The 57671-nt window shown below is 60.0% G+C and carries 53 protein-coding genes (2 of these 53 only partly in view); 48 read left to right on the forward strand and 5 right to left on the reverse strand.

Annotated elements, in window-relative coordinates:
• The 5 genes in view from DWX25_RS03325 to DWX25_RS03345 are tightly spaced (at most 25 nt apart) and all read left to right on the forward strand, a layout consistent with a single transcriptional unit that may run on beyond the window.
• Positions 1-122, forward strand: partial view of a phosphatidate cytidylyltransferase gene (locus tag DWX25_RS03325; protein ID WP_233505238.1) — the final stretch only. Its footprint begins 778 nt before the window's first position; the window shows 122 of its 900 coding nt (coding positions 779-900); its start codon lies off the left edge, out of view; the stop codon is at positions 120-122.
• A complete protein-coding gene (dxr, locus tag DWX25_RS03330) occupies positions 122-1309 on the forward strand; it encodes a 1-deoxy-D-xylulose-5-phosphate reductoisomerase (RefSeq protein ID WP_117763013.1) in 1188 nt (395 codons plus the stop codon). The genes DWX25_RS03325 and dxr overlap by 1 nt, the downstream gene beginning before the upstream one ends.
• A gap of 25 nt (positions 1310-1334) precedes the next feature.
• Positions 1335-2696 (forward strand): RIP metalloprotease, encoded by a 1362-nt coding sequence (locus tag DWX25_RS03335; RefSeq protein WP_117763012.1) that lies wholly within the window; start codon positions 1335-1337, stop codon positions 2694-2696.
• Positions 2697-2709: 13 nt separating this feature from the next.
• A complete protein-coding gene (ispG, locus tag DWX25_RS03340; RefSeq protein WP_117799090.1) occupies positions 2710-3792 on the forward strand; it encodes a flavodoxin-dependent (E)-4-hydroxy-3-methylbut-2-enyl-diphosphate synthase in 1083 nt (360 codons plus the stop codon).
• Entirely contained in the window at positions 3793-5514 is a 1722-nt protein-coding gene (locus tag DWX25_RS03345) for a proline--tRNA ligase (RefSeq protein WP_233505239.1), read from the forward strand.
• Positions 5515-5694: 180 nt separating this feature from the next.
• Here DWX25_RS03345 and DWX25_RS03350 read toward each other — a convergent pair whose 3' ends face one another.
• Together DWX25_RS03350 and adhE are read right to left on the reverse strand one after the other, a co-directional pair.
• On the reverse strand, positions 5695-6459 hold the full coding sequence (locus DWX25_RS03350; protein ID WP_117735165.1) for an aminoglycoside phosphotransferase family protein: 765 nt from the start codon (positions 6457-6459) through the stop codon (positions 5695-5697).
• Between the two features lie 88 nt (positions 6460-6547).
• Positions 6548-9196 carry a bifunctional acetaldehyde-CoA/alcohol dehydrogenase gene (gene adhE, locus DWX25_RS03355; protein WP_117799091.1) on the reverse strand — a complete coding sequence of 883 codons (2649 nt, stop codon included), beginning with the start codon at positions 9194-9196 and terminating at the stop codon, positions 6548-6550.
• 332 nt (positions 9197-9528) lie between these two features.
• Between adhE and DWX25_RS03360 the strand changes: the two genes are divergently transcribed.
• Entirely contained in the window at positions 9529-10305 is a 777-nt protein-coding gene (locus tag DWX25_RS03360) for a transposase (RefSeq protein ID WP_117742735.1), read from the forward strand.
• A gap of 226 nt (positions 10306-10531) precedes the next feature.
• On the opposite strand, the gene rpmB is transcribed toward DWX25_RS03360, so the two are convergent.
• The gene (gene rpmB / locus DWX25_RS03365) at positions 10532-10720 is read right to left on the reverse strand and encodes a 50S ribosomal protein L28 (RefSeq protein ID WP_022094725.1); all 189 of its coding nucleotides are present in this window, start codon (positions 10718-10720) and stop codon (positions 10532-10534) included.
• Between the two features lie 452 nt (positions 10721-11172).
• Here rpmB and pyrR point away from each other — a divergent pair, with 452 nt between their 5' ends.
• The 42 genes from pyrR (at position 11173) to hflX (ending at position 56935) form a co-directional block, all read left to right on the forward strand.
• The gene (gene pyrR / locus DWX25_RS03370; RefSeq protein WP_117742736.1) at positions 11173-11757 is read left to right on the forward strand and encodes a bifunctional pyr operon transcriptional regulator/uracil phosphoribosyltransferase PyrR; all 585 of its coding nucleotides are present in this window, start codon (positions 11173-11175) and stop codon (positions 11755-11757) included.
• Positions 11758-11761: 4 nt separating this feature from the next.
• Positions 11762-12706 carry an aspartate carbamoyltransferase catalytic subunit gene (locus tag DWX25_RS03375; RefSeq protein WP_035138537.1) on the forward strand — a complete coding sequence of 315 codons (945 nt, stop codon included), beginning with the start codon at positions 11762-11764 and terminating at the stop codon, positions 12704-12706.
• Positions 12690-13979 carry a dihydroorotase gene (locus tag DWX25_RS03380; RefSeq protein ID WP_117799092.1) on the forward strand — a complete coding sequence of 430 codons (1290 nt, stop codon included), beginning with the start codon at positions 12690-12692 and terminating at the stop codon, positions 13977-13979. Before DWX25_RS03375 ends, DWX25_RS03380 begins: the two co-directional genes overlap by 17 nt.
• A gap of 116 nt (positions 13980-14095) precedes the next feature.
• Positions 14096-14863: a dihydroorotate dehydrogenase electron transfer subunit gene (locus DWX25_RS03385; RefSeq protein WP_117742738.1), complete on the forward strand. Its 768-nt coding sequence runs from the start codon at positions 14096-14098 to the stop codon at positions 14861-14863.
• Between the two features lie 14 nt (positions 14864-14877).
• A complete protein-coding gene (locus DWX25_RS03390; protein WP_006236128.1) occupies positions 14878-15786 on the forward strand; it encodes a dihydroorotate dehydrogenase in 909 nt (302 codons plus the stop codon).
• Positions 15780-16496, forward strand: a complete 717-nt coding sequence (gene pyrF / locus DWX25_RS03395; RefSeq protein WP_117799093.1) for an orotidine-5'-phosphate decarboxylase — start codon at positions 15780-15782, stop codon at positions 16494-16496. The genes DWX25_RS03390 and pyrF overlap by 7 nt, the downstream gene beginning before the upstream one ends.
• Positions 16497-16736: 240 nt before the next feature.
• Positions 16737-17045: an integration host factor, actinobacterial type gene (mihF, locus tag DWX25_RS03400; RefSeq protein WP_006236130.1), complete on the forward strand. Its 309-nt coding sequence runs from the start codon at positions 16737-16739 to the stop codon at positions 17043-17045.
• Entirely contained in the window at positions 17046-17615 is a 570-nt protein-coding gene (gmk, locus tag DWX25_RS03405; RefSeq protein WP_117742740.1) for a guanylate kinase, read from the forward strand.
• Positions 17616-17620: 5 nt separating this feature from the next.
• On the forward strand, positions 17621-17902 hold the full coding sequence (locus DWX25_RS03410; RefSeq protein WP_035138532.1) for a DNA-directed RNA polymerase subunit omega: 282 nt from the start codon (positions 17621-17623) through the stop codon (positions 17900-17902).
• Complete coding sequence (thiI, locus tag DWX25_RS03415) at positions 17903-19147, forward strand: tRNA uracil 4-sulfurtransferase ThiI (RefSeq protein ID WP_117799094.1); 1245 nt, start codon at positions 17903-17905, stop codon at positions 19145-19147.
• 213 nt (positions 19148-19360) lie between these two features.
• The gene (locus DWX25_RS03420; RefSeq protein ID WP_117735174.1) at positions 19361-20074 is read left to right on the forward strand and encodes a helix-hairpin-helix domain-containing protein; all 714 of its coding nucleotides are present in this window, start codon (positions 19361-19363) and stop codon (positions 20072-20074) included.
• A complete protein-coding gene (locus DWX25_RS03425; RefSeq protein WP_117799095.1) occupies positions 20071-22374 on the forward strand; it encodes a DNA internalization-related competence protein ComEC/Rec2 in 2304 nt (767 codons plus the stop codon). The genes DWX25_RS03420 and DWX25_RS03425 overlap by 4 nt, the downstream gene beginning before the upstream one ends.
• Positions 22375-22452: 78 nt before the next feature.
• Positions 22453-23415 carry a DNA polymerase III subunit delta gene (holA, locus tag DWX25_RS03430; RefSeq protein WP_117799096.1) on the forward strand — a complete coding sequence of 321 codons (963 nt, stop codon included), beginning with the start codon at positions 22453-22455 and terminating at the stop codon, positions 23413-23415.
• A 133-nt stretch (positions 23416-23548) separates the two neighbouring features.
• Positions 23549-23815 (forward strand): 30S ribosomal protein S20, encoded by a 267-nt coding sequence (gene rpsT, locus DWX25_RS03435; protein WP_022094714.1) that lies wholly within the window; start codon positions 23549-23551, stop codon positions 23813-23815.
• Between the two features lie 96 nt (positions 23816-23911).
• Positions 23912-25723: a translation elongation factor 4 gene (gene lepA, locus DWX25_RS03440; RefSeq protein ID WP_117735177.1), complete on the forward strand. Its 1812-nt coding sequence runs from the start codon at positions 23912-23914 to the stop codon at positions 25721-25723.
• 4 nt (positions 25724-25727) lie between these two features.
• On the forward strand, positions 25728-26771 hold the full coding sequence (gene dusB, locus DWX25_RS03445) for a tRNA dihydrouridine synthase DusB (RefSeq protein WP_117735178.1): 1044 nt from the start codon (positions 25728-25730) through the stop codon (positions 26769-26771).
• A 2-nt stretch (positions 26772-26773) separates the two neighbouring features.
• Positions 26774-28006 (forward strand): radical SAM family heme chaperone HemW, encoded by a 1233-nt coding sequence (gene hemW, locus DWX25_RS03450; protein ID WP_117799097.1) that lies wholly within the window; start codon positions 26774-26776, stop codon positions 28004-28006.
• A gap of 58 nt (positions 28007-28064) precedes the next feature.
• Complete coding sequence (locus DWX25_RS03455; RefSeq protein ID WP_199412301.1) at positions 28065-29168, forward strand: DnaJ domain-containing protein; 1104 nt, start codon at positions 28065-28067, stop codon at positions 29166-29168.
• Between the two features lie 81 nt (positions 29169-29249).
• Positions 29250-30398 (forward strand): molecular chaperone DnaJ, encoded by a 1149-nt coding sequence (gene dnaJ / locus DWX25_RS03460; RefSeq protein WP_117735180.1) that lies wholly within the window; start codon positions 29250-29252, stop codon positions 30396-30398.
• 9 nt (positions 30399-30407) lie between these two features.
• Positions 30408-31700 carry a MiaB/RimO family radical SAM methylthiotransferase gene (locus tag DWX25_RS03465; RefSeq protein ID WP_117799098.1) on the forward strand — a complete coding sequence of 431 codons (1293 nt, stop codon included), beginning with the start codon at positions 30408-30410 and terminating at the stop codon, positions 31698-31700.
• Positions 31681-32667, forward strand: a complete 987-nt coding sequence (locus DWX25_RS03470) for a PhoH family protein (RefSeq protein WP_117799099.1) — start codon at positions 31681-31683, stop codon at positions 32665-32667. The genes DWX25_RS03465 and DWX25_RS03470 overlap by 20 nt, the downstream gene beginning before the upstream one ends.
• Entirely contained in the window at positions 32664-33173 is a 510-nt protein-coding gene (gene ybeY / locus DWX25_RS03475; RefSeq protein ID WP_117763001.1) for an rRNA maturation RNase YbeY, read from the forward strand. The genes DWX25_RS03470 and ybeY overlap by 4 nt, the downstream gene beginning before the upstream one ends.
• A 9-nt stretch (positions 33174-33182) precedes the next feature.
• Positions 33183-33560, forward strand: coding sequence for a diacylglycerol kinase family protein (locus DWX25_RS03480; protein ID WP_117763000.1), 378 nt, complete (start codon positions 33183-33185; stop codon positions 33558-33560).
• A 12-nt stretch (positions 33561-33572) separates the two neighbouring features.
• Positions 33573-34601, forward strand: a complete 1029-nt coding sequence (era, locus tag DWX25_RS03485) for a GTPase Era (protein WP_117762999.1) — start codon at positions 33573-33575, stop codon at positions 34599-34601.
• Between the two features lie 14 nt (positions 34602-34615).
• Positions 34616-35365: a DNA repair protein RecO gene (recO, locus tag DWX25_RS03490; protein ID WP_117799100.1), complete on the forward strand. Its 750-nt coding sequence runs from the start codon at positions 34616-34618 to the stop codon at positions 35363-35365.
• Positions 35366-35503: 138 nt separating this feature from the next.
• Entirely contained in the window at positions 35504-35782 is a 279-nt protein-coding gene (rpsO, locus tag DWX25_RS03495) for a 30S ribosomal protein S15 (protein ID WP_035138510.1), read from the forward strand.
• 150 nt (positions 35783-35932) lie between these two features.
• A complete protein-coding gene (locus tag DWX25_RS03500) occupies positions 35933-38179 on the forward strand; it encodes a polyribonucleotide nucleotidyltransferase (RefSeq protein ID WP_117799101.1) in 2247 nt (748 codons plus the stop codon).
• Positions 38180-38819: 640 nt separating this feature from the next.
• On the forward strand, positions 38820-40490 hold the full coding sequence (locus DWX25_RS03505; RefSeq protein ID WP_117735187.1) for a ribonuclease J: 1671 nt from the start codon (positions 38820-38822) through the stop codon (positions 40488-40490).
• Position 40491: 1 nt separating this feature from the next.
• Positions 40492-43272: a DNA translocase FtsK gene (locus DWX25_RS03510; RefSeq protein ID WP_233505240.1), complete on the forward strand. Its 2781-nt coding sequence runs from the start codon at positions 40492-40494 to the stop codon at positions 43270-43272.
• Positions 43272-44783: a RodZ family helix-turn-helix domain-containing protein gene (locus tag DWX25_RS03515; protein WP_117762995.1), complete on the forward strand. Its 1512-nt coding sequence runs from the start codon at positions 43272-43274 to the stop codon at positions 44781-44783. The genes DWX25_RS03510 and DWX25_RS03515 overlap by 1 nt, the downstream gene beginning before the upstream one ends.
• A 26-nt stretch (positions 44784-44809) precedes the next feature.
• Positions 44810-45307 (forward strand): YajQ family cyclic di-GMP-binding protein, encoded by a 498-nt coding sequence (locus tag DWX25_RS03520; protein WP_117735189.1) that lies wholly within the window; start codon positions 44810-44812, stop codon positions 45305-45307.
• 27 nt (positions 45308-45334) lie between these two features.
• Positions 45335-46684 carry a 30S ribosomal protein S12 methylthiotransferase RimO gene (gene rimO, locus DWX25_RS03525; protein WP_117762994.1) on the forward strand — a complete coding sequence of 450 codons (1350 nt, stop codon included), beginning with the start codon at positions 45335-45337 and terminating at the stop codon, positions 46682-46684.
• Between the two features lie 99 nt (positions 46685-46783).
• Positions 46784-47332, forward strand: a complete 549-nt coding sequence (pgsA, locus tag DWX25_RS03530) for a CDP-diacylglycerol--glycerol-3-phosphate 3-phosphatidyltransferase (protein WP_233505241.1) — start codon at positions 46784-46786, stop codon at positions 47330-47332.
• 12 nt (positions 47333-47344) lie between these two features.
• Positions 47345-47875 (forward strand): CinA family protein, encoded by a 531-nt coding sequence (locus tag DWX25_RS03535; RefSeq protein ID WP_117742753.1) that lies wholly within the window; start codon positions 47345-47347, stop codon positions 47873-47875.
• A 257-nt stretch (positions 47876-48132) separates the two neighbouring features.
• Positions 48133-49296 carry a recombinase RecA gene (gene recA / locus DWX25_RS03540; protein ID WP_304485477.1) on the forward strand — a complete coding sequence of 388 codons (1164 nt, stop codon included), beginning with the start codon at positions 48133-48135 and terminating at the stop codon, positions 49294-49296.
• A gap of 11 nt (positions 49297-49307) precedes the next feature.
• The gene (locus tag DWX25_RS03545; protein ID WP_117762991.1) at positions 49308-49985 is read left to right on the forward strand and encodes a regulatory protein RecX; all 678 of its coding nucleotides are present in this window, start codon (positions 49308-49310) and stop codon (positions 49983-49985) included.
• Positions 49986-50258: 273 nt separating this feature from the next.
• Complete coding sequence (rny, locus tag DWX25_RS03550; protein WP_117735194.1) at positions 50259-51809, forward strand: ribonuclease Y; 1551 nt, start codon at positions 50259-50261, stop codon at positions 51807-51809.
• 1 nt (position 51810) lies between these two features.
• The gene (locus DWX25_RS03555) at positions 51811-52896 is read left to right on the forward strand and encodes an ATP-binding protein (RefSeq protein WP_117799102.1); all 1086 of its coding nucleotides are present in this window, start codon (positions 51811-51813) and stop codon (positions 52894-52896) included.
• A gap of 74 nt (positions 52897-52970) precedes the next feature.
• On the forward strand, positions 52971-53288 hold the full coding sequence (locus tag DWX25_RS03560) for a stage V sporulation protein S (RefSeq protein ID WP_117799103.1): 318 nt from the start codon (positions 52971-52973) through the stop codon (positions 53286-53288).
• Positions 53289-53337: 49 nt separating this feature from the next.
• The gene (miaB, locus tag DWX25_RS03565) at positions 53338-54708 is read left to right on the forward strand and encodes a tRNA (N6-isopentenyl adenosine(37)-C2)-methylthiotransferase MiaB (protein WP_117799104.1); all 1371 of its coding nucleotides are present in this window, start codon (positions 53338-53340) and stop codon (positions 54706-54708) included.
• Positions 54708-55646 (forward strand): tRNA (adenosine(37)-N6)-dimethylallyltransferase MiaA, encoded by a 939-nt coding sequence (gene miaA / locus DWX25_RS03570; RefSeq protein WP_117799105.1) that lies wholly within the window; start codon positions 54708-54710, stop codon positions 55644-55646. The genes miaB and miaA overlap by 1 nt, the downstream gene beginning before the upstream one ends.
• Entirely contained in the window at positions 55646-56935 is a 1290-nt protein-coding gene (gene hflX / locus DWX25_RS03575; RefSeq protein ID WP_117799106.1) for a GTPase HflX, read from the forward strand. The genes miaA and hflX overlap by 1 nt, the downstream gene beginning before the upstream one ends.
• Here hflX and DWX25_RS03580 read toward each other — a convergent pair.
• Positions 56920-57624 (reverse strand): heparan-alpha-glucosaminide N-acetyltransferase, encoded by a 705-nt coding sequence (locus DWX25_RS03580; protein WP_117799107.1) that lies wholly within the window; start codon positions 57622-57624, stop codon positions 56920-56922. The genes hflX and DWX25_RS03580 overlap by 16 nt on opposite strands.
• Positions 57624-57671, reverse strand: partial view of a transcriptional repressor LexA gene (gene lexA, locus DWX25_RS03585; RefSeq protein ID WP_117762985.1) — the 3' portion only. 597 nt of this gene lie beyond the right edge of the window; 48 of the gene's 645 nt are visible here — the last part of the coding sequence; its start codon lies off the right edge, out of view; the stop codon is at positions 57624-57626. The genes DWX25_RS03580 and lexA overlap by 1 nt, the downstream gene beginning before the upstream one ends.

Raw genomic sequence — 57671 nt, forward strand, 5'->3', positions numbered from 1 at the left:
TGGGCGTCAAGGATTCCGGCAATCTTATCCCGGGCCATGGCGGCATGCTCGATCGTAGCGATTCGCTTATCTTCGGCTGCATTACCGCGCAGCTGCTTTTGATGATCGGAGGCGTGCTGTAATGTCATTCCAGACGACGTATGGCCCCGATGGACGCCTCCGTGTTGCCATCCTGGGTTGTACGGGGTCTATCGGCACCCAGGCACTCGATGTGTGCCGTCAGCATGCCGATCGACTACAGGTGACGGCGCTGTCCGTTAATTCCAGCACCTCGGAGCTCGTTGCCGCTGCCCGCGAGTTTTCGGTTCCGGCGGTTGCCGTGGCCGATGTCGCTCATGGCGATGACGCCGTGCTGCAGGAGTTGCCCGAGGGAACGAAGCTCGGCGTTGGCGCGCAGGCGGTTTGCGAGCTCGCGCGTCGCGACGATGTCGACTGCGTGCTCGTCGCTATTGTGGGCGCTGCCGGTCTCGAGGCGAGCCATGCGGCCTTGACCTCGAATAAGCGCCTTGCTCTTGCCAACAAGGAGTCCCTCGTCGTCGGTGGCGACTTGCTTATGCCGTTGGCGCAACCGGGCCAGCTTATTCCGGTCGACTCTGAGCACTCAGCCATTTACCAGTGCTATCTGGGGGAGAACCCGCGCGAGGCTCATTGTATTTGGCTCACCTGCTCGGGCGGTCCGTTCTTTGGCCGCACGCGCGACGAGCTCGATTGCGTGACGCGTGTCGATGCCCTCGCACATCCCACGTGGGCCATGGGTGCCAAGATCACCATCGACTCCGCCACCCTCATGAACAAGGGCCTGGAGCGCATTGAGGCCATGCATCTGTTTAACTGCGACCTCGATTTCATTAACGTGGTCGTGCAGCGTCAGTCCAAGATTCACTCTATGGTCGAGTTCGCCGACGGCTCCGTGATGGCGCATCTCGGTGCTTCCGACATGCGTATTCCCATCCAGTTCGCGTTCTCGTATCCCGAGCGTTGGGATACCCCGGCGCCTCGTATCGATTTTCGCGAGTTGGGGCAGCTCACGTTTGATGCTGCCGACATGGATACCTTCCGCTGTCTGGCGCTGGCCGAGCGTGCCGGCAAGACGGGTGGCACCATGCCGTGCGTGCTCAATGCCGCCAACGAGGTCGCCGTCGATGCCTTCCTGCACGATGGCTGCAGCTTTACCGATATCGATCGCATTGTGGAATCCTGCATGGATGCTCACGATATGCAGGCGGTCGATTCGTTTGAGCAACTTCGCGACATCGATGCGTGGGCGCGTGAAAAGGCTGTGCAGGTGCTCGTCGCAACCCGTTCCTAACCCATAAGGATTGCTATTTCGTTTTATGGATACTGTTCTGAGCGTTCTCTCATCGGTCTTTTGGGGCCTGCTGATGCTTTCCGTCCTCGTGTTTTTGCACGAGGGCGGCCACTTTTTGGCGGCGCGTGCCTGCGGCGTCCGTGTGACCGAGTTCTTTTTGGGCCTGCCGTGCCGCTTTGACATCCATTACACGTCGCGTCGCATTGGAACCAAGTTTGGCGTGACCCCGCTGCTGCTGGGTGGCTACGCTGCCATCTGCGGTATGGACCCGACCGACGTCTCGTGCGCCGATCGCGTGCTTGCGGCTATCTATCGTCATGGTCGCGTGACCGTGGCCGATCTTGCTGTCGAGCTCGAGCTTTCCGAGGAGGATGTGCTCGAGGCATGCGCCCTATTGCTGGGCTGGGGCTCCATCGCACCCTGGTATGAGGAAGGGGAGAAGCCCTCGCCGAGCTACTATCCCACCAAGTATCAGACGCTGCCGCGAGACACGGCAGGCTATACCACCTTTGACGGTCGCCGTTTCGATCGCGAACATTCAACTGCCGAGGGCGATGTGTGGGAGCTGCCGTGCGGCGAGGCCGAGTTCCTTGCGCAAGAACGTTCGCACACCTATCTTGGCCAAGGCTTTCTCAAGCGTGCCTTTATGCTGCTCGCGGGCATTATTGTCAATATTTTGACGGGCTTTTTGCTCCTTATGAGTATCTATTCCATTGCGGGTGTCACCGTGCCGATCGATACCAACGTGATCGGTCAGGTTGACGAGGGGTCTATTGCCGCCAGGGCGGGTATCGAGTCCGGTGATGCGATCCTTTCGGTTGACGGTGTCTCATGTTCCACTTGGATGGACGTCTACGATGCCATCGGTAAGGCCGCCGGTAAGGACGATATTGCTATTGAGTATGAGCGCGATGGCAAGCAGTGCTCGACCTCGGTCGCACTCAAAGAGGGCGAACGTCTGGGCGTTTATGCCTCTACGCAGGTAGTCCGTTTGGACCCCATCACCTCGGCACGTCTGTCATTCTCCTATGTTGTGCAGACCGCGGATGGCGTTATTCGCCTACTCCAGCCGCAGCATACGATGGAGATTCTCGACCAGTCCTCATCGATCGTGGGCATCAGCGTCATGTCCTCTCAGGCGGCTGCTGCCGGTCCCATCACGTTCTTGTCGTTTGCCGCGCTCATTTCGTTCTCACTGGGCTTTATGAACTTGCTGCCCATCCCGCCGCTCGACGGCGGCAAGCTGCTAATTGAGATCATTCAAAAGATTGCTGGCCGCGAGCTGCCGCTCAAGGTCCAGACGATCGTGAGCTATGTGGGCGTCGCGCTCTTCGCATTGCTGTTTGTCTATATGCTTCGTTCCGACATCCTTCGATTTATTCTGTAGGGGAGTGCTTGGATTGTCTCTATCCCATTCTTTGCCGCGCGAGCTGACGCGCCCCGTGCATGTGGGCGGGGTGCAGATCGGCGGCGGCGCGCCGGTCGTGGTCCAGTCTATGACCTGCACCGATACCGCCGATGCTCAGGCAACGCTTGGGCAGGTCCGCGCTTTGGCGCAGGCGGGCTGCGATATCGTGCGCGTGAGTGTACCCACCGAAGCCGCGCTCGAGGGCTTCCGTACCATCTGTGCCGAGTCTCCGGTGCCAATCGTTGCCGATATTCACTTTAACCATAAGCTCGCCATCGGCGCCGTCGAGGCTGGTGCCGCCAAGCTGCGCATCAATCCCGGTAATATCGGCGATTGGGCTAAGGTCGATGCCGTCATCGACGCCGCCGGCGCTGCGGGCTGTGCGATTCGCATCGGTGTCAACGCCGGCTCGCTCGAGCAGGATATCGCCGAGCGCGGCGAGCTTACGCAGCCCGAGAAGCTCGTGATGTCGAGTGAGCGCTTTGTGCGGCACTTTGAGGACCGCGGCTTTACCAACATCGTGCTTTCCGCCAAGGCCCATAGTGTACAGACGACGCTTGATACCTATCGTGCCCTGTCGCGCGAGATTCCCCATGTTCCACTTCATCTGGGTGTGACTGAGGCCGGTACCAAGCTGCAGGGCACCATCAAGAGCTCGGTGGGACTGGGCATCCTGCTCTCCGAGGGCATTGGCGACACCATGCGCGTCTCGCTTACGGCCGATCCGGTTGAGGAGCCGCCGGTCGCTTGGGGTATTCTGCAGTCGCTGGGCCTGCGTCGTCGTGGCCCCGAGATTGTCTCGTGCCCCACATGTGCGCGCTGCCAGGTCAATCTCATCGCAATCGCCGAGGAGGTTACCGAGCGGCTCAAGAACTACTCCGCGCCGCTTTCGATCGCTGTGATGGGCTGTGCGGTCAATGGCCCCGGCGAGGCTTCTGATGCCGACTTGGGGGTTGCCTGTGGACGAGGTCAGGGCCTGCTCTTTTCGCACGGCCAGATCATTGGTAAAGTAGCTGAGGATCAAATTGTCGACGCGCTGATGGCCGAGGTCGACAAGCTAATTGAGGAGAAATAAATGACTCGAGCAATGTATATGTCTAAGCTGTATGCTCCGACGCTCAAAGAGGATCCGGCCGACGCTGAGCTCGCCAGCCACCGCTTGCTGCTCCGTGCTGGCATGATTCGCAAGGAGGCCGCCGGTCTCTATTCCTATCTGCCGCTCGCATGGCGCTCGATCCGCAAGATCGAGAATATCGTGCGTGACGAGATGGACGCTGCCGGTGCCCAGGAGCTCATGATGCCCATTATGGTCGATGCCGAGCTGTGGCGTGAGTCCGGCCGCATCGATGCCTATGGCAAGGAGCTCGTGCGCTTTGATGACCGTCACGGTCGTGAGTTTGTGCTGGGCCCCACGCACGAGGAGACCGTGACCGCCCTGGTACGAAATGAACTGCGTTCCTACAAGCAGCTGCCGGTGAATCTCTATCACATCCAGGATAAGTTCCGCGACGAGTTCCGTCCCCGCTTTGGCCTAATGCGCGGTCGCGAGTTCATCATGAAGGACGCCTACAGCTTCTCCGCTACGCAGGAGAGCCTGCAGGAGGAGTACGACAAGATGAAGCAGGCGTACGCCAATATCTGCGAGCGCTGCTACATCAAGGCTCTGCCCGTTGTCGCCGATTCCGGTGAGATCGGTGGCGACACCTCCGTCGAGTACATGGCTCTTGCTGACGCCGGCGAGGCTTCGTTGGTTTACTGCGACGATTGTGGCTTTGCTGCTGACGACGAGGCGGCAAGCACCAAGGTTGTCGTGACCGAGGGCCCCGGCGACGGTACGCTCACCAAGGTCGAGACCCCGGGCATGGGCACCATCGAGGCAGTTGCAAAGTTCTTCGGCTTCCCCGAGAACGGCACGCGCAAGTCGCTGGCACTCATCGACGCTGAGGGCAAGCCTGTCGTGGCCATTGTCCCGGGCGATCATGAGCTCAACGACTGCAAGGCCGAGCACGTCTTTGGCAAGGGCTATCGCATGATGACCGACGAGGAACTCCAGACCTACGGTCTGCATAAGGGCTTTATCGGACCGGTTAACCTGCCCGAGGGCATCCGTCTGGTGTGCGACGAGAGCCTGCGTGAGTCTAAGCAGTGGGCCTGTGGCGCCAACGAGGTCGACTACCACTTTACCGGTGCCTGCCCCGAGCGCGACTTTACCGTCGATGAGTGGGCCGACCTGGTCACCGTCGTCGCCGGCGATCCCTGCCCGCACTGCGGCAAGCCGCTCTCCGCTGCTCGCGGTATCGAGGTCTCCCAGGTGTTCCAGCTGGGCACCAAGTATTCCGAGGCCATGGGTGCCACCTTTATGGACGAGGACGGCAAGGAGAAGCCGCTTATCATGGGTTGCTACGGCGTGGGTGTGTCCCGCTCGCTCGCTGCCGTCGTGGAGCAGCACAACGATGAGCACGGTATCGTCTGGCCGGTCTCCGTTGCCCCGTACGAGGTCGCGGTGATTCCGCTCGATCCCAAGAAGGAGGAGTGCGCTACCGTTTGTGAGCAGATCGTCGACGGTCTGTGCGCCGAGGGTATCGAGGTCGTCGTCGACGACCGCGATGAGCGTCCCGGCTTTAAGTTTGCCGATAACGACCTCATGGGCTTCCCGTATCAGGTGGTTTTGGGCAAGCGCGGTCTTAAGAATGGCACCGTTGAGCTCAAGGACCGTGCCACGGGCGATCGCGAGGACGTGGCGATTGACGAGATCGTCGCCAAGGTTGCCGAGCTTGTTAAGGCTGCCCGCCGCTAATCGGCGATTTCGCTTGTAGTTCGATATACGGGACGGCCCCGCATTTCTCCAGATCGGGGAGATGTGGGGCCGTCCTTTTATCTTGTGGCATCCTCGATATCTAAAAGGAAAACCCCACGGCCCATGCGAGCTGCGGGGTTTCCCTTTTGTGCCTCCGATGCGAAATAAATCGCTCAGATATTACTGATAATCGACGACGTCGATCCAGTTCTTAAGGAACTCATCGTTCACGTTGCGCTTACGAGCGAGCTCGGAAGCGGCGACGATGCTCGTCCACTGACGCACGACCTGCATAGGCATGTCGGCGCGGTCGCAGTAGAGCTCCAGGTAGGCCTCGGCCTGGTCCTTGCTGCTGAGGGCAAAGAGCAGGTAGGTGGTGGCAACGTCGGCAGCAGGGGAGCCCTGGGTGGCATGTGCCCAGTCGCAGACGTACAGCTGACCGTCGTCGCCAACGATGACGTTGGAGGGGTTGAAGTCGCCGTGGCAGACCTTGAACTCCTTGGTCATGCCGTCCAGACGCTCCTGAAGGTTGTAGCGCGTGGTGGCATTGAGCTGATCAAGGCTGTCGATCATGCGGGCGAACTTGTCGCGCTGACGGTTGAGCAGCGGGGAGGTGTAGCCGTGGATCTCGATCTGGAGGTCGACGAACATCTCGAGGTACTCACCAAAGCGTTGGGGCTCGGCAGTCATCTTGTCGGCGAGGGTGGTGCCAGCAACCTTCTCGGTCACAAGCGCCCAGCCGTTGGCGTTCTCGAGCTGAGAAACCTCGAGCGCCTTGGGGCTGCGGATGCCGCACTCATTGATGCGGGCAAGATTCAAAGCCTCGTTGAACACGTCGGAGACGGGCTTGGTCTCGTTAAAGACCTTGACAATCTTGTCGCCCAGGTCGTAAACGACCTTGTTGCCACGACGGACGAGCTCGGTCTTGGAATCGGGAAGCAGCATGATTGCATCCTTTCAACGATGCGATAGAAGCAACGGCGGGGGCGTGCGTACACCCGTGCACCCCCGCCGCAAATAACCGTGCTAAAGACTAGCAGACGGCGTAGTCCTGGGGCTCGCGGCCATAGTAGGCGTCCAGGTAGAGCTCCTTGATCTCGCTCATGAGCGGGTAGCGCGGGTTAGCGCCGGTGCACTGGTCGTTGAATGCCTGCTCGGTCATCTCGTCGAGGGTGTCGAGGAAGTACTGCTCGTCAACACCGTAGTCGGCGATGGTCTTCTTGACGCCGATGAAGTCCTTGAGCTCCTCGAGCTTCGTGATGAAGTTCTCGAAGACCTCCTTGTCGTCCCTGCCCTCGATGCCGCAGTACTTGGCCATCTCGGCGTAGTTGTGCAGCGCGTTGGGGTAAGGATACTGGGAGAACGTGCCCATCTTGACGGGAGCCTCGGCGGCGTTGTAGCGCATGACGCGCGTCAGGATGATGGCGTTGGCGATGCCGTGGGGCAGGTGATGGAAGGCGCCGAGCTTGTGGGCCATGGAGTGGTTGAGGCCCAGGAAGGCGTTGGCGAAGGCCATACCGGCCATGCATGAGGCGTTGTGCATCTCCTCGCGGGCGTGCGGGTCCTTGGCGCCGTTCTCGAAGCTGGAGGGCAGGTTCTCGAAAACGAGCTTGGCAGCGCGCTCGGAGAGGCCCTTGGTGTAGTCGGAAGCCATGATGGAGACATAGGACTCGATGGCGTGGGTCATGACGTCGATGCCGGAGGCAGCGGTCAGGCCGCGCGGGGCGGTCATGCAGTTGTCGGCGTCGACGATAGCCATGTTGGGGAGCAGCGCGTAGTCGGCAAGCGGCCACTTGATGCCGGTCTCCTTGTCGGTGATGATGGCGAACGGCGTGCACTCGGAGCCGGTACCCGAAGAGGTCGGGACGGCGACGAAGTAGGCCTTCTTGCCCATCTCGGGGAAGGTGAAGATACGCTTGCGGATGTCCATGAAGTCCATGGCCATGTCCTCAAACTTGCACTCGGGGTGCTCGTACATCATCCACATGATCTTGCCGGCGTCCATAGCGGAGCCACCGCCGACGGCGATGATGACGTCCGGCTCAAAGAGAGCCATCTGCTTGGCGCCGCGACGTGCGCACTGCAGCGACGGATCGGGCTCGACGTCGTAGAAGCAGTCGTGGGCGATGCCCATCTCGTCGAGCTTGGCCTCGATGGCGCGGGTGTTGCCATTCTTGAAGAGGAACTGGTCGGTGACGATGAAGGCGCGCTTCTTGCCCATGACGGTGCCGAGCTCGTCGAGAGCGACGGGCGTGGAACCCTTCTTGAAGTAGACCTTCTCGGGAGCGCGGAACCACAGCATGTTCTCACGGCGCTCGGCCACAGTCTTAACGTTGATCAAGTGCTTCACCCCAACGTTCTCGGAGACGGAGTTGCCGCCCCAGGAGCCGCAGCCCAGGGTCAGAGACGGCTTCATGCCAAAGTTGTACAGGTCACCGATGCCGCCATGCGAAGACGGGGTGTTGATGACGATACGGCAGGCCTTCATGACGTGCTCGAACAGGCTGATCTTCTCGGCCTGGGCGGGGTGCACGTACAGAGAGGCGGTGTGGCCCGGGCCACCGGCGAGCACCAGGTGCTCGGCCTTGTCGACGGCCTCCTGGAAGTCCTTGGCGTGATACATGGCCAGGACCGGGGAGAGCTTCTCGTGGGAGAACTCCTCCTTGGCCGGATCGGTGGAGGTGACCTCGGCGATCAGGATCTTGGTCTTAGCGGGAACCTCGATGCCGGCGAGCTCGGCGATCTTGGCGGCAGCCATGCCGGGGATGCGGTGATCGAGAGCGCCGTTCTTGAACATGGCGCCACGCAGGGCCTCCATCTCGGCACCCTGCTTGACGAAGTAGCAGCCGCGCTTCTGGAACTCGGCCTTAACCAGGTCATAGATGCTGTCGATGACGGTCACGGACTGCTCGGAAGCGCAGATCATGCCGTTGTCGAAGGTCTTGGAGTGGATGATGGAGTTGACGGCGAGCAGCACGTCGGCGGTGTCGTCGATGATGACCGGGGTGTTACCGGCGCCAACGCCCAGGGCGGGCTTGCCCGAGGAGTAGGCGGCCTTGACCATGCCCGGGCCACCGGTGGCGAGGATGATGTCGACGTCGCGCATGACCATGTTGGTTAGCTCGATGGAGGGGACATCGACCCAGCCGATGATGCCCTCGGGGGCGCCGGCCTTGACGGCGGCGTCAAGCACGAGCTTGGCGGCGGCGATGGTACACTTGGCGGCAGCCGGGTGCGGGGAGATGATGATGGCGTTGCGGGTCTTCAGACTGATCAGCGTCTTGAAGATCGCGGTGGAGGTGGGGTTGGTCGTCGGGATGACGGCGCCCACGATGCCGATGGGCTCGGCAATCTTGGTGATGCCGTAGGCCTCGTCGCGCTCCAGGACACCACAGGTCTTGGTGTTCTTGTAAGCGTTGTAGATGTACTCTGCGGCGTAGTGGTTCTTGATGACCTTGTCCTCAAGAACGCCGCGGCCGGTCTCCTCGATGGCCATCTTCGCCAACGGGATACGAGCCTTGTTGGCGGCCATGGCGGCCTCGTAGAAGATCTTGTCGACCTGCTCCTGCGTGTACGTAGCAAAAAGCGCCTGGGCCTCTCGCATCTGAGCGAGCTTAGCCTCAAGCGCCTCTACGTTGTCCACAATTGCGGGAGTAGTGTTTTCCGGTGACTTTTTCACCATTTGTGTCTCCTTGCGATCGGAGATTTACCCTACGCCTTGCATGATAGCAATAAATAATTCGGTGAGTGGCAAGATTCCTGTAAAAGGCACACTAAAACGCTTCAACATAATGAAACGTTTCAACTAAAACAATCTTTCTGCTGCATCGCCCCGCTCATTGGGGACAGGCTTACATGAGTGCTTTCACTCATTTGGGACAGACATCGTTTTGCCATTTTGCCGTTCTGGGCCTGTTATAGCCGCTCATTGGATATAAATAGGTTACAGGCTCAGCATTTCGCGTTGCGTCTCTCCTTTTAGGTGTTGCCTGTACAGTTTTGAAAGGAGAGGCTATGCCCCGATGTGCCCGCGCCGTTTCGCTCACCGGCTATTACCACGTCTTTGACCGTGGCAACTCCAAACAGATTATTTTTGAAGATGATTCCGACCGTTATCGTTTCTTATCGGACATCTCGGACAGGTTTGCGCGTCATAAAGTGGCGGTGTTGGCTTGGTGCCTTATGGACAACCACTTCCATTTGATGGTTGATGACCCATATGACAACCTTTCAAAGGCAATGCAGTGCGCACTGACGGCGTATGCTAAGTATTTCAATGGGAAAACGGGAAGAACGGGCCATCTGTTTGACAATCGCTATTCGCGGGTCGCTGTTGAGACGGACACGCAGGCGGTGCAGCTGCTCGACTATATTCATCTCAATCCCGTGAAAGGTGCGCTCGACTCACTCGAGGCATACCGCTGGTCAAGCTACAAGGCATATCAGCTGGGCTATGATCCCTTTGATATCTGCGATGCGGCCCCCATGCTCGATATTGTCGGAGGCTCCCGTTGCTATTGCGAGCATCTCAAGGAAGTTGCTGGGCGCATCTGGTCAGTGGGGGTTCTTCCACGCCGGCGGATCCCCGATGAGGATGCCCTTGCCGTCGCGCACGAAGTGTTGCCGAGCATAGATCCTGCGCTGCTCAAGGCCCTGCCTCGTCCCGAACGTGATGCGTGTCTGCTGAGGCTCAGGCGGGCGCATCTCACGGTCAAGCAAATTGCCCGTATCACCGGTATCGGCGCTACGAGCGTAACCAAGGCCACCACAGGCTGGAAAGAGGCGGCGTGAGGTATGGATTGGGGCCGATCGAAACGCCGTGAGTTCATCGATGCGCTGCGAGCTTAGGAAAGCGCTCATCTAAGTCTGTCCCCAATGCGTGAAAACACTTATGTAAGTCTGTCCCCAATGAGTGCAAAAGGGCGCCCTCCGTAGGGGAGGACGCCCTTGGTAAGTTCTATGTGAACGCGAGGTCTTTGACCCGGAGAGTCCGAGGTACTTGTTGGTAAGACCTTATTTAGGAGCGCGCAACCTTGCCGGACTTGAGGCAGGTGGAGCAAACGTTCATCTTGCGACGGTGACCATCGACGACGACGTAGACGCGCTGGATGTTGGGGCGGAACTTACGGTTGGTGACGCGGTGAGAGTGGCTGATGGAGCGACCGGCAACGGGGTGCTTACCGCAAACTTCGCAAACTTTGGACATAACTGACCCTCCTTGGGCGACAAACGAACATGTCGCGTTAACAAACAAGCCTGAACTATAGCACAGAAGTCGCTCCCTGTGCGCAATCTACACAGAGATATTCCTCTTTTGGCGATAGTGCGCACGCCACGGCCCTGGACGTAGATCCGATTTGCGTGCAGCAGAGGGGATTATGCCAGCTCGAACCGAGGTTTTCAAGTTCGTCCCACAAATATATATAGGTTTATGGAGCGCCTGCGCCCGTTTATGGATTGCTTTGTATTTATGCTCGCAATTACGCTCGAGGTTGGCTACACTATACCTTGACCATTAAAGGGGTACGAGATACCCACATGGAATTACATAGCTGCCAAAGAGCAGCCCTTCCTGTGGGTGTCTGGTCCGCTTTAAGCGGTCGGACATCTATTTTTTTTGACTGTGTCAGCAGTCAAGACATGTGAGGAAGGAGATCGATGGGCACGACTTCCCCCAAGGCGGTCATCATGGACGAGACCGCCGTCAATCGAGCTATGACCCGCATCGCGCACGAGATTCTCGAGCGCAACGAGGGCTGTGAAGACCTCGCTCTGGTCGGCATCGTCACGCGCGGCGACCTTCTGGCAAAGAAGCTCGTCGAGGAGATCAAGGAGATCGAGGGCGTCGACGTTCCGCTCGGCAGCCTCGACATCAGCTTCTACCGCGATGACTACGCTACCAATTTCGCTCCCGCGATCCACGCCACCAACATTCCCTTTAGCGTCGACGGCAAACGCGTCGTGCTGGTGGACGACATCCTGTATACGGGCCGTACCATCCGCGCCGCTCTCGACGCCGTCATGGACCTGGGTCGTCCGAGCCGCATCGAGCTGGCGGTCCTCGTCGACCGCGGCCACCGCGAGCTCCCCATCTCGCCGGACTTTGTCGGCAAGAACGTTCCCTCGTCGCATGAGGAGAACGTGCACCTATATATGAAAGAAGTCGACGGCCACACCGCCGTCGAGATCAACGACGTCGCGCCGGGTTCCCGCGTGGGCTCCGCGCCGCTGGGAGGTGAGTAGTACCGTGGCGTTCAATCATAAGCACCTGATCGACATTACCGAGTACTCCGAAGAGGACATCAAGCTCATCCTCGAGACCGCCAAGGCGTTCTCCGAGGTCAACGAGCGTGCGATCAAGAAGGTCCCCACGCTCAAGGGCAAGACCATCGTCAACATGTTCAACGAGCCCTCGACGCGCACCCGTAGCTCCTTCGAGCTTGCCGAGAAGCGTCTTTCGGCCGACAGCCTCAACTTCGGCGGCTCCTCGACCTCTACGGTCAAGGGCGAGAGCCTCGTCGACACCGTCGAGACCCTCAACGCCTACAAGATCGACTGCATCGTCGTGCGCGACAAGCACGCCGGCGCTCCCTATATCGTCACGCAGAACTCGCCTGCGAGCGTCATCTGCGCCGGCGACGGCAAGCACAACCATCCCACGCAGGCCCTGCTCGACCTGTACACCATCTGGGAGCACAAGGGTGACTTCCACGGTCTGAAGGTCGCCGTCGTCGGCGATATCGCGCACTCCCGCGTCTGCGGCTCGCTGATCCCCGCCCTTAAGATCATGGGCTGCGAGACCTACGCCGTCGCTCCCGGCACGCTGCTGCCGCCGGCGCCTGAGGTCCTGGGCTGCGACCACGTGACGAGTGACCTCGATTCCGTCCTGCCCGAGCTGGACGTCGTCTACATGCTGCGCGTGCAGCAGGAGCGCCTCGAGGGCGCCCCGTTCCCGACCATTCGCGAGTACCACAAGCTCTTCGGCCTGACCAAGGATCGCGAGAAGCTCATGAAGCCCGATGCGATCATCTGCCACCCGGGCCCCATCAACCGCGGCGTCGAGTTCGACTCCTATATGGCCGACCACCCGCAACGCTCCGTCATCCTGGAGCAGGTCTACGCCGGTATCTGCGTGCGTATGGCTATCCTGTATCTGCTGCTTGGAGGTGCCGATAATGGCCTTGCTTCTTAAGAATGCCCACGTCGTCGACCCGTCCGTCGAGCTTGACGGTGTCGTTGACGTCCTGATTGACGGCGACAAGATCGCCGAGGTCGGCGAGAATCTCGCCGTCGAGGGGGCCGAGGTCCGCGACCTTTCCGGCAAGTACCTCGTCCCCGGCCTGGTGGATATGCACGTTCACCTTCGCGAGCCCGGTTACGAGGTCAAAGAGGACATCGAGAGCGGCACCCGCGCAGCTGCCAAGGGCGGCTTTACCGGCGTGTGCTCCATGCCCAACACCGATCCCGTCACCGATAACGGCACCGTCGTGGAGTTCGTCAAGTCCCGTGCTGCCGAGGTCGGTCACTGCCGCGTCTATCCGTCGGGCGCCATGACCCGCGGTCTTAAGGGCGAGGCCATGTCCGAGATGGGCGATATGGCCGCCCACGGCGCCGTCGCCTTCACCGACGACGGTCGCGGCGTGCAGGGCGCGGGCATGCTCCGCCGCTGCATGGACTACGGCAAGATGTTCGGCAAGGTCTTTATGAGCCACTGCCAGGACGAGGACCTGGTCGGCCACGGCCAGATCAATGAGGGCAAGGTCTCGACCCGTCTGGCTCTCGAGGGCTGGCCGGCTGCCGGCGAGGAGCTCCAGATCGCCCGCGACATCGAGATTGCCAAGCTGACCGGTGCCAAGCTGCACATCCAGCATATCTCCACCGCCCATGGCCTGGAGATCGTGCGTGCCGGTAAGGCCGCTGGCGTTCAGGTTACCTGCGAGGCCACCCCGCACCACATGTTCCTGACCGAGAACGACCTGGACGAGACCTACAACACCTCGCTCAAGGTCAATCCGCCGCTGCGTACCGAGGAGGACGCCGAGGCCATCCGTCAGGGCGTCATCGACGGTACCGTCGACGTTATCGTCACCGATCACGCTCCCCACACCCCGTGGGAGAAGGCCCGCGAGTTCGAGCTTGCACCTTTTGGCATGATCGGCCTCGAGACTTCGCTGTCGCTCGTGCTCACCGAGCTGGTCAATACGGGCAAGATGAGCATGGGCCGCATGGTCGAGCTCATGGCCATCAAACCGCGTGAGATCCTGGGCCTCGACCAGGTTCAGGTCAAGGTGGGCTCCGTCGCCGACCTGACCGTGTTCGACACGTCCGCCACTTGGACGGTCGGCGAGGACGGTTACGAGTCGCGCGCCGAGAACTCCGGTTTTGCCGGCCGCACGCTCACCGGTCGTGCCACCGATGTGTTTGTCGGCGGTAAGCAGACGCTCGCCGACGGCTGCATCTGCTAGCATAGCCTTATCGCTTTTGTGCGCGGTGCCCTTGCGGTGCCGCGCTTTCTGTTCGTTTTGACCATGCAACCGCATGGGGGATTGGAGCGTCTATGCCCACACCTTCCACTGCACGCATGCACGACTTCGAGGTCGTCTCGAACCAGGAGATCGCCGAGGGCATCTTCTCGCTCGTAATCTCGGCCCCCAAGCTTGCAAGTGCGCTCAAGCCCGGTCAGTTTGTGAACATCGCCGTGCCCGGCGATGCGTCCTCGCTGCTTCGCGTGCCCCTGAGCTTCTATCGCGCCGACGCCCAGGCCGGCACCGTCGAGCTGTGGTACACCGTCGTGGGCGACGACACCCGCCGTCTGTCGCAGATGGCCTCTGGTTCCACTTCTAACCTGCTGGGCCCTGGCGGTCGCGGCTGGCTGGTGCCCGAGGGCGCCAAGAAGGCGCTGCTCGTGGCGGGCGGCATCGGTGTCCCGCCCGTGCTCTGCCTGGCGGGCATGCTTGCCGAGCAGGGTGTGGCCGTCGACGTGTGCATGGGCTTTGGCACCGCGTCCAAGGCCGTGGGTATCGATGAGTTCCGCGCGTTGGGCGCCACGGTTAATGTATGCACCGACGACGGCTCGCTTGGCACGCATGGTTTTTGCACCGATCCGGCCGCCGAGCTGCTTGGCGAGGGTGGCTACGACTATGTCGCCAGCTGCGGTCCCGCCGTCATGATGAAGAAGGTCGCCGCCGCTGCCGCCGAGGCCGGTGTGTACTGCGAGGTGTCGCTTGAGCGCATGATGAGCTGCGGCTTTGGCGCCTGCAACACCTGTAACGTCGAGACGGTTGACGGTATGAAGGGCGCCTGCATGTGCGGCCCCGTGTTCGATGCTTCCAAGGTGGTGGTCTTCTAGTGGGTACCGTGAACATGGCCGTCGATTTCGGCGGCGTCAAGATGCAAAACCCCATCAACACCGCAGCCGGCACTTTTGGTTACGGCTGGCAGTTCCAGAACTTCTTCGATGTTTCCCAGCTGGGCGCCATCACCACCAAGGGCTGCGCTGCCGAGCCCTGGCCCGGCAACCCCGCACCCCGTATGGCCGAGATCCCCGGCGGTATGATCAACTCGGTGGGCCTTCAGAACCCCGGCGTGGCCGCCTTTGCCCGTGAGTCCGGCCCTTGGCTGGAGCAGCTTTCCAAGGACGGCTGCCAGGTCATCTGCCAGGTTGCCGGTCACTCTGTTGACGAGTTTGTCCGCGCACTCGAGATGTATGTCGAGCTGTGCCCTTGGGCTGCCGGCTACGAGATCAACGTGAGCTGCCCTAATATCGCCGCTGGCGGTGCCGCCATGGGCTCCACGCCCGAGGGCGCCTCTTCCGTTATGGCTGCCTGCCGCAAGGTGACCGATAAGCCGCTGTTCGTGAAGATGGCGCCGGTCAACGTCGCCGAGATCGCCAAGGCCCTCGAGGCTGCCGGCGCCGACGGCCTTTCGGTCATCAACTCCATTCAGGGCATGGCCATCGACGTCCATACCCGTAAGTCCCGCGTGGCCAAGCCCAAGGGCGGCCTTTCGGGCCCGCTGTGCCACCACATCGCCGTGCGCATGGTCTGGGAGGTTGCCCAGGCCGTCGATATCCCCATCAACGGTGTCGGCGGTGTCATGACCGGCGAGGATGCGGCTGAGTTTATCCTGGCCGGTGCCACCTGCGTGTCGGTCGGCATGGCCAACTTTGTCGATCCGTGTGCTTCGCTCAAGATCGCGCATGAGCTCGAGGCTTGGGCTGAGTCCCAGGGCGTGAAGGACATCAACGAGCTGGTAGGTGCTTTCGAATGCTAGAGACCGATGCCCGCGACCGTGTTATCGTCGCCCTCGACTGCGACCGTGAGCGTGCGCTCGAGCTCGCCCATGAGCTTTCGGGCCATGCCGCCTGGCTCAAGGTGGGCATGACGCTCTATTACGCCGAGGGTCCCGAGATCGTCAAGACGTTCAAGGGCCTGGGTTTTAAGGTCTTCCTTGACCTTAAGTTCCATGATATTCCGCATCAGGTTCGCGGTGCCGCCCGCTCGGCCTCGCTTGCCGGTGCCGACCTGCTTTCGGTTCACGGCTTGGGTTCGGGTGCTATGCTCGCCGCCTGCCGTGAGGGTGCCGAGGAGGCGCGCGAGGACCGCGCCAAGCTCGTCGCCATCACCGTGCTCACGAGCATGAATCAGGATGCCTTGAGCGAGATCGGCGTCGAGTTGCCTGTGGCCGAGGAGGCCGTCCGCCTGGCAAAGCTCGCTCAGGCCAACGGCATCGATGGCATCGTGTGCTCGCCGATGGAGGCTCACGACATGCGTGAGCTGCTGGGTCCCGATGCCCTGATCGTTACTCCGGGTGTGCGTCCGATGGGCGCCGCTCTTGGTGACCAGTCTCGTGTGGCGACGCCTTCCCAGGCTATCGAGCGTGGTGCAAGCCACATTGTGGTGGGCCGTCCCATTACCGGTGCCGTCGATCCGGTTGCCGCCTTTGACGCTATTGTTGCCGAGCTGGTCGAAAACGTCGCCTAAAAGATTCCCTCAAGTCACCACTTTTGGGTATCATTAGCACAAATTTGCCCCTGTACCTGCGAAAACTTTCCTACCCTTTGTGTGGAATCGCAGGTCAGGGGCTTAACTTTGACCTCCGCATATTGCACTTTTCGTAGGTATCGTCTAATCTATGGAGCCGTCGATTGGGCATTTAGTGCGTTTGACGTGCTAAAATGCCAATTACTGCATCAGATATAACCCAACTATTTGGAGGTTCGAATGGCACTCCCTCAGCTTACCGACGAGCAGCGCAAGCAGGCACTTGAGAAGGCTGCTGCCGCACGTCACGCCCGCGCTGAGCTTCGCGAGCAGATCAAGAAGGGCGAGAAGTCCCTCGAGTCCGTGCTCAACTCCGATGACCCCATCGCTTCCCGCATGAAGGTTTCCACCCTCATCGAGTCTCTCCCTGGTTATGGCAAGGCCAAGGCCGCCAAGATCATGGAGGAGCTCGGTATCTCCGCTACCCGTCGCGTCCAGGGCCTCGGCGTCCGTCAGCGCGAGCAGCTCCTCGAGCAGCTGACCAAATAAGTGAGCGCTCAGGATTCCAAGCTCTTTGTGATTTCTGGACCGTCAGGCGCAGGCAAGGGCACGCTCGTCACTCGTGTGCGCGAGCTCCGCTCGAACCTGGGCCTGACGGTTTCGGCTACCACGCGAGCACCACGCAAAGGTGAGGTCGACGGCGTCAACTACTTTTTTCTGACGCGCGAGGAGTTCGACCGCCGCGTGGCAAACGGTGAGTTTGTTGAATGGGCCGAGGTCCACGGTAACTGCTACGGCACGTTGGTGAGCGAGGTCACATCCAAGCTCGCCTCGGGCGCGTCACTGATTTTGGAGATCGATGTCCAGGGCGCCCTGCAGGTGAAGGAGCGTTTCCCCGAGGCCGTGCTGATTTTTATCAAGCCGCCTTCGCTTGAGGTGCTCCGCGAGCGTCTAGTCGGTCGCGGTACCGAGACGCCCGAGACGATTGAGCTGCGCATGGCAAACGCCGCCGATGAGCTTGCCCTTGCCGACCGCTACGACGACGTCGTGGTTAATGACGATCTCGACCGCGCGACCGATGAGCTCGTTCGCGTTCTCGATATGCATGAAAGGATCTGAGGTCCGTGTCCGTTGTAAAGCCTTGCATTGACGATCTTCTGGAGAAGACCGATCACAACCGCTTCCTGCTCGCTTCGCTTGCCTCCAAGCGCGCCTGCGACATCAATAGCATGCTGCGTGGCCAGCACAATCGCGTGCTTGCCGTCCAGGATGTCGATGACATCACCATCGGGCTTTCCGGTGCCGATACTATCTCGATGGCTATGGACGAGATTGTCGATGGCGACATCTCTTACGATGAGGCTCGTTACGAGAAGGCGCTCGGCCACAAGGTTGCTGAAGCCTAAATGGCAGCTCGCGTCTGCCTGGTCCACTATCACGAGGTTGGACTGAAGGGCAAGAACCGCGCACATTTTGAGCATATCCTCATGGATAACATCAAGGCGGCCTTGGCCGCCTTTTCCGTGAATGCCGTGTCTCGAATTTCCGGTTATATCCTCGTGACCTTTAACCAGCATCAGGCCGACGAGGCGGCGCGTGTCATTCGCACCGTTCCCGGCGTTGCTCGTGTGTCTTTGGCGTATCACACCAACCGCGACCCGCAGGAGTACTGCGCCGCCGCCGTGAAGGCGCTGCGCGAGTTTGGTTCCTTCGATTCGTTTAAGGTGCACGCCAAGCGCTCCAACACCGACTATGAGCTCACCTCGATTGATATCAATCGTCAGGTGGGCGAGGTGCTGTGTGAGGCCTTCCCCGATAAAAAGGTTCAAATGCACGACCCCGATGCGATGGTGCATGTGTTGGTGGTCCAGGGCAGCGTTTATGTGTATGCGCGTTCCGAGCGCGGCGTGGGTGGCCTGCCGGTGGGTTCTGCCGGTAAGGTCGTGACGCTGCTGTCGTCGGGTATCGATTCTCCGGTGGCGACCTGGATGCTCGCGCGTCGCGGTGCGGTGTGCGTGCCGGTGCATTTCTCCGGTCGTCCGCAGACGCCCGATACGAGCGAGTATTTGGTGCAGGACATCATCCGTGCGCTTGCACCGGGTGTCCAGATCGGCCGCTTGTACGTAGTCCCGTTTGGCGACTGCCAGCGTGAGATTTCGGTCACCTGCCCCAGCAACTTGCGTGTGATCATGTATCGCCGGATTATGTATTCGGTTGCCGAGCGCATTGCACACATCGAGGGTGCCAAGGCCATCGTTACGGGCGAATCACTTGGGCAGGTTGCCTCCCAAACGCTCGAGAACATCATGGCCGTCAACGAGGCCGTGAAGATCCCTGTGTTCCGTCCGCTCATCGGTTCGGACAAGCAGGAGATCATCGCGCGCGCCGAGGAGATCGGTACGTTCGATATCTCGACTGAGGCCGCTCCCGACTGCTGCACGCTGTTTATGCCGCGCCGTCCCGAGACGCATGCTAAACTCGATGCCGTGCATGAGGCCTGGGAGTTGTTCGATCACGAGGAGATGATCGAGTGTCTGCTCAAGCAGACCGAGTACATCGACTTCGATAGCAACACGTATAAGGCGCCTAAGACCTTAAAACGCAAACATTCGGAGCTTGCTCCGCGTGAGATTTACCAAGATCACGAGTAAATTTGTGCATAGACCGACGATGCGCCTGCATCGTCGGTCTTTTGCCATCTGGGCATTTTGCGACTAAGTGTTCATTTGCTGACGTGTGCCTGAATAAATGGACAGATTTGTGCAAGGTTTTGGTCGGCTTTTGGTTTGACCGCGATAACCGGTTTTGAAGCATGGCTGTTGCAGGGCTCTTTTCCTGACACGATGTTGTTGGGAGGTTTTGCTATGGCGCAGCGCGAACAACACGAACGGGTCAAAAAGATGGACCGCTGGGCGGGCAAGCTGCTCGGTCATAAGGCAGTGGTGGTGGCGATGCTGGGCGTCATTGCGATGGCGAGCGGCTTGGCGATGGCGAACCTTGGCGGCGGTGCCGGCGGTGTGTCGTTTGAGCGCACTGATGGTTCGGGCTCGTTAGTGGAGCCGGGATCCGGCGATGCTTCGAGCGGAAAGACATCCGAAGGATCTTCGACTAAGGCTTCTGCCGCGGCAGAGGTCTATGTCGATGTCGATGGCGCCGTTGTGTCGCCCGGTGTATATCGCCTCAAGGACGGCGCGCGGGTGGCTCAGGCGATTGATGCCGCCGGCGGGCTGGCGCCCGAGGCAGACGTTACGGGGCTCAATCGGGCATCTAAGGTCATCGATGGACAGAAGATTCACGTTCCAACGGTAGGGGAACAGCGGGCGTCCATTGCGGAAGCCGGTGTCGATGGTGGGGCTTCAGCATCATCGGGCGTGAGTGGCGCAAAAGGCCTAGTAAACATCAATACGGCAAGCGCGGCAGAGCTGCAGACGCTTTCGGGCATCGGTCCCTCCATGGCTCAGTCGATTATCGATGAGCGGACAAAGAACGGTGCCTTTGCCTCGGTTGACGATCTGATGCGTGTGTCGGGAATCGGCGAGAAGAAGCTTGCCAAAATCAAAGATTGCATCTGCGTATGAGTGCGACCGAGCGCGAGCATGTGATGCCTCCGCGGCCCCTGATTCCGTGGACGATGGCCCTGTGTGTCGGCATGTGCGTGAGCTGCGCCTTGGTGCTCAACGTGGCCGCTGATGCGCTACTGGGGGAGCAGGCGCCAGCGTTCGGGCCGCTATGGGCTATTCCCGTTGCGGCGGCGGTATTCGTTGCGCTGGCTCAATCTTGTGCGCGGTTTGCCCCTTTTAAGCGGTGGCTGTATGCCGCGTCCGTCGGTCTCGTGGCGGGAGCGGTCGTCTCGGCGTGGTGGGCTGTGGGCGCGCTCAGCGCCTCGAAGGCGCTCGATGGTCGAGCGGCAAGCAGCCTCGAGTTTGTCGTGCAGGGTGATCCATCCATAAACGACGACGTGTATTCCTATACTTGCGAGGCACGCGCGGACGGCAAGAGCTTGGCAACGGTTCGCCTATCGTGTGGCCGCGAGCTCAAGGTCGGGGCGCACGTGCGTGTTATCGGTCGCGTTTCACGTTTTGAGAACGATGCGCATGGACGATCGCGCATGCTCCGAGGCGAGGTGCGCAAGGTTAAAGCCGTTCGGATTGTGTCGGTCGATGAGGGCTCTCTGGGGCCGCTGCCTCGGCTGCAAAATGGGCTGCTTGCTTCCATCGCGCCTGCGACCGACCCGGCGCGTGCGCTCATAGCCGGTGTCGTCTGCGGTCGTTCGGCCGAGCTGCGCGCCCAGCCGGCGGGCGACTGGTTTTCGGTGACGGGAACGGCGCATCTTATCGCCGTCTCGGGCAGCCATTTGGCTATCGTGGGGTTTGTAATCGAGGGCGTATTGCAAAAGACTCGGTGCTCACGTGGCCTTCAGCGGGCGATATTGGCGATAACGCTTGTAGGCTACGCTGCCTTTACGGGCGCGTCTCCCTCGGCCGTGCGTGCGTGCTGCATGGTGTTCGCGACGCTTGTCGTAAACGGCGCGGGCCGTCGCCGGCACGGCGCATCGGCACTCTTCGTAACCATGTCCATCTTTGTGCTACTGCGGCCGACGGTGCTGTTCGAGATGGGCTTTCAGCTTTCATGCGCCAGCGTCTTAGCCATCCTGTGCTTTTGCCCCTATGCGACCTACGCTATGGGTGAGCTGGGTGTGCCATCGGGCATTGCCAGCATGCTTTCCGTCACGCTGTGCTCGCAGCTGGCGACTCTTCCCATTACCATTCCTGCCTTCGGTACGTTCTCGCTCATTGCTCCGCTGGCAAATGCGGTCATCGGTCCGGTGGTGAGTCTGCTGCTTGCTGTGTCGATCGTGCTGGTTCCCTTTTCGCTCGTGGCGCCGTTGCGCACTTGGGCGCTCGTTGTGCCCATGATTACCGCCCGTTGCACGCTGTTCTTCGAGCAGCTGTTTGCCGCCGTGCCGGGTGCATCCGTGAGTGTGCCGCCGGATAGCATGTGGATTTACCTAGCGCCGTGTTTGCTGGCGGTTCTCCTGGTCTGGTGGCCGCGCCCTCAGGCACGGCCTATGGCGGTGGGGTTTGCATGTCTGGTGCTCTTGGCTGCGATTCCGTACGTCTACTGGGATCGATTCGCTCCGCCTTCGGTGACGGTGCTCGATGTGGGCCAGGCCGATGCGATTCTTATCCGCCAGGGCGGCGCAGTAGCGCTCGTCGACTGCGGGGTCGACGAGCGCGTGGTAGCGGCGTTGGTTCGCAATAACGTGCACCATATCGATGCCGTCTTTGTGACGCATTGGGATGAGGATCACTGGGGTGGTCTGCCTGCCGTGCTCGAACAGTTTTCGGTTGGAACGATTGCCGTGGCGGCCGAAGCGCTGGAGGATGCTCCTGTCGAGGTATTGAACCGACCTGGCGTGGAGTATCGACAGGTGCGCCGTGGGGATATGGTCGACATCGGCTCATTTTGCGCCCGCGTGATGTGGCCATTCGAGTCCGTGGATGGCGAGGGAAATGAGGACTCGCTTGTCCTGCTGCTCTCTTATGTTCAGGAAGGCATGGGCCTGCGCATGCTCCTCACCGGTGATGCCGAACTCGACCAAGAACGGGAATTCGTGCAGGAGGTGGGGGATATCGATGTACTTAAACTTGGGCATCACGGCTCCAAGGTTTCAGTCGATGGTGAGTTGCTGGACGTCCTGAAGCCCGAGCTTTCCCTCGCGAGCGCGGGCGAGGGGAATCGATACGGCCATCCGTCCGATGCCTGCATCGATTCCGTGAAGGAAGCGGGCGGTGTGTTCGCGTGCACTATCGAACACGGCGACATTACCGTCGCGCCGACTGCGAATGGTTTTGCGATGCGATGCCAGCGACCGTGACGACATCGTTGGCGTGTGGTGGGCCCCTGGGCTAGAATGGCACGGAATGAATACGAAGGCCTGCGGGAGGGGAGCGCAATGTCCGAAACCGGTCTGCTGCCGGCATACCTGATCGTCGGTACCGACGGCGTCAAGCGCGATCACGCCGTCTCGCGTATGAAAGCGCGTCTGGAAAAGTCGGGAATGGTCGAGTTCAACCTCGACGAGCGCGACATGACCAAAGACTCCGATATCGAGTCCATTATCGGATCGCTCAATACCTTTCCCATGGGCAACGAGTTTCGCCTGGTAATCCTTGATGGCTGCTCAAAGCTTGCCAAGGCGGTTTCGGAGCCGCTCGTCGAGTATCTGGCGAGTCCCAGCCCCACAACGGTCTGCCTCATCATCGCCGACTCGCTTGCCAAGAACACGCGCCTGTATAAGGCGATCGCCAAAATCGACAAGAAGGCTATCGTCGATTGCTCGGGTACCAAGCGCTGGGAGCTACCGCGCCGCGTGCAGCAGATGGCGACGCAGCACGGCAAGTCGATCTCGACGGCGGCCGCCGAGGAGCTCGTTTCGCGCTCGGGCGAAAACGCGCGCATGCTCGATAACGACCTGGCAAAGCTCTCCCAGATGGTCGAGGCGCCCCAGATTGAGCTTGCCGACGTGGAGCGTTGGATCGTGCGTACGGCCGAGGTTCAGCCCTGGGACTTCCTCAACGCCGTCTCAGCTCGCGATATGCGGCGTTCGCTCGAGCTCTTTAAGCTTCTGCCCTCCAAGAGCTACGTGTGGACCTACACGCTGCTATGCGGTCGCTTTCGTGAGCTGATCGTCGCCAAGGCGCTCGACTCTCGTGGGCAGGGGCGTGAACTCGCCGCGACGCTCAAACTTCAGCCCTGGCAGGTCAAAAATCACCTGACCTGGGCACGTCGTTTTTCGATGACCGAGCTCGTCGCAGCGCTCAAGGGTGCCGTTGATGTGGAGCTCGCGCTCAAGGGTTCGGCCGATTCTGAGACCGCGCTTTTGCTCTGGATTACGAACATCTTGAGAAAATCGTGATGATACCTGCCTATTTGACAAATTCGTTCTATCCCTTTGAGGGGGAGCGTGCTATAGTAGGCGCTTGCATGACCTCACCGTGTCTCAGAGGTGTCATACATTTTTTGCAAGGAACTCGAAAGGAACTCCAGAAGTGGCAAACATCAAGTCTCAGAAGAAGCGTATCCGCACCAATGAGGCAGCTCGCATGCGTAACAAGGCTGTCAAGTCCGAGCTCAAGACGCTGACCAAGCACGTCCAGTCCGCTGTCGCCGAGGGCGACGCCGAGAAGGCCCAGGCTGCCCTTAAGACCGTCACCAAGCGTCTCGACATGGCTGCTGCCAAGCATGTTATCCACAAGAACCAGGCTTCCAACCGCAAGTCCGGTCTTGCCAAGCTCGTGAACAGCATCAACGCCTAAGTTGTAAATTTCACACCACACAGATTACGCGCATAAATGGAGCCTGTTTTATGGAACAGGCTCCATTTTTTGTGCCCCTCGGGTAAGATAGTCCGCATGAATACTTCAATTGACATTTCCCACATCCGTAACTTCTCGATTGTTGCGCACATCGACCATGGCAAGTCCACGATCAGTGACCGCATCCTCGAGCTCACCCATACCGTCGACGAGCGCGACATGGAGTCGCAGCTGCTCGACACCATGGATATCGAGCGCGAGCGCGGCATTACGATTAAGTCCAATGCCGTCCGCGTGTCCTATGACGCCGACGACGGCGAGACGTATCAGTTCAACCTGATCGATACGCCGGGCCACGTGGACTTTACCTATGAGGTCTCGCGTTCGCTGGCCGCCTGCGAGGGCGCGGTGCTCGTTGTCGACGCCACGCAGGGCGTCGAGGCGCAGACCGTCTCCAACGCGACGCTCGCCATGAACGCCAACCTGGATATTGTGCCCGCGATCAACAAGATCGACCTGCCGTCGGCACACCCCGACGAGGTCAAGACCGAGATCGAGGACGACCTCGCGATCCCTGCCGACGATGCCGTATGCGTGTCGGGCAAGACTGGCGAGGGTATCCACGACCTGCTGGAGTCCATCGTCTTCTTGATCTCGCCGCCCAAGGGCGATGCGAATGCGCCGCTCAAAGCACTCATCTTGGATTCTTATTTTGATGAATACCGCGGCGTGGTTGCCACGGTCCGTGTTTTTGACGGCTCCATCAAAAAGGGCGATACCCTGCGCATGATGCAGGCCGAGGGCGACTTTTTGGTCGACGGCGTGGGCGTCAAGCGTCCCGCCGAGACGCCGGTCGACGCGCTGACGGTCGGCGAGGTGGGCTACGTGGTCACGGGCCTGAAGGACCCCGAGGCCGTGCGTGTGGGCGACACCCTCACGTGGGCATCGAATCCCTGCCCCGAGCCGCTTCCGGGCTACCGCGAGGCCAAGCCCATGGTCTATACGGGCCTGTTCCCGATCGATAACAAGGACTACGAGAACCTGCGTGACGCGCTCGATAAGCTGCATGTCAACGACCCGTCGTTGGTGTGGGAGCCCGAGACCTCGGTGGCGCTCGGCTTTGGCTTCCGCGTGGGCTTTCTGGGCCTGCTGCATATGGAGGTCGTCAAGGAGCGTCTGGAGCGCGAGTTCAACCTGGACCTTATCGCCACGAGCCCTTCGGTGGACTATCACGTCTACAAGACCGACGGCGAGATGATCGATGTCCGCAGCCCGCAGGACCTGCCCGAGGCCACGCGCATCGAGCGTATCGAGGAGCCCTACCTCAAGGCCAAGATCATCTGCCCGCCCGAGTATACGGGTGCTGTCATGCAGCTCGCTATCGAGCACCGCGGCGTTACCACCGATATGATCCACCTCACGAGCAAATCGGTCGAGATGCGCTTTGACATGCCGCTTGCCGAGCTCATCCTGGACTTCTTTGACCAGCTCAAGAGCCGCACCAAGGGCTATGCGTCGCTCGACTACGAGTTCAACGAATATCGTCCCTCCGAGCTTGTGAAGCTCGACATCCTGCTTTCGGGCGACGAGGTCGACGCGCTTTCGTTTATCGTGCACAAGGACAAGGCCTATGGCCTGGCCCGCGGCCTGTGCGACAAGCTCAAGGAGATCATCCCGCGTCAGCTGTTCGAGGTACCTATTCAGGGCGCCATCGGCAACAAGATCATCGCCCGCTCCACCGTCAAGGCGCGCCGCAAGGACGTTCTGGCCAAGTGCTATGGCGGCGATATCTCGCGTAAGCGCAAGCTGCTCGAAAAGCAAAAAGAGGGCAAGAAGCGCATGAAGGCTATTGGTTCGGTCGAGGTCCCGCAGGAGGCCTTTATGGCGATCCTCAAGGTGGACGAGTAGGACCATGGCGCTTTCTGAATACAGTACGCGGCTGCTGGGCGCCTATGCCGAGCAGCCGTTCCTTATGGCTCCCATGGCGGGCGTGACCGATCCCGCGTATCGCATTATGTGCCGCCGCCGCGGTGCCAATCTTGCCTATAGCGAGATGGTGAGCGTGGCGGGCCTTGCCTATGCCAGCAATAAGACGTGGCGTCTGGTGCTGCCGGCCGACGAGGAGCAGCAGATTTGCGTGCAGCTCTTTGGCTCCAAGCCCGATCAATTTGCGAGCGCTGTCGCTGCCGTCGAGGAACGCGTGGGCGATCGCCTGTCGCTGATCGATATCAACATGGCCTGCCCGGCTCGCAAGGTCGTCACCAAGGGCGAGGGCTCGGCGCTCATGCGCACGCCCGACCTGGCCGAGAAAATCGTCCAGGCGGCAGTGGGCGTGGCACACGTTCCCGTGACCGTGAAGATCCGCAAGGGCTTTTATGCCGAGGACTGTAATGCCGCGACGTTTGCCCAAATGCTCGAGGGGGCGGGGGCCGCAGCGGTGGCGGTGCATGGTCGCTGTGCCACGCAGCTCTATACGGGCCAGGCCGATTGGTCGGTCGTCGATGAGGTTGCCGACGCTGTCGAGATTCCCGTGATTGGTTCGGGTGACGTGTTCACTGCCGAGGATGCCGCGGAGCATCTGCGCAATTCGGGTGCCAGCGCGGTATTTATCGCGCGCGGTATTTACGGGAACCCGTGGGTGTTCGGCGATGCCCGAGCCCTTGCACTCGATGGCACGCCGGTTCCTTCTCGCTCCTCGGTCGAGCGCCTGGGCGCCCTGCGCGAGCACCTGACGCTGACGCACGAGCTTTTGCCGCTTATGTCGCGCGCCCGTACGTATGCAAGCTGGTACTTAAAGGGTATGCCCCATGCAGCCGCTTGGCGCGCCCAGGTGGTGCGCTGTTCCACATACGAGGAGTTTATGGGGCTGGTCGATGATATCGAGCGCGATGTGGTGGCCTGCGAGGCCGCGCTTGCCGCCGGCGAGTCGGTGCCCGCTCATCCGCTGGAGGCCTAAAGGTGTCCGTTACCGCGCTGTATGTGCACGTGCCGTTTTGCGCTCAAAAATGCCGCTATTGCGACTTTGACTCGCGCAGCTTTGCCCCGTGCGACCTGGACGCTGCGCTCGATGCCTATTTTGAGCAGCTGTATGCGCGGCTCGATGCCTTTGGCAACGCTGGGGCACTCAGGCAGATCCGCACAGTCTACGTAGGCGGCGGCACGCCGTCGCTGGCAGGGGAGCGCCTGGTAGAACTTGCCCGTCGTATCTCCATGTGGTGCAAGCCCGTTGAATTTACCTGCGAGGCAAATCCTGAGTCGTTGACCGCTGAGCTCGCCCCGGCGCTTGCCGAGGCGGGTTTCACGCGCATTTCTCTGGGCGTGCAAACCCTCGACAATATCGAGCTGGCTGCTATTGGCCGCATTCACGATGCTAATCGGGCACTTGCGGCTATCGCGACGGTGAAGGACGCTGGTCTCGATGTGTCGTGCGACCTTATGTGTGGCCTTCCCGGGCAGACGGCGGCGAGTTGGCAGTGCACACTCGATGGCGTGCTGGCGGCGGCTCCGCATCATGTGTCGGTCTACCCGCTCACGCTCGAGGAGGGGACGCCCCTTTATCGCATGGTGTGCCGCGACGAGTCACTCGAGCCCGATGAGGATTTTCAGGCCGCCTGCATGGACGTGGCACGCGAGCTCCTGGGTGCCGCCGGCTATCACCCGTATGAGGTGGCGAGTTACGCTCTCGACGGCCATGAATGCGCCCATAACATTGCCTATTGGACTGGACAGGGCTATTTGGGTCTAGGACGCTCTGCCGCGGGTATGCTCGATGCCGAGGATTTCGATCACCTGGCTATGTTGTTCCCTGGCGCGCCTTCTCGAGGCGATGCGTACCGTGTGCGCTTGGTTCAGCGCGACGATGACGCGACGGCGTTCGAGGCCGAATATCTGTCGCAGCGCGAGGCTTCGGCCGAAGACCTGATGCTCGCTTGCCGCATGACGCGCGGTGTTGCGTCCGACCTGTTGGTTCGTGCAGCTTGCGTCATCCCAACGGGCGAGCTGGCAGCTGCCTGCGATCGCGCGCTCGAATTGGGTCTTGCCACTTGGTTGCCCGAGGCGCTCGGGGTCCATGAGGGACCCTTTACTTCGGCAGATGTCTTCTCGGGCCGCGTTCGCGCTCGTCTGGCGCCGACCCACCTGGGCTGGCTCGATGGAAATGTTCTGTTCGAGCTGTTTTGGGATCTAGCTTAAGCCGCTCGGGTAGAATTACCGGAATATATACGCTGCTGTGAGCAGGAGGTTGCCGCGCATGGCGACGATGAACGAAAAAGATTACTACGAGATCCTGGGCGTCTCCAAGGACGCCACCTCGCGTGATATTCAAAAGGCCTTTCAGCAAAAGGCCCGCAAGCTCCATCCGGACGTCAACAAAGAGCCGGATGCCGAGGAAAAGTTTAAAGAGGTTTCCGAGGCCTACGCCGTGCTTTCGGATGAGCAAAAACGTGCGCGCTACGACGCCATGCGTTCTGGCAATCCCTTTGCCGGTGCTCCTACGGCTTCGCCCTATGGTGGCGGCTATGCCGGCAGCACGGGTTATGGCAATCCTTTTGAGGGCGGTTTTCCCTTTGGTGGTGCCTGGGGCCAGCAGCGTCGTGGGCAGGCTGCCTACAATCCCGAGAATGGCGCCAATGTGGTCGTCGATATTAAGCTCGACGCCAAGGAGGCCAAAGGCGGTGCCCACAAGACCGTCCGCTACACGCGCTTCGACACCTGTAGCAACTGCGGCGGCTCGGGCTCCGTTTCGTCTGAGCATGCCCATACCTGCCCGAGCTGCGGTGGCCGCGGCCACATCGACGTCGACCTGTCCTTCCTGTTTGGTGCGGGCACGTTCCAGTCGGTCTGCCCCGAGTGCGGCGGTTCCGGTAAGGTCGTGGCCGACCCCTGCCCCGATTGCGGTGGCAGCGGTCGTACTCGCGTAACCTCCGAGCAGACGATTGAGTTTCCTGCCGGCACGCACGATAGCGACGAGGTCCGCATTAGCGGCATGGGTCATGCTGGCACCAACGGTGCCGCGGGCGGCGACCTGGTCGGCCGCGCCCATGTTGAGGCCGAGCGCTTGGAAGGCAAAGCTCGTACCGGTTTTTACCTGATGGGCATTGTGGCGCCGTTTTTGGTGCTGTCGGCCATCTCGGGCGTGTTCTCGGCCTTTGCCGTGATGTGCTTTATTCCGTTTACCATGGGCCTGTTCATGGTGCTTTCGGACGGTGTGCTTCATCGCAGCCTGCTGTGGTGGAAGCGTGGTGCGATGCAGTTTGCCAACGGTTTTGCCAACGGCTTCATGTTCGCGCTCGTGTCTGTTTGGTTTGCGAGCTGCTCGCAACGGGCCATGCTTTCGCCGTATCAAATGCAATAACATCAAACCCTCTGTTTGCGGTCGGCCCAGCTTGGGTATAGGACGCACTGTGACAATAATGAAAGTTGGAAGGATTCGGTCGTGTCGGAAAATAGGGATTACTACGAGGTACTTGGCGTTGACAAGGATGCCGACGCGCGGACGATTAAGCGCGCGTTTCTAAAGAAGGCCCGTACCGTACACCCGGACGTTTCGGACGACCCCGATGCTGAGGCCAAGTTCAAGGAGCTCAACGAGGCCTATTCCGTTCTTTCCGATGAGCAGAAGCGTGCTAACTACGACCGTTATGGCACTGTCGACGGCCCTGGTGGTTCGGGCTACGTCGATATCAACGATATCTTTGGTGGCATGGGCATGGACGACTTGTTCTCGTCGTTTTTTGGCGGCGGTGCCGGCGGTGGCGCCCGCAGCCGTCGTGAGCGTCGTCGCGGCCGCGATATGGCCATCTCTCTTTCGGTGACCCTTGAGGAGGCGGCGCTCGGTTGCAAAAAGACGATTAGTTATGACCGCCTTGCTCCCTGTGAGGATTGCAATGGCACCGGTAGGGCCGAGGGTGCACAGGAAAAGCAGTGCGGCCGCTGCCACGGTACGGGCTATGTCACGACGGTCCAGCGTTCGTTCCTGGGCCAGGTTCAGTCCTCCTCGCCTTGCCCCGACTGCCATGGCGAGGGCACGGTTATCGACCATCCCTGCGAGACCTGCGACGGTCAGGGCCGCACGCCTTCGCATGAAAAGATCGACATCGATATTCCCGCCGGCGTTTCGACCGGTCGCCAGCTGCGTGTGAGCGGCTTTGGCGAGGCCGGCCTTCGCGGCGAGCCTTCGGGCGACTTGATTGTCAACGTGCGCGTCGCCGACCACGAGCGCTTTAAGCGCAACGGTGACGACCTGTACCTCGTGAGCGATATTTCGATTGCACAGGCTGCGCTCGGCTGCGAGATCGAGGTCGAGGGCATTATGCCCGACGAGGTCGTTAAGGTGACGGTTCCCGCCGGTGCCCAGTACGGCGACACCGTGAGCGTCAATAATTACGGCATGCCGCGCATTGGCGGTGGCGGTTCGCGTGGCCGCCTGATCGTGCAACTGCGCGTGGTCGTTCCCACCAATCTTTCCAATAAGCAGCGCGAGCTGCTCCGTGCTTTTGCCGATGAGATGGGCGATGACGTCGCTTCCGGTAAGAAGTCGGTGACCGACCGTATCAAGAGTGCCCTCGACGATATCCTCGATTAAGGAGCCCGCGTGCTCGCACCCCATATTTCCGTCGTCAACCTCGGATGTCGTGTCAACCGGGTTGAGTCTGACCGTATCACTGCCGATCTTATGCGCCTGGGCTTTGCCATGGTGGAGCCCCAGGATGCCGATCTGATCGTCATTAACACCTGTGCCGTTACGGGCGAGGCCGAGGCCAAGACCCGTAAGGCCGTCCGTCATGCTCTGGCCCATCCAAACGACCCCTATGTGGTCGTGACCGGATGCGTGGTCAATTTGCATCCCGAGGAACTGCTGGAGCTTTCGGATCGCGTGATCGCCGAGCCGTCCAAGATCGATGTCGCCGAACGTGTCTGCGAGGTGCTGGGCGTTGAGTCCGATAGTGTTCCAGCCTGCAGTGATGGCGAGGTGGTCGATGCGCTCGGTCGCTCTCGCCTGGGCGTGAAGATTCAGGACGGCTGCAACCATCGCTGCACCTATTGCATTGTGTGGAAGGCACGCGGCCCCGAGCGCTCCGTGCCCGTCGAGTCCGTGCTCGAGCAAGTTCGCGAGGCCCAGGAGGCCGGCGTGCCCGAGGTCGTGTTGACCGGCGTGAATCTGGGTGCCTATGACGGCAAGAGCGCGACCGATGAACATGTCGAAATCGATGAGCTGCTCGAGGCCATTATGGAGCGCACGTCTATTCCGCATGTGCGCATTTCCTCGGTCGAGCCCATGGATATCTCTGAGCGCCTGCTTAAGGTTATGGCTCGCTATCCGCAGCGTATCGCCCCGTTTTTGCACCTGCCCGTGCAGTCTGGCTGCACGGCGACCCTGCATCGCATGGGCCGTCCCTATAGCGCCGAGGCCTTTGAGGACACGGTGCGCATGATTCGCGCCAACCTGCCGCAGGCGTCTCTTTCGTGCGACGTTATCGTCGGTTTTCCCGGTGAGACGGATGGGGAGTTCGAGGAGTCGCTGGCGCTATGCCGTCGCGTGGGCTTTTCGCGCATGCACGTGTTCCGCTATAGCAAGCGCCCCGGCACCCTCGCCGCCGACATGCCCGACCAGGTACCACCTGAGGTCATGGCCGAGCGCAGCCGCCGCATGCGCGCGGCTGCTCAGGAGCTCGCCATTGCCGACGCTCATCGTCGCGTGGGAACCGTTGAGCGCGCCGTGCTCGAGTATGGTGACAACCTGACACTCGGCTCGTTCCATCATGCCCGTCTTGACGATACCTGTGGACTTACAGCTCCGTGCCTGCTCGATGTTACTATCATCGGAGTCGATGATTCCGACTTGGTCCATGCATGTAGGGAGGTTCATGGAAGCCTCGAAGATTAGACTTACCGTTCCCGAGGGAATTGACCCCTCGCGCGTTTTGGGCGCCGGCGACGGCGTCCTTCGTGCGCTCGAGAGCTTGGTTCGCGCCCATGTGGTCGCCCGTGGCGATAGCATCGCCGTGAGCGGTGACCCGGACGAGGTCGAGCTCGTGGCGCGCTTTTTCGAACATGCTTTTCGCGAGGCGGCGGCCGGCCGTACCCTTTCTGCCGACGATGTCTCGCGTTGCCTGGCCGTCTTGCGCGACGGTGAGCACGAGGCTACGTCGCTTCGCGAGGACGTGCTGCTTTCGTATCGCGGCCGCGTCATTCGCCCCAAGACGCTCGGGCAAAAGCGCTATGTGGACGCCATTCGTTCGCATACGATAACCTTTGGTTTGGGTCCTGCCGGTACCGGTAAATCCTATCTGGCCATGGCGCTCGCCGTCGCCGCGCTTAAGCGTCATGAGGTGGGTCGCCTAATCTTGACGCGCCCGGTTGTCGAGGCGGGGGAGAACCTGGGCTTTTTGCCCGGCACCCTCGAGGAAAAGATCGACCCGTATATGCGCCCGCTCTACGACGCCCTTTTTGACATGATGGATCGCGAGCGCACCGATGAGCTTATGGAACACGGTGTGATCGAGATTGCCCCGCTCGCCTACATGCGCGGCCGTACGCTGAGCGATGCCTTCGTGGTACTCGACGAGGCACAAAATACCACGCCCGAGCAGATGAAGATGTTCCTGACGCGCTTGGGCTTTAACTCCAAGTTCGTGATTACCGGCGACCTGAGCCAGCGCGATCTGGTGGGTCGTCGTGGCGGTCTTGCCGACGTTGAGCGGATTTTGGGCCGTGTCGACGATGTGGCGTTTGCGCACCTGGAGCATGCCGACGTGGTGCGCCATGCCTTGGTGGGTCGTATCGTCGAGGCATACGATGCTTATGATGATATGCGTGAGCAACGCTCGCGCGACCGAAAGGAGTCCCGTTGAGTGTATTGATCAGCAACGATGCCGAGCTCGATACGCTGCTCGACGCGCAAGAGGTGGAACACATCTGCGAGGTTGTGCTCGCCGCTGAGGGCGTTGAACGTGAAGTCGAGATTTCCCTTTCGTATGTCGACGAGGACGAGATGCACGGGCTCAACCACGAGTGGCGCGGTATCGACCGCCCCACCGATGTACTCTCGTTCGAGTGCGATTCGGCCTTTGACGAGGATATTCCCGCCGATGAGACGCTCGAGCTCGGCGATATTATCTTGGCCCCGCAGGTTATTGCCCGTCAGGCCCCCGGTTTTGGCAATAGCCCCGCTGGCGAGTGCCGTCTGATGCTCGTACACGGCATGCTGCACTTGCTGGGCTATGACCACATCGAGGACGACGAGGCCGAGGTCATGGAGGCCCGCGAGGACGCCATCCTGCGCGATCTGGCGCTCGAGCGCGGCGAGGACCCCAAGCTAGTCCACGTCGGCCCCATCACCAACCACGTCCACGACTAGGAGCCGTCTATGATTCCCGGATCGAACAAGGACCATCCGTCCTTCTTAAAGTCGTTTTCCTACGCCATGGAGGGCTTCGTCACCGCCGTCAAGACCGAGCGCAACATTAAGGTCATGCTCGTTGCGGGCGTGTGCACCGTCGTTGCCGGCTGCATCGTGGGGCTCGACATTGCCGAGTGGGCCACGATTATCATCTGTTGTGGCCTGGTGATTCACGGCGAGCTGTGCAACACCGCTATGGAGGCCATCGTCGACCTGGCGACCCAGGAACTTCATCCGCTGGCCAAGCGTGCGAAGGACATCGCCGCCGCCTCTGTATACGTTCTTTCCATCACCGCCGCGATTGTGGGCGTGCTGGTATTTGCCCACGCGCTTGGCTTTATTTAGAAAGGGATTCCCATGTCCGACAATATGCAGCCTACCGATGAGGTTCTGGACGAGGTCGAGGAATTCGACCCGTTTGAGGGCATGAGCGATGAGGAACTCGACGCCCTATGCGACGAGGATGACGGTCCTATGGGCTTTGGTGACGTGGAACCCGGTTTCCGCAGCGGCTTCGTGGCCCTGGTCGGTCGCCCCAACGCCGGCAAGTCCACGTTACTTAATGCCTGCTACGGCAAAAAGGTTGCCATCACCTCGCCGGTGGCACAGACGACCCGCCGCCGTATGCGCGCCGTCGTCAATCGTCCCGGCTACCAGCTGGTCTTTGTCGATACCCCGGGTATTCATAAGCCCAAGGATGGCCTGGGTTCCGAGCTCAACAAGAGTGCGCTGTTCGAACTGAACGATGTTGACGTCGTCGCGTTTTTGATTGACGCCACCAAGCCGATCGGCAGGGGAGATGCCTGGGTTGCCGAGCGCGTCAAGAGCGCCCGCTGCAAGAAGGTCCTGGTGCTCACCAAGGCCGATGAGGCCGACCCCGCACAGGTCATGGAGCAGCTCAAGGCAGCCCACGAGCTCATGGACTATGACGACGAGATCGTGACGTCGTCGGTCAAGAACTTTAACGTCGATGCCTTCATCGAGACCGTTGCGCACTTTTTGCCCGAGGGTCCTCGCTGGTTCCCCGAGGACATGGGCACCGATGCTTCCGACGAGACGCTCGTTGCCGAGTTTGTGCGCGAGAAGGTTCTTCGCCGCACCCGTGATGAGATTCCGCATTCCGTGGGCGTGATCTGTGATGCGCTCGAGCAGACCAAAAAGGTGTTGCGCGTACATGCCACCATTTACGTCGAGCGCGAGGGCCAAAAGGGCATCATCATCGGCAAGGGCGGCGAGATGATCAAACATATCGGCATCGATGCCCGTCGTGATCTTGAGCGCATCTTTGGCACGCAGGTCTTTTTGGAGCTGGACGTAAAGGTCAAGGCCGGTTGGCGCGACGACGAGGCTCAGATTCGCCGTTTTGGGTATAGCGCCGAAGACTAGCCTTTCGAACGCATATGGCAGGCTCTCGCACATATCGCACGAAAGTGCTCGTGCTCGATAAGACTAAGCTCAAAGAGACCGACCTGATCTTGACGATGCTTGACGAGCGGGGTCGGCAGGTTCGTGCCGTGGCAAAGGGCGCGCGCAAACCCGGTGGGCGCTTGGCAGCGCGCTGCGAGCTGTTCTGTACCGTCGATATGCTGCTCGCACATGGACGCTCGCTCGATGTGGTTTCCCAGGCCGAGCTTATGGAAGCGCCGCTCGGCGCCGCGCCCGATTACGAGACGACCTGCGCCGCAAGCGCGATTGCCGAGGTCGCGCGTGTGTGCTCATTCGAGGACGCCGAGGACCCGTTTACCTTTGCCATCACGCAGCGGGCGCTTGCCCTGGTGGGCGGCGGGCTCGACGCGGCGCATATGGACCTGCTCGTGGCGGCATATGTCTTTAAGCTGCTATCGCACGTTGGCTACCGACCCGATTTTTCGGCTTGCGTGCTGTGCGGAGACCCTATGCTGTCGTATTTTTCGCCCCAGGCCGGCGGGCTCATGTGCGGGTCGTGTGCGTCGAGCGTTCCGGGTGCCGAGCTGGTGTCGACCGGTGAGGTCGCGTGGCTGCGCGCCCTCATGTCCATGACCTTCGATGCGCTTATGGCCGAGCGAATCGACCCGCATACGGCGGCATTCTTGCTCGGGCTTTCGCATGTTTGGGCTGCGACGCACACCGATCAGCGCCTCCGTGCGATGGAATTCATGTTGGGTCGGTGATGATGCACAGACGCGGGCTGCTTGTGGTAACATATCGGCCTGTTGGTACCTCGACCTTGGTTGCTCGCTCCACCGGCGGCTTCCCAGTCCGAGGCGAATCGAGTCGCCCGATGGCGACGCAAAACGAAAGGTGAAACAATGACTGTTTCCAAAGAGCGCAAGGCGGAGCTGACTGCCCAGTTCGGTAACACCCCGGTCGACACCGGCAACCCCAAGGTTCAGGTCGCCATCCTGTCCGAGCGCATCAAGGAGCTGACCGAGCACATGAAGTCCCACCAGAAGGACTTCCACACCCGTCGTGGCCTGCTCATGCTCGTCGGCCGTCGTCGTCGTCTTCTCTCCTACATTAAGAAGAACGACATCGTCGAGTACCGTGAGCTCATCAAGGCTCTGGGCATTCGCGACAATATTCAGTAGCGAACTTGTACATGCTAAGAGCGTCCTGCATGCGGGACGCTCTTTTTGTGTAAGGGCGTGAACAATCACGCTCTGAAGCGTGGCGGGGGCAGGGGGCCCGCGTCACATGAGAAGCCCGCAGGCAAGGGGCCTGTGGGGTAAAGGAGAACAATGACACTCGTATCCAAGACCTTTGAGCTGTACGGCAAGACCTACACCTTTGAGTCCGGCGAGCTTGCCAAGCAGGCCACTGGCGCCTGTCTGGTCAAGCAGGGCGACACCACGATGCTCGATACCGTGGTCGTCTCCAAGGAGCGCAAGAACTATGACTTCTTCCCGCTGACCGTCGACTTCAACGAGAAGATGTACGCTGCCGGCCGCATCCCGGGTGGCTACCTTAAGCGTGAGGGCCGTCCCAGCGAGAAGGCCACGCTCACCGCGCGCATGATCGACCGTCCGATTCGCCCGAGCTTCCCGGACGGCTTCCGCAACGAGGTACACATTGTCGCTACCTCGCTCGTCGCCGACCAGGTCAACCCCTTCGACGTCATCAACGTCATGGGTGCCTCCCTGGCCATGACGCTCGGCGGCGTGCCCTTCGAGGGCCCGCTTGCCTGCGTGCGCATCGGCCGTAACGTGGAGACCGGCGAGTTTATCGTCAACCCCACCTACGAGGAGCGCGAGAACTCCGATCTGGACCTGGAGCTGGGCGGATCCGCCGACTTCATCTCGATGGTCGAGGCCGGCGCCGAGGAGATCTCCGAGGACGACATGCTCGCCGCTATGAAGTTTGGCCAGGAGGCCCTTGCTGCTTTCTGCCAGGCTCAGGACGAGTTCGTCGCCGAGTGGGAGCAGGTTAACGGCCCCATCGTCAAGAAGGAGTACCCGCTCGACCAGCCCGTCGAGGAGGTCCAGGAGCGCATCTTCGCCCACTACGACGAGATGGCTGCCGCCCTTCGCGACGCCGACAAGCTCTCCCGTATCGGTAAGGTCGAGGCCCTGAAGGAGTCCATCCGCGCCGAGTTCACCGAGGAGGAGCAGGCCGCTTGGGAGCGCGAGATTCCCGTGGCGCTGAAGAAGCTCGAGAAGAAGGCCATGCGCACCATGGTCGTCGAGACCGGCGAGCGCGTTGACGGCCGTGCCGCCGACGAGATCCGTCCCATCATGGTGAAGGACAACTACCTGCCGCTCGTTCACGGCTCCGGCCTGTTCCAGCGCGGTCAGACCCAGGTGCTCTCTGTCTTGTCACTCGGCATGCTTAACGAGGGCCAGCGTCTGGATACCATCGAGCCCACCGAGGGCAAGCGCTACATGCACCACTACAACTTCCCGCCGTTCTGCACCGGCGAGACCGGTCGCATGGGCAGCCCCAAGCGCCGCGAGATCGGTCACGGCAATCTGGCAGAGCGCGCCCTGCTTCCGGTGCTCCCCGACGAAAACGAGTTCCCCTACGCCATCCGCGTGGTCTCCGAGGTCATGGAGTCCAACGGCTCCTCTTCGATGGCTTCGACCTGCGGTTCCACGCTCGCCCTTATGGACGGCGGCGTGCCCATTAAGCGCCCGGTCTCCGGTATCGCCATGGGCCTGATCCAGGAGGAGGGCAAGACCGTGGTCCTGTCGGATATCCAGGGTCTCGAGGACTTCCTGGGCGACATGGACTTTAAGGTCACCGGCACCACCGAGGGCATTACCGCCCTGCAGATGGACAACAAGGCCACCGGCCTTACCTTCGACATCCTGGCCCGCGCCCTGCAGCAGGCCAAGGAGGGTCGTGCGTACATCCTGCAGAAGATGCTCGATGTGATCCCCGAGCCGCGTCATACCACGCGCAGCACCGCTCCGCGCATCGTCTCCATCCAGGTTCCGACCGATAAGATCCGCGACGTCATCGGTTCCGGCGGTAAGGTCATCCGCGGCATCCAGGACGAGACCGGCGCTTCGGTTGACATCCAGGAGGACGGCACCGTCTTTGTCGGCGGCACCGGCGAGTCCGTGGACCAGGCCGTCGAGCGCATCAAGCTCATCATCAAGGTTCCCGAGCCGGGCGAGGAGTACACCGGTCGCGTCGTCTCCATCCAGCCCTTCGGCGCCTTCGTGAACCTGCTGCCCGGTAAGGACGGCCTGCTGCACATTTCCCGCGTTGCCAAGGGCCGCGTCGAGAAGGTTGAGGACGTCCTCAACGTTGGCGACGAGGTCAAGGTTGTCGTCATCGAGGTCGACGATCGCGGCAAGATCTCGCTCGATCGTCTTGACAAGCCCGAGGCCCCGGCTCGCGCCGAGGGTGCCTCCGAGGGCGACGGCGAGCACTTCCAGCGCCGTGAGCGTCCGCGTTGCGAGCGCTCCGAGCGCAGCGACCGTCCGCGCCGTCCCGGCGACAACGGAGGCCGCAAGCCTCGCCGTCACCACGACGCCGAGTAACAGCTACACACAAGCAGCTCACCAAGGGCGACTCCGGACAGGGGTCGCCCTTTTGCTTGCGCCCGGGAGGGCCGCATATGAAGTTTCCTGCTCTACAGTCCTGCGCAAGACGGAAAGCACATTAAGTGCTTTCCTTTGCGTGCGGAACTCGCGATAAACTTCATATGCGCCCCTCCCGGTCGCAAGCAAAAGGGCTGGTTAGTGCCGCTCGCTATTCAGTTAGACAGTCTATTCAGTAGTCAGATTTCAGATCTGTAGATAGCCGCAGCAGCATCTTCCCAGATAAAACCGACCAAAACAAACCTGTCCTTTTTTGGTAGGTTTCCCGTGGGGCGGGCACTGATGAAGTTTATCGCGAGTTCCGCACGAACAGGAGGCCACTTAATGTGGCCTCCGTCGTGAGCAGGACTGTAGAGCAGGAAACTTCATCAGTGCCCGCCCCACGGGAAACCGGCGGGATGGACCAGTTCAGATGGGGCTTTAATGCATGGGTGGTCTGTTGGTGGGCAAATGGGTATCATACTGAGGTTACTGCATCGACTCTGCGATGCTTTGTTGTATGTGCCCGGCGGTCGGTTTGCCAGAAGCGCCCCGTCGGTTGTTCCAGACCCGTTTCGAAGAAAGGAAACCACACTTACCTATGGCAGCTAAAAAATCATCTCCCTTGAAGATCATCCCGCTCGGCGGCCTTGATGGCATCGGCAAGAACATGACGGTCTTTGAGTGCGGCGACGACATGGTGCTCGTCGACGCCGGCCTCATGTTTCCGGATGACTCCCAGCCCGGTATCGATCTGGTGCTTCCCGACTACACCTATGTCCTGGAGAACGAGGAGAAGCTCCGCGGTATCATCGTCACCCACGGCCACGAGGACCACACCGGTTCGCTTCCGTATCTGCTGCAGGACCTCAACAACAAGGTGCCCATCTTCTCGAGCAAGCTGACGCTCGGCTTCATCGAGGGCAAGCTTTCCGAGTTCCGCATCCGCGCACCCAAGTTCCGCGAGGTCAAGGGCGGTAGCCATGTCAACCTCGGCGGCATCTCGCTCGACTTCTTCTCGATGACACACTCCATCCCCGGCGCTCTGGGCGTGTTCATCCGCACCAATCAGGGCACCGTTATGCACACCGGCGACTTTAAGCTCGACCAGACGCCCATCGACGGCGTTACGCCCGACTATGCCGCTATCAGCCGCTTTGCCAAGCAAGGCATCGACCTGCTGCTTTCCGACTCTACCAATGCCACGGTTCCCGGCTTTACCAAGTCCGAGGCCGAGGTTGGTCCCAACCTACTGCACGCCATCAAGAATGCGCCGGGTCGCGTGTTCGTCGCGTCGTTCTCGAGCCACATCCATCGTCTGCAGCAGATCTGCGATGCCGCCCGCAAGTGCGGCCGTAAGGTCGTTGTGACCGGTCGCTCCATGCTCACGAACACCCGCGTGGCGCGTGAGCTGGGCTACCTCAACATCGACGACGCTGATATCATCGATGCCTTCGACATTGATAACCTGCCCGACGACAAGATTGTCGTCATGTGCACCGGTTCGCAAGGTGAGCCGCTGTCGGCCCTGTCCCGCATGGCCAATGGCGAGCACAAGACGCTCTCCATCCACGAGGGCGATACCGTTATCCTTTCGGCAACTCCTGTTCCCGGCAACGAGAAGGCCGTCCAGCAGGTCGTCAACAGCCTGGCCAAGCTCGGCTGCGACGTGTGGGATAAGAACCGCGCTCTCGTCCACGTCTCCGGTCACGGTAGCCAGGAGGAGCTCAAGCTTCTGATGGCCATGGCCAAGCCCACGTATTTTATGCCGGTTCACGGTGAGGCCGTGCATCTGCGGGCACACGCCCAGCTGGCCCGCAAGATGGGTCTCAAGGACGACCATATCTTTATCCTCGATAACGGTGACACGCTCGAGATGCGCGGCGGTATCGTCAAGCGCGGTACGCCCGTCGAGTCTGGCGTCGTCTACGTCGACGGCCTGCGTATCGGCGATACCGACCCCATCGTCCTGCGCGATCGCCAGAAGCTCGCCAACGACGGTATGGTTACCGCTGTTGCCATCGTCTCGCTCAAGCAAAAGAAGATCGAGGCCATCGAGTTCTCGGGCCGCGGTGTTTCGTTTGCCATCGACGACCAGTTCTCCGAGGATGCCTCCGCATCCATCATGAAGACGATCGAGAAGGGCAAGTTCAGCTTTACGAGCAGCGGTTCCGATGCCATTCGCAAGGCCGTGCGCGATTCGCTCTCTAACTTTATCTGGAGCCGTACGCGTACCCGTCCGATGATCATCCCGGTCGTCATGGAGGTTTAGTTTGGCGCGCGGATCTGCACAAAACGCCAAAGGCAATAAGGCCAATAACCAACCGGCATCTGCTAAGGGTGCCGGTTCCCATCTGCGTGCCAATAAGGGCCACGAGGCAGACTTCGACGATTTTGAGCCCTTGGTCGAGCCCTCAGCCAATCGCGATATCGCCGGCGTGGTCATTGCCGTTTTGGCGATTGCGTCCTTTATTGCCGTGATTTCGCCGGCGACTGCACCCGTTACAGCTGCGGTTGCCGGTTTCTACCACTTAGGCTTTGGTCTGGGCGCCTACGTGTTGCCGATCGTCATCTTGCTGTTTGCCGCCACGCTCTTTTTAGGCGAGGACTCGCCGCTCAACGTGCGCTCTGTTGCGGGCGGCGCCGTGGTCTTTATCGCCGTCGTCTCCATTCTTTCGCTGATGGTGCCGGGTACGAGCAACTCGTGTGACCTCATGTTTACGCCGCAAAATCTGTCCGCCTCGGGTGGCTACATCGGTGCGTTTATTGCGAGTGCGCTGCAGAATGCCCTGGGTAAGCCTATCGCTATGGTAGTCCTGCTGGGCCTTGTCGTCGTGGGCCTGGTTATCATTGGCTTTTCGGTGGGCGGCGTGCTGCGCTCCGCCCGCGATCGTGCGGCAGATTTTGCCGAACGCCGTCGTGCCGATGTTAACGCGAGCCCGTGGGGTGACGATGAGGCCCTGTCGGTGCCTGGTGTCGCCCGTCCGCATCTGAGCATTCTTCGTCAAAAGGGCTCTGATGCTGCCATGACCACGGTCATGGGCAACGATGCGGACCCGGTTTTGGACGATGACGACGAGGATGAGGATTCGTTTGTCGACGTGTCCGATGCCGTGGAGGCTGAGCGCGCTAAGACGACGCTGCTGCCGCGCCGACATGCCAAGAAGGGCAAAACGGTTCCCAAGCTCAATACGAGTGAGCCCGATCCGTCTTGGTCCGAGAGCGAGATTGAGCTTACCGAGGGTGATGACGAGGACGACGAGACTCCGATTGAGACCGCAAAGACAACTTTGCTGCCGCGTCGCCATGCAAAGCGCGGCCAGGTAACCGGCCAGCTTTCGATGGAAGACGACCCCGATAAGATTGACGAGTCCGAGCCGCCGTTTGCCGTGAATCCTGTCTCGGCAACACCTCAGATTCCCGACTTCTTGAAGCATCCCAAGGTTGCCGATGGCGCTGCCTCGAGTGCTGTCGAATCGGCTGCGGCTCGTGATGGGGGAGTGGACGACGACGCTGCAGATAACGAGGGCGAAGAAGGGGATGGCCTCAAGCTTCCGCCGCTCGAGATCCTGCATGCCAACCCGCAGTCGGCTTCTGCCGCGTCTTCGGACAAGGAGCTTGAACAGACTGCCGAGTCGCTGCAGTCCACGTTGCTTGAGTTTGGCCGCAGTGCCCGCGTGGTCGGCTGGATCGCCGGCCCTACGGTGACGACCTTTAAGCTGCAACCTGGCGAGGGCGAGCGCGTGAGCAAGATTTCGAGCCTCGAGGACGATATCGCGCTTTCGCTCGCTGCTCAGTCGGTGCGTATCTTTGCCCCGATTCCCGGCACCTCGCTCGTGGGCATCGAGATTCCCAACCGCAAGCGCCAGAACGTCAATCTGGGCGACGTGCTGCCCTATGTGAAGGGCGGTCCGCTCGAGCTCGCCATCGGCCGCGACGCCGAGGGCACGCCGGTCGTCGCCGATCTCGCCAAGATGCCCCACCTGCTGATTGCCGGTACCACGGGCTCCGGTAAGTCGGTCATGATCAACTCCATCATCACGACCTTGCTCATGCGCGCCCTTCCCGAGGACGTTCGCCTGATCATGGTCGACCCCAAGCGCGTCGAGCTTGCGGGCTATAACGGTCTGCCGCATCTCTATGTGCCCGTGGTGACCGAGCCCAAGCAAGCCGCTAGCGCTCTGCAATGGGCCGTGTCCGAGATGGAGCGTCGCCTGAAGGTCTTCGAGCGTCTCAACGTGCGTAAGATCTCGACCTACAACGAAAAGCAGGCCGCCGGCGAGTTTGAACATTACGACAACCCGCCGCAAAAGATGCCCTACTTGGTCATCATCATCGACGAGCTTTCGGACCTGATGATGGTCGCCGGCAAGGATGTCGAGGCGTCGATCGTTCGTATCGCTCAGCTGGGCCGTGCCGCCGGTATTCATCTTATCGTGGCCACGCAGCGCCCCAGCTCCAACGTGGTGACAGGTCTCATCAAGGCCAACATCACCAACCGCATCGCCTTTAACGTCGCCACGGGCATCGACTCGCGCGTCATCATCGACCAGATGGGTGCCGAAAAGCTCACCGGTTTGGGCGACATGCTGTTCTCCAAGGTCGACTGGGGCAAGCCTCGCCGTATCCAGGGCTGCTTTGTTTCGGACGACGAAATCAACGAGATTGTCGAGTTCGTCAAGTCGCAGAGCGAGCCCGACTACCACGAGGAGATCCTGTCTGCCGTGGCGCCCGCTTCCATGTCCATGGCGGGTGGCGGCGGCATTGTCCGCACCGGAGTCGCCGAGCCGCAAGACGATGATCCGCTCATCTGGGAAGCCGCCCATATTGTGGTGGATTCGCAGCTTGGCTCCACATCTGGCCTGCAGCGTCGTCTGAAGGTTGGCTATGCGCGCGCCGGGCGTATTATGGACATGCTGGAAGAAAAGGGTGTCGTCGGCCCGCCCGACGGTTCGAAGCCGCGCGAGGTTCTGCTGGACGAGGAGGGACTTGCCGCGCTGAAATCTGTCGACGCCGAGATGGCACGTGAAGATCGTGAGTTTGGAGGATTCTGATGGCTGCACGCTTTGGTGACATGCTGCTCGAGCAGCGTCGCCGAATGGGCCTTTCCATTCAGCAGGTCGCCAACACCATCAAAATCAGGCCGCAGATCATCGAGTTTTTCGAGACCGGTAACTTTGCTTCGATGCCGCCGCGCGGCTATGCGCAGGGCATGATTTCGAGCTATGCTCGCTTTTTGGGCCTCAATCCGCGCGAGGTCGTCAATGCCTACTTTGACGACCTGATGGCATACGAACGCGAGACGTCGCAGCAGGGCGGTCGTTTTCAGGACGCCGCCGGCTACGTCAATTCGCGTTCCTCGGTCGATAACGGGCGCTTTCTGATGGTTCAGGGCGGTCGTTCGACCCGCTATGGACAGCGTCCTCAGCAGGCCGGTTATATTACCGAGACGGGTTCGGGCGAGGAGATTCGCTCACAGCGTGACCGGTTCCGCAGTGCGCCGATGCCCGAGGACCGTGCACTCCCCGCTGCCCGCGGCGTGGCGCGTGACCCTCGTGCCGGCTACGGCGACGGCGGCTATTCCGATCGCGGTTACCGTGGTGTCTCCACCGGACGCTCTCGCGGTGGCTATGCGGATGCCGATACTACGCAGGTGACGCCGCGTCTTCGCTCTCAGTCTCAGCCGTGTGGCCAGCGCCCTTCGGCTCCGCGTTCGGGCCAGCGTGGCTATCAAGGCCGCGGTGAACTTGCGCCCCGCTCGGGTCAGCGCGGCCTTCAGGGCCAGGGTGGCTATCGTGGTCGTTCCGATAGCAATCGTGGTCGTATGCCTCAGGGAGGCGGCCGCAGCAGTTCCAGTCGTGGACGCGGCGGATCTCGTACTCCTCAAAACAACGGGCTCGATCCGCGTATCGTCTACGCTGGCATCGGTGCCGTGACGCTGCTGCTGATCGCGCTCATCGTGGTACTTCTGCGCGGCTGCGCATCTTCGACGCCCGAGACCACGCCCGAGACGCCCACTGCTACCAAGACGACGACCAAGAAGTCTTCTAAGAAGACCGAAACGGTCGACGAGGACGAAGACACCGATGAGTCGACGGATGAGTCGACCGATTCGGACGCCACCAAGACGACGGCTAAAAAGGAAGAGAACGAGGTAACGAAGGTCAAGGTCTCCGTTGCCAAGGGAAAGACCGCGTGGATTGAGGTCAAGGTCGATGGAAAGTCGGTCTATGGCGCCCAGGCGACTGGCCCCTTTGAGCAGGAGTACACGCCCGAGTCCTCGATCGAGATCACCACGTCCAAGCCTTCCGATGTCACCGTTACCAAGAACGGCGAAAAGGTCCGTTACGATACCAAGACTTCGGGCGTGGCGCGTGTGACGATCACCGTTCCCAAGAAGGAGACGACTGATTCCGAGAATGGTGAAAGTTCTGATGGTGTCGACACCACTGATGGTACCGATACCACCGACGGCATCGATGCCCAGTCCACGGATGGCGCCGATACCGCAACTGACGGTCAGACGCCCACCGATTCTACCGACTATTCGTACGATAGCTATTAAGCCGCTCGTACGCGAAAGGAAACATTATGGCTAAAGATTCCAGCTTCGACGTCGTGTCCGAGGTCAACATGCAAGAGGTCGACAACGCCTTCCAGCAGACCACGCGCGAGATTTCCCAGCGCTATGACCTGAAGGATTCCGGCGCCACCATTGAGCTTTCGAAGGGCGACAAGCTCTTTACGATCAACGCCCCGGCTGACTTTGTCTCCAAGCAGATCATCGATGTCCTGAGCTCCAAGCTCATCAAGCGCGGCATCGACCTCAAGGCTGTCTCGTGGGATGCTCCGCAGGCGGCATCGGGCGGCACCGTGCGCGTGCTCGGCCATATCGTCGAGGGTATCGACCAGGCGACCGCCAAGAAGATCAACAAGGACATCAAGGACCAAAAGCTCAAGGTCAAGGTGGCCATCGAGGCCGACAAGCTGCGTGTTTCCTCTGCTTCGAAGGACGCGTTGCAGACCGTGATTCAGTTCCTGCGCGACCAGGACTACGGCCAGCCGCTGCAGTTCACCAACTACCGCTAATATCATTCGAAAGGACCGCTCTCCAACATGGATACACCGTTGGGCTCCGTGCTCTACATCACCCTCGGGTGCGCTAAGAACGAGGTTGACACCGACCGCATGCGTTCTCTTTTGACCGCCGCAGGCTACGAGGAGGCATTCGACCCGCAGGAAGCCGATATCGCCATTGTCAATACATGCTCGTTCCTCGCCTCCGCAACGTCTGAGAGCATCGAGACCACGCTCGAGCTCGCCAATGAGGTGCAGGACGGCGTTCGCTCCTGTCCCATCGTCATGTGCGGTTGCGTGCCGTCGCGCTATGGCGACGACCTGCCTGACGAGCTGCCCGAGGTCGCTGCCTTTGTGAAGGCCGACGAAGAGGACGGCATCGTGGCGGTCATCGATGGCGTGCTGGGTGTCGAGCGTGAGATCGCCGCCTATATTCCGCAGGTCAAGCGCACTGTCGAGGGCGCTGTCGCCTACGTCAAGATTTCCGATGGCTGCAACCGCTTCTGTAGCTTCTGCATGATCCCATATATCCGCGGTCGTTATCACTCGCGCAATGCCGATAGCATTATTTCCGAGGTGCGCGACTTGGTTGCCGGCGGTGTGCGAGAGATCGTGCTGATCGGTCAGGACACGGGCATCTGGGGCACCGACTTTGCGGATGAGGGCGTCGTCGAGGGTTCGCCGCGCAATCTGGCGCAGCTGCTGCGCGCAGTCGCCGAGGCCGTGCGCCCGCAGAACGTCTGGGTCCGTGTGCTCTACCTGCAGCCCGAGGGCATGACCGATGAGCTCATTGAGACCATTCGCGATACGCCCGAGGTGCTGCCCTATATTGATATCCCCGTGCAGCACTGCGATGCTCGCATACTCAAGGCCATGCGTCGCTCCGGTTCGCGCCAGGAGCTCGAGGACCTGTTCCGCGATCTGCGTGAGCGCATCCCCGGCATCGTGATTCGTTCCACGGCCATGGTCGGCTTCCCGACTGAGACTGACGACGAGTTCCGCGACCTTATCGACTTTATGGACACCGTCGGCTTTGACTACACGAGCGTCTTTGCCTACTCGCGTGAGGAGGGCAGCCTGGCCGCCAAGATGGAGGGTCAGGTCGACGAAGAGGTCAAGCTCGAGCGCGCCCAGGAGGCCATGGACCTGGCCGAGTCGCTCGGTTTTGCCGCCACCGCCGCACATGTGGGCGAGCGCGCCCAGGTGATCGTCGACGGTATCGAAGAGACCGAGGACGGTGCCGAGCTGATTGGCCATGCTTGGTTCCAGGCGCCCGATTCCGATGGCGCGGTGCATCTGGATGCCAGCGAGGCATCTGTGGGCGATATTCTGACCGTCGAGTTTACCGATAGCTTCTGCTATGAGCTTATCGGTCATGTTGTGGAGTAGGAGCGCGTTGTGGCTAACGAGAGTAATAAGGAACTGACGAGTGTCTGGACACCCGCCAATATCGTGACGTGCGTGCGCATCGTCTTTATCCCGGTGTTCATGATCGTGTCGGCGCTGTCTCACACGAGCGTTGCCGGTACGGATTGGAGCACCTTCGACGGCCCGCTCGCCGCCGCCGCCTTTATTCTGTACGTCATCCTGTCGTGCACCGATAAGGTTGATGGCTACTTGGCTCGTTCGCGCAACGAGATTACCGACTTCGGTAAGTTCTTGGATCCCATCGCCGATAAGCTGCTCGTGTTCTCTGCCCTGCTGCTGTTCTTGGACTTTGGTGCCGTAACCGTGTGGTCGGTGTTCATTATCTTGTTCCGCGAGCTGCTGGTGAGCGCCCTGCGCATGGTTGCGAGTGCCGCTGGTGTGGTCGTTGCCGCCGATAAGCTCGGCAAGTACAAGACGGCGACCACGATGGTCTCCATCTGCGGTTACCTGTGCGTCTTTGCGATGGCCGGCTTGCACCTTGGCCCGGTGGCGCTGACGCTCGGCATCTACTCTTTATCGCGCTTCCTGTACGCCGTTGCCGTTGTCCTGACCGTTATCTCGGGCGCCCAGTACTTCTGGCACTGCCGCAAGATCGTCTTTTCGGTCTAGGTCCTGGTGGGTATGACGGACTCTTTTGAGCAGATTTCCGCTCATAACGAGGAGCTGGCGCGCGATATTGTCGAGCGCGCGAGCGCTCGGGGCGTGACGGTTTCGACGGCTGAGTCGCTGACGGCAGGTATGATCTCCTCGACGATCGCCGATATCCCGGGCGCCTCGGCGGTGCTGCGTGGCGGTGCGGTAACCTACTGTGATGAGATCAAGCATCGCGTGCTGGGTGTTGAGCAGGAAACGCTCGACCGCTATACCGCGGTGTCGCATCAGACCGCGCGCGAGATGGCGGCGGGGTCGCTAGATCTGTACCAGAGCGATGTTGCCGTGAGCGCAACGGGCTATGCTGGTCCCGGCGGCGGTACCGAGGACGATCCGGCTGGCACCTTCTATATTGGCTGGGCGTATCGCACGGTCGATGGGGAAGTGCCGGTCGTGGATTCTGTGCGTTGCCACTATGAGGTCGACCGTTCGTGTGTTCGTGCCCATGCGGTCACGGAGGCATTGGGACGCATTGCCCTTGTGCTCAACTCTATGGAATAGGCGTGTTTTAAGGGGCCTTAGGGCCCCTTAATTGTGGAGATAGGGACCTCTGGCGAATTTAGCGTTTGTGCTGGTCATAGGTGTATTTTCTCCTTCCTTGTTTTTATTTGGCCCTATGTGGTCAAGCATTTGGCCAGTGTTTGGTCGGCGTTTGGTTGGGTTTTGGAAAGACTGCCTGCATATGATTGGTCTGAACGGTTGACCACGAACAGTCGTTCGTTTATTATCGATGCAGGTTGTTAAGAGGAGGGCTATTCATGGCCAAGAATTCAGGTCCCGTACGTACCGTCCATGCACCCACGACGGGTAAAGAGCGCGAAGAGATGATCGCCACCACCAAGGCCGAGATCGAGAAGAAGTTCGGTCAAGGTTCCATCATGAGGTATGGTGACGGCGGCCCCGAGCTCGAGGTCGAGGCCATTCCCACGGGCGCTCTGGCACTTGACGCCGCTCTGGGTATCGGCGGTGTGCCGCGCGGTCGTATTGTCGAGATCTACGGTCCCGAGTCCTCCGGTAAGACGACGCTTTCGCTCGAGATCCTGGCCGAGGCCCAGGCAATGGGTGGCGTTGTGGCATTTATCGATGCCGAGCACGCGCTCGATCCCACGTATGCCGCGCGCATTGGCGTGGATATTGACGAGGTGCTCATTTCCCAGCCCGATACGGGTGAGCAGGCGCTCGAGATTGTTGACATGCTCGTGCGTTCCGGAGCCATCGATGCCATCGTCGTCGACTCTGTCGCCGCGCTGACTCCGCGTGCCGAGATCGAGGGAGAGATCGGCGATACCACGGTCGGCTTGCAAGCTCGCCTGATGAGCCAGGCGCTCCGAAAGCTCGCCGGCTCGCTGTCCAAGTCCAACACGACGTGCATCTTCATTAACCAGCTGCGTGAGAAGATCGGCGTCATGTTCGGCAACCCCGAGACCACGACGGGCGGCCGCGCCCTTAAGTTCTTCTCTTCGGTGCGTATCGACATTCGCCGTATCGACAGCATTAAGCTTAAGGACGAGGTTATCGGTAACCGCGTGCGCGCCAAGGTCGTTAAGAACAAGGTGGCAGCTCCGTTCCGTTCTGCTGAGTTCGACATCATGTACGGCACAGGCATCTCTAAGGAGGGCTCGATCTTGGACATGGCTGTCGAGTGCGGCATTTGCAAGAAGATGGGCTCCTGGTTTGCCTATGGCGAGGACAAGCTCGGCAACGGTCGCGAGGCCGCCAAGGCGTTCCTGCGCGAACACCCCGATTGCGCCGACGAGATTGAGCATAAGGTTCGCCTTGCCTGCGGACTTGAGTTTGATGACGATGCTCCGTCCGAGGTCGAGCTGACCGATCAGCCGGCTGCGGATCAGCCTTCCGGCGAGGAGTTCGACGAGCTTTACGCCATCGATGGGTCCGCCATGCTCGATGACGACGACGAGTAGCGGTTACGCTCATGTCGTATACGGTGACCGAGGCCACGGTCGTCTTTCCCGATAAGAAGGCTGCCTCCTCGTTCTCGAGCGGATATGAGTCCAAAAAGCCTTGCGCACATATCGATTGTGAGCTTGAGGGCGGTTTTAAGCGGTCCATTTGGATTCCCGTGCGGGTCGCGCGCCTGTATGTCAAAAACCGCCCCGATTTTCCCTGTGATTGGGATAACTTTCGTGAGGCGGTTCAGCTCATCGAGCGTAAATGTGCTCTCACCATGGTGACCGAGATGTTGTCGCGACGCGACCATGCGACGGGTGAGGTCCGTGACAAGTTGGCTCGCTACGGCTTTCGCCATCCCGCGATCGATTTCGCCGTCGAGCGCGCCACCGAGTATCGCTTTTTAGACGAGAACCGCTTTTGCTCATACTTTATCGAGGAACGCAAGCGGCGCGGTTGGGGACAGCGCAAAATCGAGACCGAGCTCAAGCGCCGTCATGTTGTGCTCGATGACATTCCCGGTTATCCCGAGGATTATTTTGCTGTCGAAGACGATTTGGCGCGTGCGTCAGCCCTGCTCGCCAAGCGGCGTGTTCCAGAGACGCGCGGATTCGAAAAACTGGTTCGGTTTTTGATGGGCAAGGGCTTCTCGTATCACATCGCCGCCGATGCCGTTAAGGCGCGTCTCGATGCCGAATGCTAGGAATGTGCGCTTTAAGCGTATGCGTTTTGTGGCCCTGCCGTTCACCTTGTTTTAGCCGCCGTACTGGGGCCATTTTATTTGACAGTTGTTGTGGTTCAACGTACGATAAACACTGTCATTTGCTTTGTGATATGTGCTCATCTGTGATGAGTTTGTTTATATGTTTATCTGTATCCGACCCGCATAAGCTGCGCCCATATTACTCAAATGTCGCGAGCCGTTCGTAAGGACGGTTCGCTTTGTTGTGTAACGAATCCATAAAAAGGAGTGAGCATGCCTATCATCGCAGCGCTCGTTGGCATCGTTTTGGGTGCCATCGCCGCCATTGCCTACATGCGCACCGCCAAGCAGGGTAGTCTTCACGAGGCCGACGAAAAGATCCAGTCGGCACATGCACAGGCTGAGTCCTTGATCGGTGATGCAAAGCGTCAGGCCGAGACCCTCAAAAAAGAGGCTCTGCTTGAGGCCAAGGAAGAAATCATCAAGAACAAGCAAGCTGCCGAGGCCGAGGACAAACAGCGTAAGAACGAGATTCGTACGCTTGAGAACCGCGTGATGCAGCGCGAGGAATCCCTCGATCGCCGCAACGACGCTCTCGACAAGCGCGAGCATCAGCTGTCCAGCCAAGCCGGTCAGGTCGAGAAACGCTCCCGTGAGCTCGAGGAGCTCTGCGCAAAGCAGACCTCCGAGCTCGAGCGAATCGCCGACCTTACCCGCGAGGACGCCCACAAGGAGCTTCTCGATAAGGTTCGCGGCGAGGTCACCCACGAGGCCGCCACGATCATTCGCGAGTCCGAGCAGCAGGTTCGCGCCGAGTGCCACAAGACTGCCCAGGAGATCTTGTCCCTGGCGATTCAGCGCTGCGCTGCCGACCACACTGCCGAGGTTACCGTTACCTCCGTGCATATTCCCTCTGATGACCTCAAGGGCCGCATCATTGGTCGCGAGGGTCGCAACATCCGGACCTTTGAGCAGGTTTCCGGCGTCAACCTCGTGATCGACGACACGCCCGAGACCGTCGTTCTTTCGAGCTTCGACCCAGTTCGTCGTGAGACCGCCCGTGTCGCCCTCGAGAACCTCATCGCCGACGGCCGCATTCACCCTGCCCGCATCGAGGAGATGTACTACAAGGCTGCCGACCTGGTTCAGCAGCGCGTGCGCGAGGCTGGCGAGCAGGCTGCCTTCGATACCGGCATCCACGACCTACACCCTGAGATCGTCAAGACCCTTGGTGCCCTGCGCTACCGTACCTCGTTTGGTCAGAACGTGCTTCAGCACTCTCTCGAGGTCTCTGATCTGTGTGGCGTGATGGCTTCCGAGCTTGGCCTGGACGTTGTGACCGCTAAGCGCGCCGGCCTGCTGCATGACCTGGGCAAGGCAATCGACCACGACGTCGAGGGCCCGCATGCCGTTATCGGCGCCGAGCTTGCCCGTCGTTATGGCGAGAAGCCCGTTATCGTCCATGCTATCGAGGCTCACCATGCCGATGTCGACCCCAACACGGTGCTCGATGTCCTGGTACAGGCCGCCGATGCTGTCTCTGCCTCTCGCCCCGGTGCCCGTCGCGAGTCTGCCGAGAACTACATCAAGCGTCTTGAGAAGCTCGAGGAGATCGCCAACTCCCATGACGGCGTCGAACGTACCTATGCCATGCAGGCCGGTCGCGAGGTCCACGTCATGGTCCAGCCGGACAAGATTTCCGATGCCCAGTCCACGGTTCTGGCTCACGATATCGCCCATCAGATCGAGGAAGAGATGGAGTATCCTGGTCAGGTGCGCGTCGTCGTGATTCGCGAGAGCCGCGCTGTCGATATCGCTAAATAACATGAGCGACGCGAACGAGCTCATCTCATTTATCGCGTCGATGTCGGGGGAGGGCAACCTTCGCGTCGAGGAGAACCTTGGCGAGGGGTATGTCCGCCTCCGCGTTTCGGAGGCCGAGCGGCGCCAGGCTAAGCACGACATTCAGCATGTCGAGGACATCGTCATCGAAATGCTCCGTAATGCTCGCGATGCCGGCGCTGACAAGGTCTATCTCGCCACGACCAAGGAAGATGGCGTCCGCACGCTTGTCTTTCTGGATAACGGTTCGGGCGTTCCGCAGGATATGCAAGAGCGAATCTTCGATGCCCGCGTTACCTCCAAGCTCGAGAGCATGAAGATGGACCGTTGGGGCGTTCACGGTCGTGGCATGGCATTGTTTTCGATCAAGCAGAACACCGACGAGGCCCGTGTGGTCACGTCCGGCGTCGATCTTGGTTCAGCCTTCAAGGTGAGCGTTGCGGCCGACCGCCTCAGTGAGCGTGCCGATCAGTCCAGCTGGCCCCAGGCCGTCAAGGATGAGGACGGACGTTATGTCTGTGCTCGCGGTCCGCATAATATTATTCGCGCTGCTTGTGAGTTTGCGCTCGAGGAGTTGCGTGGTTGCGATGTCTATCTGGGCTCTCCGTCTGAGATTGCCGCGACCCTTTATGCTCAGGCGTCAAGTCGGCTTGATACGTCTCGTCTCCTGTTCATTGATGACGAGAGCGAGCTTCCGGTTATCGATCGTTTAGGCCTTGCCTCTGATGCTGAGGACTTTATCCGTATCTGTGCGGGTTTGGGTCTTGAGATGTCCGAGCGCACGGCTCATCGCATTTTGGCAGGGCAGATTAAGCCCGTTCGCGGTGTGACCGCGCGTCTGCTGCGCGAGCGTGATTCGTCCTCGCATGCGCCGGCTCCTGTCGATCTCGCAAAGGATCGTCGCGGGCTACGTATTGCCAAGGATGATATGGCACAGTTTTCGCGTGCTGTGGAGCGCGACTTTAATGACCTTGCCGCCCGGTACTATCTCAACCTTTGCGGCGACCCAAAGATTCGCGTTTCGCGTGATCGAATCACCGTGACCTTCGATCTTGCCAAAGAGGAATAGTGCCTTTACCGAGTCCACTCGGTACGATAAAGTTATTGCAGTTAAAACGTACTTTTAAACGCAGGAGTTTCTTCATGGATTGCCTGAAGGTATCAAGCAAATCATCGCCCGCGTCCGTTGCCGGCGCCATCGCCGGCATGGTCAAGGATGGTATACCCGTCAACATTCAGTGTGTCGGCGCCGGTGCGGTCAACCAGGCCATTAAGGCCGTGGCTATCGCGCGCGGTTTTTTGATCCCAACCGGTTTTGATATTTCCTGCGCGCCCGTGTTCTCCGACATCCTCATTAACGGGGAGTCGCGCACGGCCATCCGCCTTTCTATTTACGTTCACCAGATCAATCGAGCTGCTATGGATAACGTCGTCATGGATGATGTTAAGCCTGTGGCATAGCTTCTGATTGCCTCGATTTGCCTCCCCTTCATCGTTAGGACTTATGCACATGGACCAGCGTTCCGTACGCGATATTCTTGCCGGTAAAACCTACTTTATCCGCACCTTTGGCTGCCAGATGAATCAGCACGACTCTGAGCGCGTGAGCGGTCTGCTCGATTCGTATGGTTGTCTCATGGCGCTCGATCCCGCGCATGCCGATATCGTTGTCTTCATGACATGCTGCGTGCGCGAGGCCGCCGATACTCGCCTGTACGGCCAGTGCAACTCTTGCAAGAGCCTGCCGCCTTCGCCTTCGGGCAAACGTGTTGTTGCCGTTGGTGGTTGCATCGCGCAGCGCGATGGCGAGGGTCTGCTTACCAACGTCGATAACGTCAACGTCATCTTCGGTACACATTCCATCGCTCATGTGGCCGAGCTCATTGCCGAGGCGTTCCTTGACGGCAAGCGTCATATTCGCACCAATGAGCATGAGGATACGGATGCCATGAGTATGCCGTGGCATCGCGAGACCCAGTATCACGCCTGGGTGCCCATCATGACGGGCTGCAATAATTTCTGCACCTATTGTATCGTGCCGTACGTGCGCGGTCGCGAAAAGAGCCGCCCCTTCGAGGAGATTGTCGACGAGGTGACCGGTTTGGTACGCCAAGGCGTGCGTGAGATTACGCTGCTGGGCCAAAACGTTAACTCATATGGTCGCGATCTGTTTGGTAAGCCGCGTTTTGCCGATCTGCTGCGTGCCGTGGGCGATTCGGGTGTGGAGCGCATCTTCTTTACGTCTTCACATCCCAAGGACCTGCTGCCCGAGACCATCGACGCCATGGCCGAGACGCCTGCCGTTATGCCGCAGCTGCACCTGGCTGTCCAGTCAGGTTCGACGCGGATCCTCAAAGAGATGAATCGCCGTTATACACGCGAGGACTATCTGGGCCTTGTCGATCGCATTCGCAACCGCATGCCCGATATCGCGCTCTCGACTGATATTATCGTTGGCTTCCCGGGCGAGACTGAAGAAGACTTTGAGCAGACGCTCTCACTTGCCGTGACGGTTCGCTATGCTCAGGCCTATACCTTCATCTATTCCAAGCGCGCCGGTACCCCGGCCGCCGAGATTGACGATCCTACGCCGCATGAGGTTATTCTTGAGCGTTTCAACCGCCTGGTTAAGGTTATCGAGACCACGGCACACGAGTATAACCAGGGTGAGCTGCACACCGTTGTGCCGGCGCTCATTGAGGGAACGAGTAAAAAGAACGACGCGGTCCTGCTGGGCAAGAGTCCCAAGAATCAGACTGTGCATGCGCCTATCCCCGAGGGTTACAGCATCGATCAGCTTGTTGGCAAGATCGTTGATGTCGACGTTGATGTTGCCAAGACCTGGTATTTGTCCGGCTCCGTTGTGGGCGAGCCGCGCTAATGGTTGCTCCCGGGGCAGGTCTTTCCGCCGTTGCGATCGTCGGTCCGACGGCGGTTGGTAAGAGCGATGTTGCCGACTGTTTGGCAGCTCGTCTTTCGTCCGAAGTGCTGTCGTGCGATGCGATGCAAATCTATCGCGGCATGGACATCGGTACCGCAAAGATGGCGCCCGATGAGTGTACGGCGCCGCTGCGGCTCGTCGACATTGTAGAGCCGGGTGTGGCATATTCTGCTGCGCTTTATCAGGCTGACGCTCGCGCTCATGTTGAACGTCTCCTTGGTTCGGGTTGCCTGCCGGTTTTTTGCGGAGGTACGGGGCTATATCTCAAGGCAGCCCTCGATGAGATGGACTTTCCCTCGGGTGAACTTGAGGACGATCGCCGTGCGGGCTATCAGGAGCTTGCCGAGCGTATTGGCGAGGGAGAACTGCATGCCCTGCTTGCCGAGCGCGATCCAGAATCGGCTGCTGTTATTCATCCCCATAACGTGCGCCGTGTGATTCGTGCGCTCGAGATGCATGATGATGGTATCTCCTATGCACAGCAAAAAAGTCAGTTTAGTGTTCCGCGCGAGCATTATCATGCCCTATGGTTTGGTCTGACGCGTAATCGCGAGGTGCTCTACGAGCGCATTAATCTGCGCGTCGATCTGATGTTTGAGCAGGGTCTTGTCGATGAGGTCCGCGGTCTTATGGACCAGGGGCTGGGAGATGCCCTGACGTCGATGCAGGCAATTGGTTATAAAGAGATCATCGATGTTTTCAATGGCATGATGAGCATGGATGAGGCCCGCGAACTCATTAAGATGCGTTCGCGTCGTTATGCCAAGCGTCAGCTTTCGTGGTTTAAGCGCGATGACCGTATCGTGTGGTTTGATATGGATGAATGTACGATCGATGAGGTCGTTGAGGATATCCTGCATCGTATTGAGGCTGCCTAATGGCCCGTTTCCCCCTTGTTCCCACGGCACCCGAGCCCGAGCGTGCCATTTTAGTTGGTGTTGAGTGGCGCGACAATGCATGGCCGCTCAATCGCTCGCTCGATGAGCTGGAGCGCCTTGCCCACACGGCTGGTGCCCAGTGCGTGGCTCGCTTGTCTCAGCGTTTGGTAAAGCCGTATCCCAAATCGTTTATCGGTTCCGGTAAAGTAGAGGAGCTTTGCGGCCTGGTGCATCGCATGGATGCCGATGTCGTTATTTTTGATGACGACCTGACGCCCTCGCAGCAGTCCTATTTGGAGAAAGCCGTGGGCGAGCCGGTAAAGATTATCGATCGTACAGCACTGATTTTGGATATCTTTGGTCTGCATGCTCAGACGCGTGAGGGACGCCTACAGGTACAGCTGGCACAGCTTCAATATCTGTTGCCTCGTCTGCGCGGCATGTGGAGCCATCTTGCCAAGGAGCAGACGCGCGGCGGCATCGGCTCACGCTTTGGTCAGGGCGAAAGTCAGCTCGAGGTCGACCGTCGCCTCATTCGTAATAAGATCGCTGCACTTCGTCGTGAGCTCAGGCAGGTTGAACAGCGTCGCGACGTTCAATCCAAGAGTCGCATTGAGTCACCGGCATTTCGTGTCGCGCTAGCCGGTTATACCAATGCCGGTAAATCGACGTTACTTAATCGCCTGACCGGCTCTACGGTACTTTCGCAGGACAAGCTGTTTGCTACGCTCGACCCGACGACGCGTTCGTATCGCTTGCCCGGCGGTCGCGGCATGACGATCACCGATACCGTCGGCTTTATTCAAAAGCTGCCGCATGGTCTGGTCGATGCCTTTAAATCGACGCTGTCCGAAGTGTTGGGTGCCGATCTAATTCTCAAAGTCGTAGATGCGTCTGACGAGGACTATGAGCGGCAGCTGGAGGCTGTCGACCGCGTGCTTGATGAGATCGGCGCCGGAGAGCGTTTAACGCTGACCGTATTCAATAAAATCGATCTTCTCGATAGCGTTGATCGATTGAGTTTCCGTCGTCGCTATCCAGCAGCCGTTCTGTTCTCGGCCCAAACGGGCGAGGGGCTCGACGATCTCGTCGATCGCATTGCTCGCGAGGCAGCTGCCACCGATGTGTTGCTCTCCGCTGATATCCCGTATCGCGAGGGCGCTCTCATCACGCTGGTGCATGAGCAGGGAACCCTTCTGCATGAGGAATATCTCGAGGACGGCGTTCGCATTGTGGCGAAGTTGCCGGCTCGTATTGCACCGCGGCTCGAGCGTTATCGCACCGAGTAGACGAGCTCCAAAATGCCCAGAATGATGGGCTGATGCAGCAGATAAAAGGGGAGAGCGTGACGTCCAAGGCTGGCGAGCGCCGGCAGGGGGTTGGCGTAGGCCCAGCTAGGGACGGTCTTATCGATACTCTGCGCTATGTGTGCGGCGAAGTATCCTGCAAGATACATAAAGATAAACGGGATGATGGGGTAGTAATCACCTGAGACAAACCCAGGGCTCGGAAATCCCAGCCACGCCAGGTGGGGGACAGAGTAGATCGTTTTGGGGATGCTCCAGGTGAGGGCGAACAACACAAGGCATAGGGGCATGCCCCATCTCGCCGTTATCTTCTTAAGGACGGGATCGGTCAACGCCACGATGCCGGTGCATGCGGCCATGCAGTAGATGATGCCAAAATTAACCGAATCGTCGACTGAGACAAGTGTTGTTGCCAACCAGACAACGAGTGCTGCTAAGGCGTATTTGGCGGCACGTTTGATATTGTTGCGTGAGAGCGTGCACATCCAACCCGCGATAAACAAAAATACCCAGCTGATGCTGGCGCGCCAGATGTCTTGAAAGACAGTCTGGGTAAACCAGGGCATATCCCAGTCGTACAGATACGCGAGATCGTAGCAAGCGTGAAAACCTGCCATTGAAATCATCGTAAACCCGCGGACGGTGTCAAAGATGGTGATGCGTTTTTGCATTACGAGAACCGGCGCATCAAGCCGACGACTTTGCCCAGGATAACGGG

Origin of the sequence: Collinsella sp. AF18-8LB (assembly GCF_003459795.1) — a bacterium.
GTDB lineage: Bacteria > Actinomycetota > Coriobacteriia > Coriobacteriales > Coriobacteriaceae > Collinsella.

Excerpts from the sequence above, each read along its gene's own strand:
- recO (WP_117799100.1), top strand. The coding sequence starts at position 34,616 with ATGGCAGGCTCTCGCACATATCGCACGAAAGTGCTCGTGCTCGATAAG.
- pyrF (WP_117799093.1), top strand. The coding sequence starts at position 15,780 with ATGCTAGAGACCGATGCCCGCGACCGTGTTATCGTCGCCCTCGACTGC.
- DWX25_RS03505 (WP_117735187.1), top strand. The coding sequence starts at position 38,820 with ATGGCAGCTAAAAAATCATCTCCCTTGAAGATCATCCCGCTCGGCGGC.
- DWX25_RS03535 (WP_117742753.1), top strand. The coding sequence starts at position 47,345 with ATGACGGACTCTTTTGAGCAGATTTCCGCTCATAACGAGGAGCTGGCG.
- DWX25_RS03345 (WP_233505239.1), top strand. The coding sequence starts at position 3,793 with ATGACTCGAGCAATGTATATGTCTAAGCTGTATGCTCCGACGCTCAAA.
- DWX25_RS03425 (WP_117799095.1), top strand. The coding sequence starts at position 20,071 with ATGAGTGCGACCGAGCGCGAGCATGTGATGCCTCCGCGGCCCCTGATT.
- era (WP_117762999.1), top strand. The coding sequence starts at position 33,573 with ATGTCCGACAATATGCAGCCTACCGATGAGGTTCTGGACGAGGTCGAG.
- DWX25_RS03385 (WP_117742738.1), top strand. The coding sequence starts at position 14,096 with ATGCACGACTTCGAGGTCGTCTCGAACCAGGAGATCGCCGAGGGCATC.
- lepA (WP_117735177.1), top strand. The coding sequence starts at position 23,912 with ATGAATACTTCAATTGACATTTCCCACATCCGTAACTTCTCGATTGTT.
- DWX25_RS03380 (WP_117799092.1), top strand. The coding sequence starts at position 12,690 with ATGGCCTTGCTTCTTAAGAATGCCCACGTCGTCGACCCGTCCGTCGAG.
- mihF (WP_006236130.1), top strand. The coding sequence starts at position 16,737 with ATGGCACTCCCTCAGCTTACCGACGAGCAGCGCAAGCAGGCACTTGAG.
- holA (WP_117799096.1), top strand. The coding sequence starts at position 22,453 with ATGTCCGAAACCGGTCTGCTGCCGGCATACCTGATCGTCGGTACCGAC.
- DWX25_RS03335 (WP_117763012.1), top strand. The coding sequence starts at position 1,335 with ATGGATACTGTTCTGAGCGTTCTCTCATCGGTCTTTTGGGGCCTGCTG.
- rpmB (WP_022094725.1), bottom strand. The coding sequence starts at position 10,720 with ATGTCCAAAGTTTGCGAAGTTTGCGGTAAGCACCCCGTTGCCGGTCGC.
- DWX25_RS03520 (WP_117735189.1), top strand. The coding sequence starts at position 44,810 with ATGGCTAAAGATTCCAGCTTCGACGTCGTGTCCGAGGTCAACATGCAA.
- pyrR (WP_117742736.1), top strand. The coding sequence starts at position 11,173 with ATGGGCACGACTTCCCCCAAGGCGGTCATCATGGACGAGACCGCCGTC.
- hflX (WP_117799106.1), top strand. The coding sequence starts at position 55,646 with ATGGCCCGTTTCCCCCTTGTTCCCACGGCACCCGAGCCCGAGCGTGCC.
- dxr (WP_117763013.1), top strand. The coding sequence starts at position 122 with ATGTCATTCCAGACGACGTATGGCCCCGATGGACGCCTCCGTGTTGCC.
- DWX25_RS03480 (WP_117763000.1), top strand. The coding sequence starts at position 33,183 with ATGATTCCCGGATCGAACAAGGACCATCCGTCCTTCTTAAAGTCGTTT.
- DWX25_RS03470 (WP_117799099.1), top strand. The coding sequence starts at position 31,681 with ATGGAAGCCTCGAAGATTAGACTTACCGTTCCCGAGGGAATTGACCCC.
- rny (WP_117735194.1), top strand. The coding sequence starts at position 50,259 with ATGCCTATCATCGCAGCGCTCGTTGGCATCGTTTTGGGTGCCATCGCC.
- DWX25_RS03350 (WP_117735165.1), bottom strand. The coding sequence starts at position 6,459 with ATGCTGCTTCCCGATTCCAAGACCGAGCTCGTCCGTCGTGGCAACAAG.
- adhE (WP_117799091.1), bottom strand. The coding sequence starts at position 9,196 with ATGGTGAAAAAGTCACCGGAAAACACTACTCCCGCAATTGTGGACAAC.
- DWX25_RS03360 (WP_117742735.1), top strand. The coding sequence starts at position 9,529 with ATGCCCCGATGTGCCCGCGCCGTTTCGCTCACCGGCTATTACCACGTC.
- DWX25_RS03555 (WP_117799102.1), top strand. The coding sequence starts at position 51,811 with ATGAGCGACGCGAACGAGCTCATCTCATTTATCGCGTCGATGTCGGGG.
- dusB (WP_117735178.1), top strand. The coding sequence starts at position 25,728 with ATGGCGCTTTCTGAATACAGTACGCGGCTGCTGGGCGCCTATGCCGAG.
- DWX25_RS03580 (WP_117799107.1), bottom strand. The coding sequence starts at position 57,624 with ATGCAAAAACGCATCACCATCTTTGACACCGTCCGCGGGTTTACGATG.
- DWX25_RS03545 (WP_117762991.1), top strand. The coding sequence starts at position 49,308 with ATGTCGTATACGGTGACCGAGGCCACGGTCGTCTTTCCCGATAAGAAG.
- miaB (WP_117799104.1), top strand. The coding sequence starts at position 53,338 with ATGGACCAGCGTTCCGTACGCGATATTCTTGCCGGTAAAACCTACTTT.
- DWX25_RS03560 (WP_117799103.1), top strand. The coding sequence starts at position 52,971 with ATGGATTGCCTGAAGGTATCAAGCAAATCATCGCCCGCGTCCGTTGCC.
- rimO (WP_117762994.1), top strand. The coding sequence starts at position 45,335 with ATGGATACACCGTTGGGCTCCGTGCTCTACATCACCCTCGGGTGCGCT.
- DWX25_RS03500 (WP_117799101.1), top strand. The coding sequence starts at position 35,933 with ATGACACTCGTATCCAAGACCTTTGAGCTGTACGGCAAGACCTACACC.
- pgsA (WP_233505241.1), top strand. The coding sequence starts at position 46,784 with ATGATCGTGTCGGCGCTGTCTCACACGAGCGTTGCCGGTACGGATTGG.
- DWX25_RS03515 (WP_117762995.1), top strand. The coding sequence starts at position 43,272 with ATGGCTGCACGCTTTGGTGACATGCTGCTCGAGCAGCGTCGCCGAATG.
- miaA (WP_117799105.1), top strand. The coding sequence starts at position 54,708 with ATGGTTGCTCCCGGGGCAGGTCTTTCCGCCGTTGCGATCGTCGGTCCG.
- DWX25_RS03390 (WP_006236128.1), top strand. The coding sequence starts at position 14,878 with ATGGCCGTCGATTTCGGCGGCGTCAAGATGCAAAACCCCATCAACACC.
- thiI (WP_117799094.1), top strand. The coding sequence starts at position 17,903 with ATGGCAGCTCGCGTCTGCCTGGTCCACTATCACGAGGTTGGACTGAAG.
- recA (WP_304485477.1), top strand. The coding sequence starts at position 48,133 with ATGGCCAAGAATTCAGGTCCCGTACGTACCGTCCATGCACCCACGACG.
- rpsO (WP_035138510.1), top strand. The coding sequence starts at position 35,504 with ATGACTGTTTCCAAAGAGCGCAAGGCGGAGCTGACTGCCCAGTTCGGT.
- DWX25_RS03420 (WP_117735174.1), top strand. The coding sequence starts at position 19,361 with ATGGCGCAGCGCGAACAACACGAACGGGTCAAAAAGATGGACCGCTGG.
- DWX25_RS03455 (WP_199412301.1), top strand. The coding sequence starts at position 28,065 with ATGGCGACGATGAACGAAAAAGATTACTACGAGATCCTGGGCGTCTCC.